Source organism: Sphingopyxis sp. LC363, assembly GCF_000756385.1.
Taxonomy (GTDB): Bacteria; Pseudomonadota; Alphaproteobacteria; order Sphingomonadales; family Sphingomonadaceae; genus Sphingopyxis.
On sequence record NZ_JNFC01000015.1, the window covers coordinates 1 to 56,714 of the forward strand.

The following is a 56,714-nucleotide window of genomic DNA, read 5'->3' on the forward strand; positions in this document are numbered from 1 at the left end:
GGGGAATAGGGAGGGCGGGGCTTCGACAAGCTCAGCCCGAACGGAGAATCTGAGGTCGCTTTCCCCAACTCCGTTCGCCCTGAGCTTGTCGAAGGGCCGTTCTTTTCCTGTTCGAAGCGATAGCTCTCCGCCAACCCCTTGGCATCGTTGCGCACCACACGCGCGCCCATCGCAGCAAAGGTCTCGCGCTCCAGTTCCGCCGCGCACCCCGTCACCACGACCTCGGCCCCCGGCCGCTCGCGCAAGCTCCGGCGCACCGCCTGCCGCGCCTGCCGCACCGCCTCGTCGGTCACCGCGCAGCTGTTGAAGACGATCGTATCGCGCCGACCTGCGGCCTCGACGGCGGCCCGGATGGCCTCGCCCTCGGCGATATTCAGCCGGCAACCGAAATTGACGACCTTCTGGCGGTCGGCGAGAGCTGCGCTCATCCGAACTGCGCCCAGTCGGTCTCGCCCTCGTACACGCGCGTCGCGGCGCCGCTCATCACGATCGGCTCGCCGGGCGCCCAGCGGATGACGAGGTCGCCGCCGGGCAGCGATACCGTCACCGGCGACTGGACGATCCCGGCGCGGACCGCCGCGACCGCGGTCGCGCACGCGCCGGTGCCGCACGCCTGCGTCAGGCCCACGCCGCGTTCCCAGACGCGAAGTTGCAACTGGTTCTCGCCGTCGAGGCTCGCGACATTGACGTTGACGCGCTCGGGGAACAGCGGATCGGTCTCGATCCGTGGTCCCAGCTCGTCGAGCGCGACGGCGTCGGCCTCGGGCACGAAAAAGACGATGTGCGGATTGCCGACATTGACCGCGGCGCCATGCTCCAGCTCGTCCCACGCGACGGGCATGTCGCGTGTGTCCATCGGCATCGCGAGCGGGATATACTCCCAGTCGAAGACGGGTTCGCCCAATGTGACTTCGGCGCCGCCATCAGCCGGCGTGACGCGCAGCATGCCGCCCAGCGTCTCGATCACCGCGGGTTTGCCGATCAGCGTCGCGACGCAGCGCGTCGCATTGCCGCACGCCTCGACCTCGCCGCCGTCGGCGTTGAAGATCCGCATCTTCACGTCCGCACTCGCCGACGGTTCGAGCAGGATCAACTGGTCGCACCCGATGCCGTGACGGCGGTCGGCGATCGCATGCGCACGCGCCGGTGTCATCTCGACGGCATGCTCGCGCGCGTCGATCACGACGAAGTCGTTGCCGAGGCCGTGCATCTTGGTGAAGCGGTCTGCCATAGGGCGCATTTAGGGGGGCGGGGCAGCGAAGTCTAGCGAGGCGTCCGCGGTTTCCTGATCCTCCCCTCCCTGGAAGGGAGGGGTTGGGGGTGGGTCCCGCCGAGGCACTCGGCGGCCTGCGCGAGCAGATACTCGGCTGCTCCATCTGGATTGGTCATTACATCGGAATTCCATAGCCGGATGACCCGCCAGTTCATGCTTTCCAGATAGGCAGTTCACTTGCCGTCATATTCCTGTTGGTCGAGATGCTGGCTACCATCAAGTTCGATAGCGAGCTTCGCCTCACGGCACGCCAGATCGACGATGTAGGACCCAACGACAAGCTGTCTGGTGAAGGCTGGCCGGTAACCGGAAAGGATGCGCCAGAGTTTTCGTTCTGCTGGCGTGGCGTCTCGCCTTAGCTGTCGAGCACGCTCGGTCATTTCGGGCGGTACACGGTGCATCGCCAAAGGTATAGAGCGGCGAGCTTTGCTCGCCAACCCACCCCCAACCCCTCCCTTGCAGGGAGGGGAGGACTTATGCGCTCTTTCGCAGCGGCGTTCCCTCGCTGGTGTCCGATCCGACCTCCGGCACCATCGGCGCACGCAGCAGGCCGCGCTCGGCGAGCAGGCGGTCGGTGTCGGCGGCCGACGCGGCGCGGCCGAAGTGCCAACCTTGCCCCTTCGAACAACCAAGTCGGGTCAGTTCGATCGCGGTCGCCTCGTCCTCGACGCCCTCGGCGGTGATCGGCATTGCCAGGCTTTCGCCCAGCCGCACGATCGCGACGACGATCGCCTGCGCGTCGGGGCTGCCGCGCATCGCGGCGATGAAGCTGCGGTCGATCTTGATGCGGTCGAACGGCAGCGCGCGCAGGTGCGACAGCGAGCTGTAACCGGTGCCGAAATCGTCGAGGCTGAGCGACACGCCCTGATTTTTGAGGCTGGTGACGATCGAGCGCACCAGCGGCAGATTTTCGAACAGCGAGCTTTCGGTGATCTCGACCTCGAGCTGCGCGGCGGGGAAGCCCGTTTCGACGAGCAGCTTGGTCAGCTTCTGGCTGAACCACGGGTCCTTGAGCTGCTGCGGCGAGATATTGACGGCGAGCATGATCGACGGGTCCCAGCGTTTCGCGATCTCCATCGCATCGCGGATCACCTTCAGCGACAATTCGCCGATCAGCCCGCTTTCCTCGGCGACCGGGATGAAGCGTTCGGGCGGGATCATGCCATATTCGGGCGATTCCCAGCGCATCAGCATCTCGAAGCCGAGCAGCCGCCCGCTCGCGATATCGACCTGCGGTTCGAAATGCGGGACGAACTCGCCGCGCGGCATGCCGTCGCGGATCCCGGTCTCGATCTGGTTACGGACCTGCACTGCCATCTCCATCCCGGTCTCGAACCAGCAAAAGCGGTTCCGCCCTTCGTCCTTGCAATGATACATCGCGATGTCGGCCTGGCGGACCATCGTTTCCATCGTCATGCTCGCATCATTGGCTAGCGCGATGCCGAGCGACGCGCCGATGCGGATCTGCTGCGCGTCGTGCGTGATCATATTGTCGAGCGCCGTCACCAGCTCGGCGGCGAGCGCGTCGATGTCGGCGCGCGCCGCGGGCTCGAAGGCCAGCATCGCGACGAACTCGTCGCCGCCGAGCCGCGCCTTGGTGGCATTGGGCGGCAGGACGGCCGAGATGCGCTCGGCCGCGACCTGCAGCACGCGGTCGCCCGCGGCATGGCCGTGGATGTCGTTGACGGTCTTGAAATGGTCGAGGTCGAGCAGGAAAAGCGCGACGTGGCGTTTCTCGGCGGCGGCGCCCGCGATCATCCGCTGCCCCGCCGCGAGCAGCGCGCGGCGGTTGAGGAAACCCGTCAGCGGATCGGTGTCGGCAAGGTAGCGCGCGCGCCGTTCGGCCTCGGTGCGCTCGACGATTTCGCGGTTGAGATCCTTGTAGCGGCGCCAGCCGAAAAGGATCAGCGCGATGTTGAGCACCAGCGCCGTTGCGAGCGCGCGGTCGGGCCCGCCGCCGATGCCGATCAGCGCGCGAACCGCTGCCTGCATCACATTGCTGCCCGTGCCGACGAACAGCAGGATCGCCGCGACGACGATGCCGCCGGCGATGATGTCGCGTTTGGCGCCCTCGCTGCGGTCGAATGGCTTCGGCGTCGATGTCATATATATGGTCCCACCCTCGCGCGCCTTATCGGCGAAAGCGGTGAAATTTGGGTTAAGTGCGGTCCTCCCTGTCGCGCAGCGATGGGGAGGGGGACCGCCGCCGTAGGCGGTGGTGGAGGGGCGGCGGCGTCACGCCATTGCCCCTCCGTCAGCGGCTGCGCCGCTGCCACCTCCCCATGCCTACGGCACAGGGAGGAGCGTTGCTCTTGCCCTTCCGGCCGCTTTTGTATAGAGGCCTCCACGTCCACGCGCATATTGCGCACGGATTATCGATGTCCGCGACGGAAAGTCTGTCCACGGATAGCCGCTGGTTGGCGAGGTTTCGCTCACCGGCGTCTTTTGCGTTGCGGGCCTCGAAACGAAGGATTTGAGGCGCATGTTCGACAGTCTGAGCAATCGGCTTGGCGATGTTTTCGGAAAGCTCCGCGGCCGCGGCGCGCTGACCGAGGCCGACGTGCGCGCGGCGATGCGCGAAGTGCGAATCGCGCTGCTCGAGGCCGACGTCGCGCTGCCCGTCGTGCGTAGCTTCGTCGATCAGGTCACCGAACTCGCGATCGGCCAGAATGTCCTGCGCTCGGTGACCCCGGGACAGCAGGTGGTCAAGATCGTCAGCGATGCGCTGACCGAAATGCTCGGGTCCGAAACCGCCGAGCTCGATCTGAATGTCGCCCCTCCCGCCGTCATCATGATGGTTGGTCTGCAGGGCTCGGGTAAGACCACCACCACCGCGAAGATCGCGAAGCGGCTCAAGGAAAAAGAGCGCAAGAAGGTGCTGATGGCGTCGCTCGACGTCAACCGCCCGGCGGCGCAGGAGCAGTTGGCGGTTCTCGGCAGCCAGATCGACGTCGCGACGCTTCCGATCGTCGCGGGCCAGCAGCCGGTCGAGATCGCGCAGCGCGCGATGCAGGCCGCGAAGCTTCAGGGCTATGACGTGCTGATGCTCGACACCGCGGGCCGCCTCCACGTCGACCAGCAGCTGATGGACGAAATGCAGGCGGTGTCGCGCACCGCGAACCCCGCCGAAACCCTGCTCGTCGTCGACAGCCTGACGGGTCAGGACGCGGTGCAGGTCGCGCAGCGCTTCACCGATCAGGTGCCGCTCACCGGCGTCGTCTTGACCCGCATGGACGGCGACGCGCGGGGCGGCGCCGCACTGTCGATGCGCGCGGTCACCGGAAAGCCGATCAAGTTCGCGGGCACCGGCGAGAAACTCGACGGGCTCGAACTCTTCCAGCCGTCGCGCATCGCGGGCCGCATCCTCGGCATGGGCGACGTCGTCAGCCTCGTCGAGCGCGCCGCCGAGACGATCCAGGCCGAAGAGGCCGAGGCGATGGCGGCGAAGATGGCCAAGGGCCAGTTCGACCTCAACGACCTGCGCACGCAACTCAACCAGATGCGCCGCATGGGCGGCCTTGGCGCGCTCGCCGGGATGATCCCGGGGATCAAGAAGGCGCAGGCGGCGATGGCCGCGGGCGGCGCCGACGACAAGATGCTCGTCCATTTCGACGCGATCATGGGCTCGATGACCCCGAAGGAGCGCGCGAAGCCCGAACTGATCAATGCGAAGCGCAAGATCCGCATCGCCAACGGGTCGGGCACGACGGTGCAGCAGGTCAACAAGGTGCTGAAGATGCACCAGGAAATGGCCAGCGCGATGAAGAAGATCCGCAAGATGGGCGGGCTCAAGGGCCTCGGCGCGCTGTTCGGGCGCGGCGGCGGCATTCCGGGCATGCCCGGGCTTGGCGGCGGCGGAATGGGCGGCGGCGGGCTGCCCGGCCTCGGTGGCGGCGGTATGCCCCCCGACCTCGCCAACCTGTTGAATAAAAAGAAGTGATTTAACCGAATTTGAAGTTCAGACGTAGAAGGAATTACTCATGGCTACCTCCATTCGCCTCGCACGCGGCGGTTCGAAAAAGCGTCCCTATTACAAGATCGTCGTCGCCGATTCGCGCAGCCCGCGCGACGGTCGCTTCATCGAGCGCATCGGCAGCTACAACCCGCTGCTCGCCAAGGACAGCCCGGAGCGCGTCAAGCTCGACGCCGACCGCGCGAAGCATTGGCTGAGCGTCGGCGCCCAGCCGAGCGACCGCGTCGCCCGCTTCCTCGACGCCGCCGGCATCAAGGAACGCGCCGCGCGCAACAACCCGAACAAGGCGGTCCCGGGCGAAAAGGCCAAGGAACGCGCCGAGGAAAAGGCCCAGAAGCTGGCTGACGCCGAAGAAGCCGCGGCCGCCGCCGCCGCTGCTCCGGTACCGGAACCCGAAGCAGCCGAAGAAGCCGCTCCGGCTGCCGAAGAAGCTGCTGCTCCGGAGGCCGCTGAATCGGATGCGACCGGTTCGGTGAAGAGCGAGGAAACCGCCGAAGCCGTCGCCGACGCTGTGGCGGAGGAAGTCCCGTCCGACGCGACCGCCGAAGATGCGGCTGCGATCGCCGAAGAGGTCGCCGAAGGCGGCCCGGTTGCGCCCGAAGCCGAAGAAAAGGCCGAAGGCTAAACCTTTATGAACGCCGACCGTCCCGTCACCCTCGCCGCCATCGCCGGCGCGCATGGGGTGCGGGGCGAGGTGCGTCTCAAACTGTTCGGCGAAGGCGCGGAAGCTCTCCGCGCCTTTTCCGTTTTCGATGCGGGGGACCGCAAACTCACCCTTAAATCGGTGCGCCCCGCCAATCAGGGCGCGGTCGCGACCTTCGCCGAGGTCAATGATCGCAGCGCCGCCGAAGCCCTGCGCGGCGCCGTGCTCACTGTCCCGCGCTCGGCGCTACCTGCCTTGGCCGAGGGCGAATATTATCACCACGACCTGCTCGGCCTGCCGTGCGTGTCGACCGACGGCGCGGCGATCGGCCATGTCGCCGCGGTCGAGAATTTCGGCGCCGGCGACATTCTCGAAATCGAAAAGCCCGATCGCAAGCGCTTCATGGTTCCGATGACCGCGCAGGCGGTGCCGGCATGGAGCGCCGACGGCGTGACCGTCAACGCGGCGTTCGTCGAGTAACGGACCTCCCCTCCAAAATCCGTTCGCCCTGAGCTTGTCGAAGGGCCGATCTTCCTTTCTATGTTCCAAAGAGCGGTGCTTCGACAGGCTCAGCGCGAACGGAGGTTTTATGCGCGCAAGATTTGCTCTCATGCTGGCGGTGCTGACTATTCCGCTCCCCGCCACCGCGCAGCAATCCTCCCCCCAAACCCTCGACCAACTCGCCCCCGAGATCGACGCGTTGTTCGCGAAATATCAGGCCGAGCAGCATATCCCCGGCCTCGTCTACGGCGTCGTCAAGGACGGCAGGCTCGCCTATGTGAAGGGCATCGGCGTCCAGTCCCTGACCGACAAAAGCCCGGCCACGCCCGACAGCCTGTTCCGCATCGCCTCGATGACCAAGGCGTTCACCGCGCTCGCGATCCTGAAGCTGCGCGACGACGGCAAGCTCCGCCTCGACGACCTCGCCGAAGACCATATCCCCGAAATGAAAGGCTGGGCCTACCCGACGAAAGACAGCCCGCGCATCCGTATCAGCGACCTGCTCCAGCATGTCGCGGGCTTCGTCACCGACGATCCGTGGGGCGACCGGCAGCAGGTGCTGCCGCAGGAAGACTTCACCAGGATGATCGCCGCGGGCGTGCCGTTCAGCCGCGCGCCGCAGAGCCAGCATGAATATTCGAACTTCGGCTATGCGCTGCTCGGCCGCATCGTCGCCAATGCGTCGGGCATGGCCTATGCCGATTATGTCCGGCAGGCGATCCTGACCCCGCTCGGCATGACGGCGAGCGGCTTCGACGTCACCAAGGCGCCGAAGGCGCGTTATGCGCTCGGCTATCGCTGGGAAAACGGCCGCTGGTCGCCCGAGCCCGAAATGGCCGACGGCGCGTTCAATGCGATGGGCGGGCTGCAGGTCAGCGCCAATGATTATGCGAAATGGGTCGCCTTCCTGCTCTCCGCCTGGCCCGCGCGCGACGATGCAGACGCCGGTCCGGTGAAGCGGTCGACGGTGCGCGAGATAGCGCAGGGGCTTAATTTCGTGTCGGTGACCAATCGTATCGGCGCCAGCGGGGCGAGCGCGTGCAAGCAGGCCGCGGCCTATGGCATGGGCTGGCGCGTCGCGCAGGATTGCGACCTCGGGCTCACGCTCGCGCACGGCGGCGGCTATCCCGGTTACGGCAGCCATGTGATGCTGATGCCCGATCATGGCGTGGGCGTCTTCGCGCTGTCGAACCGCACCTATGCGGGCCCCTCGGCGCCCGCGTGGGATACGGCGGTCGCGATGGACAGGGCCGGGCTGCTCGAACCGCGGGTTGTCCCGTTGTCACCCGTAGTGGCGGAAGCCTATGCGGCGGCAAAGGCCGCTTATGCCGCGGGCAATCTCGGCCCGCTGCAAGGCAGGCTCGCGATGAATTTCCTGATGGACCGTTCGGCCGAAAATTGGGCGGCCGAACTTGCGGCGCTCAAGGAAGAGGTCGGCGAATGCCCGGCCGACGAGCCGCTCGCGCCGATGGGCGCGATGTCGACCGCCTTCCGGCTCAACTGCGAAAAGGGCAAGATCGACGGACTGTTGCTACTCGCCCCGACGACGCCGGCGACGGTGCAGGCGCTGCGCTTTCGCGTCGTGCCGCCCGATAAGGAATAATGAAAACGGGACGGGGTCTTTGCAAGGGACGACCCCGTCCCGTTTCGCCCTGGACCTTTTGAGAGGGGAGGCAGGGAGTTATCGCGCGCGGCGGCGCGGGCGGATGCCGCAACGCGCGGCGGCGCGGGTGAAGACGCTGTCTTCGCCGGGCGCGCTCGGCAGGGCGATCCACGCGCCAAGGCGGCGGAACGGGGCCGCGAGCCGGTGGAGGCCGCGGGTGATATCGGCGCTGAAATGATCATGACCGTCATTCCAAACGCGCATGAAATGCTCGTCTTTCATCGCTCATCTCCTTTCGCTTGAGTGCAGCCTAGATGCGCCTTTCCGCACCGCGCCGCCAACAAAAGGCGTGGACCATGGTATAAGTCTGGCTTATATGATCGCATGTCCCGCCTTCCGCCCCTCGCCGCCATACGAACCTTCGAGGCCGCCGGACGTCTGCAGAATTTCTCGCGCGCCGCCGAAGAGCTGGGGCTGACGCAGGCGGCAGTGAGCTATCAGGTCCGCCAATTGGAAGACCGGCTCGGCCGTGCGCTCTTCGTGCGCGAAAAGGGACGCGTGCGCCTCTCCGAGACGGGGCAGCGCCTGCTCCCCGCGATTTCGGGCGCCTTCGCCGCGATGGGCGACGCCTTTGCCGCCTTGGGCAGCGACGAGGCCGAAGTGCTCACAATCAACGCCGCGACCAGCTTCGGCGGCACCTGGCTCAGCGCGCGCATCGGCGGTTTCCAGCTCGCCTATCCCGAACTCGCGGTGCGTATGGCGATGAGCAACGAGCTGGTCGACTTCGACGCCTCGAACGTCGATGTCGCGATCCGCGTCGGCCCGGGAGGGTGGCCGGGGCTGCGCGCCGATTTTCTGATGCGCCAATATCTCGCACCGATGGCCTCGCCCGCCTTTATCGAGGCGCATGACATTCGTGAGCCTGCCGACCTGTTGCGCGTCCAGCGGCTCGCCCCCAACGATAGCTGGTGGGCCGAATGGTTCGCCGCCGCGGGAGTCGACACGCCGCCCGCGCCGTCGCGCCGCGGGATCGAGCTCGACAGCCAGCTGCAGGAAGCGAGCGCGGTGCAGGCGGGTTTCGGCGTCGCGATGATGACCCCGCTCTATTGGCTGGCCGAACTCGCGAGCGGGCGCATGGTCCAGCCTTTCGACACGCTCTATGTCTCGGCGCGATCGGGGATGTGGCTCGTTCATCGCGAGAATCGGGTGGGGGTGCGCAAGATCGAACGCTTCCGCGAATGGCTGCGTGCCGAACTCGACAAGGATCGCCACCTGCTCCCCGAGGCGCTATGGCAGCCGCCGTCATGAGTTTCACCGCCGTCCCCCTGACCCTCTATCCCGATATATTCCCCGGCCCGCTCGGGCACAGCATGGCGGGGCGCGCGCTCGAAAGCGGGACGTGGCATTGCGCGCCGGTGCAGATTCGCGACTTTGCGACCGACAGGCACCGCACCGTCGACGACACGCCCGCGGGCGGCGGCGCCGGCATGGTGCTCAAGGCCGATGTGCTCGCCGCCGCGATCGACCATGCGATAGAGGCACATCCGGGGCTGCCGGTCCTCGCGATGACCCCGCGCGGAACCCCGATCACACAGGCGCGCGTGCGCCAGCTTGCGGCGGGGCCCGGCGCGATCATCCTCTGCGGCCGCTTCGAGGGATTCGACGAACGCATCTTCGATGCAAGGCCGATCGAAGAAGTGTCGATGGGCGACATCATATTGTCGGGCGGCGAGATGGGGGCGCTGCTGCTGCTAGACGCTTGCATTCGGCTGCTTCCCGGCGTAATGGGCGCGGCTTCAAGCGGGGACGACGAATCGTTCGAAAACGGTTTGCTCGAATATCCGCACTATACCCGGCCCGTTACTTGGGAAGGGCGCACGATCCCCGAAGTGCTGCGATCGGGGGATCATGCGAAGATCGCGGCCTGGCGGAAACGACAGGCGGAAGATCATACACGGTTACGCAGGCCGGACCTTTGGGAGCGCCATGAGGGCGCTCGGGACCGACCTGCCTCTGGCGCGCGGCGAAAAGAAAAGGACTAGAGGACATGAACCTCATCCAGACGATCGAAGCCGAAGAAATTGCCAAGGCCGGCAAGACCATTCCGACCTTCCGTCCCGGCGACACGCTGAAAGTCGGCGTGAAGGTGGTCGAAGGTGAACGCACCCGCGTCCAGAATTTCGAAGGCGTGTGCATCGCGCGCTCGAACAAGGGCATGGGCTCCAACTTCACCGTGCGCAAAATGTCGTTCGGCGAAGGTGTCGAGCGCGTGTTCCCGCTCTACTCGCCCAACATCGATTCGATTACCGTTGTCCGTAAGGGCGCTGTCCGTCGTGCGAAGCTTTACTATCTGCGTGGGCGCACTGGTAAATCGGCACGTATTGCGGAGCGCCGCGATTACCGGTCGGAAGCCGGCGAAGGCTAAGGAGAGCTTCTCTCACCCAAAGCCGAAACAGCTTTCAAAAACGACCGGTTCCGCCAACAGGCAGAGCCGGTCGTTTTCTTTTGGGCAAAGCGAATCTGATGCGAGCACCCTCATCCTTCCAGCCGACACGGCGCGCCTTTCTCGGCGCGGTGCTCGCATTCGGCGTGTCGGGCGAAGCGATGGCGCTCACCCATGCGCAGCGGGTGGTGCGTGCGGCGCGGCGGCAGGTCGGGGTCACGCTGGCCTATGACCCCGCCTACAGCGTGCTGCGCTTTCCCAACGGCGACGTCGACCGCGCCAAGGGCGTCTGCACCGACGTCGTGATCCGCGCGTTCCGCGATGCGCTCGGCGTCGACCTGCAGGCCCTTGTAAACGCCGACATGAAGGCCAATTTTGGGGCCTACCCGAAAAACTGGGGCCTCGGACGCCCCGATCGCAACATCGATCACCGCCGCGTTCCCAATCTCGCCACCTATTGGCGGCGGCAAGGGGCGGCGCTCCCGGTCACCGACGATCCCGCCGATTGGCGGCCGGGCGATATCTTCACCCAGATGGTCGGCGGGCGGATGCCGCACACCGGCATCGTGTCCGACCGCAAGGATACCACCGGCGTGCCGCTCGTCCTCCACAATATCGGCGGCGGCACGCGCGAGGAGGACGCGCTGTTCGACCACCCGCTGACCGGCCATTTCCGCTGGAAAGTCTGATTAAGGTTTCAACCGAGTTTTGCACCGAGGAGTGAATAAATGGGTTATCGTATCGTAGTCGCCGGAGCCACGGGCAATGTCGGGCGCGAAGTGCTCGCCATTCTCGCCGAGCGCGAATTTCCCTACGACGAACTGGCGGCGGTCGCATCGTCGCGCAGCCAGGGCGACGAGATCGAAATCGGCGATACGGGCAAGACCGTCAAATGCCAGAATATCGAGAATTTCGACTGGTCGGGCTGGGACATGGCGATTTTCGCGATCGGCAGCGACGCGACCGCGATCCACGCGCCGAAAGCCGCCGCCGCGGGCTGCGTCGTGATCGACAACAGCTCGCTCTATCGCATGGACCCCGACGTGCCGCTGATCGTGCCCGAGGTGAACCCCGAGGCGATCGACGGCTACACCGCGAAGAACATCATCGCGAACCCCAATTGCTCGACCGCGCAGATGGTCGTCGCGCTGAAGCCGCTCCATGACGCCGCGAAGATCAAGCGCGTCGTCGTCTCGACCTACCAGTCGGTGTCGGGCGCGGGCAAGGCGGGCATGGACGAGCTGTGGAACCAGACGCGCCAGATCTTCGTGGGCGACGAGAAGGATATCAGCAAATTCACCAAGCAGATCGCCTTCAACGTCATCCCGCACATCGACAAATTCCTCGACGACGGCTCTACCAAGGAGGAATGGAAGATGGTCGTCGAGACCAAGAAGATCCTCGATCCCAAGGTCAAGGTCACCGCGACCTGCGTCCGCGTCCCCGTCTTCGTCGGCCATTCGGAAGCGATCAACATCGAGACCGAGGAGGAACTGTCGGCCGAGGACGCGCAGCGCATCCTGCGCGAAGCGCCGGGCGTCGTGCTCCATGACAAGCGCGAGGACGGCGGCTACACCACCCCCGTCGAATGCGTCGGCGATTTCGCGACTTTCGTGTCGCGCGTCCGCGAAGATCCGACGGTCGAAAACGGCCTCAACCTCTGGTGCGTCAGCGACAATCTCCGGAAGGGCGCCGCGCTCAACGCAGTGCAGATCGCCGAACTGCTCGGCCGCCGGCACCTCAAGAAGGGCTGAGGCTCACATCCTCCCTGTCGCGAAGCGATGGGGAGGGGACCATGCGAAGCATGGTGGAGGGGCCGCGACGGCGCGTTAAAGCCCCTCCGTCAGCGGTTGTGCCGCTGCCACCTCCCCATGCCCGCGGCACAGGGAGGATCGTCTGGGTGTCGGCGCGCGCGAGAGGCATCTCGACTTCGCTCGATGCGAACGGATAGGAGAGGGCGATGCCCGTTCCTCAATCCGCCATTCCCGCCGCCCAGCGCCGTCTGCTCGGCCTGCTCCTCGCGTTGCTGCTCGTCGCGCAGATCGACCAGCCCTATCCCGAAGTCGCGCTGCTTCAGCATATCCCGACGGCGCTGCTGCTCGCCCTCTCCCCGTTGCTGCTCCGCCGCTGGCCGATGTCGACCGCGTCGGTCGCGTGCCTCACCCTCTTCATGGCGCTCCACACGCTCGGCGGCCGCTACGCCTACAGCAATGTCCCCTATGACGAATGGGCCCGCGCGATGACGGGCACGAGCCTCGCCGACGCCTTCGGCTGGACGCGCAACCATTACGACCGTCTCGTCCATTTCGCCTTCGGCGCGCTGTCGGTGATCCCCGTCGCCGAAATCGCAAGGCGTTGGGGTGGGCTCGGATGGCGCGGCGCGGGGCTGGCCGTGCTCGGCTGGGTGCTCGCCATTTCGTGCCTCTACGAAATCTTCGAATGGCTGCTCACCATCGTCGCGGCGGGCGATACCGCCGACCGCTATAACGGGCAGCAAGGCGACATCTGGGACGCGCAAAAGGATATGGCGCTCGCGCTATCGGGTGCGATACTGGTGCTCGCGATCCCGCGCCGCGACAGGAGAGAGTCATGCGCAACTTCACCACCCTCGCGATGATCGGCCTGCTCGCGGCGTGCAATCCGGCGGCCGAGAAAGCGCCCGTGGATGCCGATCCGGCGCCGCCACCAGTGCCCGAGGCGAAGAATGACGGTCCCAACACCGCGACCACCGCGGTCAGCCTCGACGGCGAAGGACTGCGTTTCGTTGACAAGACCAGCGGCAAGGCGAGCCTGCTCGCCTTCGGCGTCCCGCGCGCGCAGGCCGAAACGGCCTTGGCGAACGTCGCGGGCAAGGAGGACGACCGCAGCACCAATGCGGAATGCGGCGCGGGGGCGATGGAATTCACCCGCTACGACGCGATGACGCTCAATTTCCAGGACGGCAAATTCGCCGGCTGGTTCCTCGGCAACGAACCCGGTGCCGACAGCTATTCGACGATGAGCGGCATCGCGGTGGGCACGACGCGTGGGAAGGCGGCGGAATCGGTGACGATCGTGGACATCGAGGACAGCACGCTCGGCGAGGAGTTCAGCATCGGCACGGGCGACAAGGTCATCGGCGGCATGTTCGCCGCGCCGGGGGATGCGGCGAAGATCGACGCGCTGTTCGCTGGCGCGAACTGCTTCTTCCGGTAACGACCGGGATCGGACTTAATCTCCCCTCCCACTTGCGGAAGGGGAAGTCAGTACACGACCTCGACGTCCGTTCTCCACCCCAAGGCGGTCTTACGCATTGCGCGCCGTCAGTCCGCCGTCGACCGGGATCACGGCGCCGGTGATATAGCTCGCCGCGGGGAGCACGAGGCCGAGCGTTATATGCGCGACTTCCTCGGGCTCGCCATAGCGGCGGAGCGCGGTGCGGCGCCGCGCGAAGACCAGCTTATCCTCGTCGGGCACCTTGTCGGTCATGCCGGTGCGGATCGGGCCGGGGCAGATGCAGTTGACGGTGATGCCGTCCTTGCCGAGATCGACCGCGAGGCCTCGTGTCAGGCCAACCACGCCCGATTTGGCGGCGATATAGGGCGTGTCGCCGGGTGTCGCGCCGAGCCCTTCGGTCGAGGCGATGTTGACGATGCGCGCGGCGTCGCTTTTGCGGAGCCAGGGCAGCGCGGCGCGGACCATGCGCTGGTGCGCGGTGAGCATCACCGCGAGCGCGCGATGCCAGATCGCGTCATATTCGTCACCGGCGTCGAGCGCAGCGAAGCTCGAGACGCCGGCGTTGTTGATGAGGATGTCGATGCCGCCGAATTGCGCGGCGATCTCTGCGACGACGCGCTTGATCGCCTCGCCGTCGGCGACGTCGAGCGCGACGGCCTGGGCGTTCGGCCCGCCCTCGGCCGCGACGGCTTCGCAGGCGGCGAGGTCGAGGTCGGTGACCGCAACCTTCGCGCCTTCGCTGGCGAGCAGCAATGCGGTCGCGCGGCCCATGCCGCTCGCGGCGCCGGTGACGATCGCGACGCGGCCGGCGATCGAGCGCGACAGCGTCAACGGAACGGCGGCTCGTTGAACGCGCGCAATTTCCGGCTGTGGAGCTTGGCGCCTTCATCGCGGAGCAGTTCGCAGGTGCGGATGCCGATCTGGAGGTGCGCGGCGATCGCCTCTTCGTAGAAGCGGTTCGCTTGTCCGGGCAGCTTGAGCTCGCCGTGGAGCGGCTTGTCGGAAACGCAGAGCAGGGTGCCGTAGGGGACGCGGAAGCGATAGCCCTGCGCGGCGATCGTCGCCGATTCCATGTCGATGCCGATCGCGCGCGACTGCGAGAAGCGCAGCGCGCTGTCGGTGTAACGCAGTTCCCAGTTGCGGTCGTCGGTGGTGACGACGGTGCCGGTGCGCATGCGCTTCTTGAGGTCGGCGCCGCTGGTGCCCGACACCGCCTCGGCGGCGCTGGCGAGCGCGACCTGGACTTCGGCGATCGGCGGGATCGGGATTGCGACCGGCAGCACCGCGTCGAGGATATGATCGTCACGAAGATAGGCGTGCGCGAGCACATAGTCGCCGATGCGCTGGCTGGGGCGCAGCCCGCCGCAGTGGCCGATCATCAGCCACGCCTCGGGACGCAGCACCGCGAGATGGTCGCAGATCGTCTTGGCGTTCGACGGGCCGACGCCGATGTTGACGAGGGTGATGCCGCCGCCATCGGGCGCGATCAGGTGATAGGCGGGCATCTGGTGCCGCCGCCACGCGCTGTCGGCGACCAGTGCGCTGGCGTTGACGCCGGGCTGGTCGACATAAAGCCCCGCGGCGCCCGCGAGCGCGGTATATTTGCCCTGGCCGACCTGCGCGCCCGCCCAAGCGACGAACTCGTCGACATAGCGGTGATAGTTGGTGAACAGGATATAACGCTGAAAATGCTCGGGCGCGGTGCCGGTGTAATGGCGAAGGCGCGCAAGGCTGAAGTCGGTGCGCAGCGCGTCGAACAGCGCGAGCGGCTGGTCGGCGGCGGGGTCCTGTCCGAACAGGCCGTCGGCGAGTTCGTCGCCGATATCGGCGAGCTCGGTCGTCGGAAAATGGCGCGCGAGTTCGAGCGGAGTGACGCCGCCCATGTCCGACCCGTCGCTCGCGTCGAGCACATAAGGGAAGGGAATTTGCTGCCCGGTGCGCGTCACTTCGAGCGTGATGTCGTAGTGGCGCGCGAGCAGCATCAGCTGTTCGCGAAGATAGTCGGCGAAAAGGTCGGGGCGCGTCACAGTGGTGACGAACTCGCCCGCGCGCTCGAAGCGGCCGAAGGCGAGATTATGGCCCTTCTGGCCCTCGCGCTGCTCGCCGGTGGTCGTGAGGCGGATCGCCGGATAGTCGAACAGTCCTTTGGCGGCGGCATCGACCGGCGGCGGCGTGCGGTCGCGCACATAGGCCGCGATCGCCGATTTGAGATTGGAGACCGAGATGCGGAAACGATCCTGCAGTTCGGCAATGATGCCGTCGACGAGCGCGGTGGGATCGGTGCTGTCTTGCGATGAGTTCGATGTCATCGCGTCGCTGTTGCATGAAAATGTGACAAAAGGGAAGGGGTGGGCAAACTATTCTCCCTGTGGCGAAGCGGCAGGGAAGAGCCCATGCGAAGCATGGTGGAGGGGCGATAGGAACCAGCCCCTCCGTCAGCCCTGCGGGCCGCCACCTCCCCATGGCTTCGCCACAGGGAGGATTTGAACTTTACAGCTGTTCGAGCATATGGTCGGCGCTCGACACCTTGAATTCGCCGGGCGCTTCAACGTTGAGCTGCTCGACGACGCCGTCGTTGACGATCATCGAGAAACGCTGGCCGCGCTTGCCCATGCCGAAGGCGGTGCCGTCCATGGTGAGACCCACGGCTTCGGCGAAGGCGCCGTTGCCGTCGGCGAGCATGGTGACGCTGTCGCCGGCATTGGCATTCTTGCTCCACGCGCCCATCACGAAGGCGTCGTTGACCGCGGTGCAGGCGATCTCATCGACGCCCTTGGCTTTCAGTTCGCCGGCCTTGTCGACGAAGCCCGGCAGATGCTTGGCCGAGCAGGTCGGGGTGAAGGCGCCGGGAACCGAGAAGAGCGCAACCTTACGGCCCTTGAAATAATCGGCGGTATTGACCTGTTCGGGACCGTTTTCGGTGACCTTTACGAAGGTCGCATCGGGCAGCTTGTCGCCGGTCTGGATCGTCATGGTCGGCATCCTTTTCGCTTGAGGGGTTTCGGTTCGGACGCGACATTGGGTGCGACGGCGCGCGAGTCAAGGACGGGAAGGGGCGCGGCGGTCGATTTGGAGGGGAGCGGTTGGCGGGCGAAACCCTTCGCCTGTCGTCCAGCAAAGAGGCTGGACCCTTTCGGCCTGTCGCGGCATTGTACGGATATGGAAACCGTCCCCACCTGGTTCACCGGCCAGCTGCTGCTCGCGCTGCCGGGCATCGGCGATCCCCGTTTCGAACATTCGGTGATCGCGATGATCAGCCATGACGAGGACGGCGCGATGGGGATCGGCATCGGCGACCCGATCGACGGAATGACCGTCGGCGCGGTGCTCGACCAGCTCGAGATCGAGCATGACGAACCGCTCGATCAGCCGGTCTTCCTCGGCGGTCCGGTCGAGCCGTCACGCGGTTTCGTGCTCCACAGCCGCGACTGGGGCGGGCAGGAAGCGGTGCAGGTCTGCGATCGCTGGATGATATCGAGTTCGCACGACATATTGCGCGCGATCGGCGAAGGGCGCGGCCCGTCGCGCTGGCTGGTGGCGCTCGGCTATGCGGGATGGTCGCCTGGGCAGCTCGAAGGCGAAATGGTCCGCCACGGCTGGCACGTCACCCCTGGTAGCGACGGCCTGCTCTTTGAAACGCCGCCCGCCGAACGATGGCAGGCGGCGTTCGCCGAAGCGGGAGTGGACGCCCGCCTGCTGACGACCGAGGGCGGCGAGGCCTAGCGAGCGAGCGCGAGAAGCGGTTTGCCCTGATTGAGGTTGGCGAGCGCGGTCCGCGCGGCCCAGCGCGAGTCCATATAGCGGCCGCTCGCCAGTTCGACATCATAGCGGATCGGGCTGCCGATCGCGGCGTCATAGGCGGCTGCGGCATCGGCGGTGCGACCCAGCCGGGCATAAGCGGTACCAAGATTGATCAGCCGCGAGGGGTCGCGGGCGTCGAGCGTCGTTTCGCCGGTCAGCTTTTCGACCGCGGCTTCATTCTCGCCGGCCTTGAGCTCGACATAGGCGACCGGCAGGATCTCCGAATCGGCCTGCGGCGCCGTCACGACGACGATCGATTGCGCCGCGGCGGGGCTCGCGAAGGCGAGAGCGACGAGCGGCAGCAGAAATTTTTTCATCCTTGTATCTCCCCAAAATCTTGAGGAGATTTTCTCGCGCATTCGGAAAATTGTCAATATTTCCGGGGCTTTGTAACACTGTTGTCACAAAGACGAATTAAGCTAATCGCAAGGCGCATTATAAGTCCGATTTTTCAGAATCTTGGGCTTTGCGACTCCATGTCACAATCGGGCCCGCCCGGTTGTCACAATTGCTGCGCGCAAAAATTATTTTTGCGGCGCGCGCATTTTTGCGCCGCCGATTCGTGCGTCCGCGCGCCGGGGCGGGCGGTGCTGCGAGTGCGATATAAAGAAAAGTTTATATTTGATCGACGACGGCGTTTCGGCTAGGGCGCGGGCGTGTTTTTCGTGGCCGCTCGCCTGCGGTCGTCTTTGCCAATATGGAGAATCCCCCCGTGGCTACTCTCGCCGCCGACGCCCGCGATTATGTCGTTGCCGACATCAGCCTTGCCGATTTCGGGCGCAAGGAAATCAACATCGCCGAAACCGAAATGCCGGGCCTGATGGCGCTGCGCGCCGAATATGGCGCGGCGCAGCCGCTGAAGGGCGCGCGCATCACCGGTTCGCTGCACATGACGATCCAGACCGCGGTGCTGATCGAGACGCTGACTGCGCTCGGCGCCGAAGTCCGCTGGGCGACGTGCAACATCTTCTCGACGCAGGATCATGCCGCCGCCGCGATCGCCGCGACGGGCGTGCCGGTGTTCGCGGTGAAGGGCGAGAGCCTTGCCGACTATTGGGATTATGTCGGCCGCATTTTCGACTGGGGCGTCGAAGACGGCACGACCTGCAACCTGATCCTCGACGACGGCGGCGACGCCACCATGTTCGCGCTGTGGGGCGCGAAGCTCGAGGCCGGCGAGACGATGCCGGCGCCCGAGAATGAGGAAGAGATCGAAATGCAGCGCGCGCTGAAGGCGTTCGTCGCGGCGAACCCCGGCTACCTCACCAAGACCGTCAAGGCGATCAAGGGCGTATCGGAAGAAACGACAACGGGTGTCCACCGCCTGTACCACATCGCCAAGAAGGGCGAGCTGCCCTTCCCCGCGATCAACGTCAACGACAGCGTCACCAAGTCGAAATTCGACAACCTCTATGGCTGTAAAGAGTCGCTGGTCGACGCGATCCGCCGCGGTACCGACGTGATGCTCGCGGGCAAGGTCGCGACCGTCGCCGGCTTCGGCGACGTCGGCAAGGGTTCGGCGCAGTCGCTGCGTAACGGCGGCGCGCGCGTGCTCGTCACCGAAATCGACCCGATCTGCGCGCTGCAGGCGGCGATGGAAGGCTTCGAGGTCGTGTCGATGGATGAGGCCGTGAAGCGTTCGGACATCTTCGTCACCGCGACGGGCAACGCCGACGTCATCACCGCCGAGCATATGGCGGCGATGAAGAATATGGCGATCGTCTGCAACATCGGCCACTTTGACAGCGAAATCCAGATCGCGGCGCTCGCCAACTATAAATGGACCGAAGTGAAGCCGCAGGTCGACTTGGTGGAATTCCCCGACGGCAAGCAAATCATCATCCTGTCGAAGGGCCGCCTCGTGAACCTCGGCAACGCGACGGGTCACCCGTCGTTCGTGATGTCGGCGAGCTTCACCAACCAGACGCTTGCGCAGATCGAGCTGTGGACGCGCAGCGAGCAGTACAAGAACGACGTCTATGTCCTACCGAAGCATCTCGACGAAAAGGTCGCGGCGCTGCACCTCGAAAAGCTGGGCGTGCATCTGTCGAAGCTGAGCCAGAAGCAGGCCGACTATATCGGCGTGCCGGTCGAAGGCCCGTTCAAGCCCGAGCATTATCGTTATTGATCGTTTCGGCGCTTTGTTGGTGGATCGAAAAGATTCGCGCAGAGGCGCAGAGGACGCAGAGAAAAGAAGGGAGAGGGCGGCTTTGCCGCCCTCTTTTGTTCCCGGGGATGCTGGACACCAGCAATTCCTGAATAATGTCTCGGCGCTCTCTGCGTCTCTGCGCGAATCCAATAATCCACCGCTACGGGTTAATCGGAAGGCGATGCACGGCAATTGGCTGTGACATGCGATTGAAACATGACTCCATCGCCTTTAGGGCAAGCGATCATGCGCGCGCGACATCCGGACAAACGAGGGCTTGAGGCGGGATGAGCGACGCGCTTTCCCCGGCCATGTTGTTCGCGCTCGGACTCTTTGCGGCGCTGTGGCTGCTCGCCGGATTGTGGGCGACGCTGCGCGGGATCGCGATGCAGCGGCGCTCGGCGTTCGTCGCGGGGCAGGCCGAACGGCTCGCGAACCTCGTCGAAGCGTCGCCGCAGCTCCCCGTGATCGTCCGCGCCGACTGGCGGATCGAGGCGAGCGAGCGGCTCGGGCGCTGGCTGGGGCTCGAACGCGGGCCGCGCAATTTTGACGAGCTTCGCGGGCTCGGCAGCGGGCTCGATGCCGAGGCTCATGACGCGTTGCGGCATGCGATCCTCGGGGCGCAGCGCGGCGCGAAGCCCTTTGTCCTGAGCCTGAAGCCCGACGGCAGCCACCGCACGATCATCGTTCATGGCGCCGCAGCGCCGCAGGCGGTCGGCGGGCCGGGCGGGGTGCTGCTGTGGCTGAGCGATGCGACCGACGGCCAGCAGGCGCTCGCGCACGCGCGCAGCGAGCGCGACGAGGCGATGGCGGCGTTCGAGGCTTTGTCGGGGCTGATCGAGGCAGCACCCTTCCCGATGTGGTTCCGCGACACCGATCTGTCGCTCGCGCTCGTCAACGGCGCCTATGTTCGCGCGGTCGAGGCGAAGAGCGCGGCGGCGGTGATCGACGGCGGGGTCGAACTGTGCGAGACCGTCGCGGGGGTGAGCGCCGCCGACGCCGCCGACGCGGCGCGCGCCGCGGGATCGGCGCAGATGCGTACGATTCCGGTGACGATCGAGGGCGAACGGCGGATCATGCGCGTCGTCGATGTGCCGCTCGCGCCAGAGGGCGGGCGGGTGATCGGCGTCGCGGGCTATGCGATCGACATTCAGGAGCTCGAAACCGAACGCGGGGCGCACCGCCGCTTCGTCGACACGCAGCGCGAACTGCTCGACCGGCTGTCGGCGGCGGTGGCGCAATTCGGTCCCGACCAGGGGCTGAGCTTCGCGAACCTGCCGTTCCGCCGCCTGTTCGCCCTGGAGGCCGAGGAGGTGGCCGAGGCGCCGCCTTTTGCGCGGCTGCTCGACGCGTGGCGCGAGGGCGGGCGAATCCCCGAAGTGCGCAACTATCCCGAATGGCGGCAGGCGCATGTCGACTGGTTCGCGCAGGCCGAGGCGAGCGAGGAAGACTGGCTGCTGCGCGACGGCACGCACCTGCACGTCGTCGCGCAGCCGACCCCCGACGGCGGCATGCTGCTGATCGCCGAAGACAAGACCGAACAGGTGCAGCTCGCGGGCGCGCGCGACACGCTGCTCCGCGTTCGCACCGCGACCTTCGACAATCTGTTCGAGGCGGTCGCGGTCTTCGCCCCCGATGGGCGGCTTCACCTTTGGAACCAGCGTTTCCGCCGCCTGTGGGGCATCGACGAACCGACGCTCGCGGCGCATCCGCGCGTCGATACGTTGATGGAAGGGCTCGCCGACCGATTGGTGAAACCGAACCAGATCAGCATCGTGCAGGAGGTCATCCGCGCCGCAACACTGGAACGCCAGCAGCGCGGCGGCGAGATCGGTTTCGCCGACGGGCGCTATTTCGATTTCGCGTCGATCCCGCTGCCCGACGGCAATGCGCTGCTCATCATGCTCGACATCACACCAAGCCGGAAGATGGAGGGCGCGCTGCGCGAACGCAACGAGGCGCTCGAGGCCGCCGACAAGGCCAAGACCGCCTTCCTGTCGCGGATGAGCTACGAGCTGCGCACGCCGCTGACCTCGATTGGCGGCTTCGGCGAGATGCTGCAGGCGGGCTATGCCGGCAAGCTCGGTGACCAGCAGCGCACCTATATCGACGCGATCATGGATTCGGTGGGCGTGCTCGGCCGCCAGATCGACAATGTACTCGACCTTGCGCAGGGCGAAGCGGGGACGCTCGCGATCGAGCGCGCGCCGGTCGATGTGAAAATTTTGCTTGAAGGCGCGCTCGCCGACGCCAAGCTCTTTGCGAAGAGCGAAAAGGTCGAGCTCGTCGGCAATATCGCGGCGAACCTCGGCAGTATCGAAGGCGACGCGCCGCGACTGTCGCGGCTCGTCGCGGGGCTGCTCGACAATGCGGTGCGCTTTACCGTGCCGTCGCGCAAGACGGGCGCGCGCGTCTTGCTGCACGCCGACGGCGATGCGCGCGGCGTCGACATCATCGTGTCCGACAATGGCCCGGGAATGCCCGACGCGGCGGTCGCGGTCGCCAAGGGGCAGCAGGCGGGCACCGCGGCCGGCGGCATCGGCCTCGCGCTCGCGCGCCAACTCGTCGCGGCGCACGGCGGGACGATGGAAGTGGTGAGCGAAGAGGGGCAGGGCACGCTCGTGCGGATCAGCCTGCCGCGCGGCGCATGACCGGCTTTTCGGTGCGCTACGACCTCGCCGATGCCGAAGGGATCGGTGCCGCGATCGGGGCGGCGCTGGCAGCGGGCGATGTCGTGCTGCTGTCGGGCGACCTCGGCGCCGGCAAGACGACGCTGGCGCGCGCGATGCTCAAGGCGCGCGGACTGGCAGGCGAAGCGCCGAGCCCGACCTTTGCGATCGTCCAGCCCTATGCGCCGCCCGAGACCGATCTGCCGATCGCGCATGTCGATCTCTATCGCATCGAGGATGCGGACGAACTGATCGAATTGGGGCTCGACGATTATCTTTACGACGGCGCCTTGCTGATCGAATGGCCCGAAAGGCTGGGCGGCGAAGGCTGGCCGGGCGCGCTGCTCCTAAGGATTTCGGGTGCGGGCGACGCGCGCGTCTTGACAGCCGCTGTGCCGACGTCTTGGGGGAGCCGATGGCCGCTCCGATGATTCCGCCTCCCCATGCGCCCGCCTTTCTTGCCGCGCATGGCTGGGGCGACGCCCAGATTTTGCCGCTCGCGGGCGACGCGTCCTTCCGCCGTTATTTCCGTGTCGTCGATGGCGGCCGGCAGGCGGTGCTGATGGACGCCCCGCCGCCGCACGAAGACCCGCGGCCGTTCATCGCGGTCGCCGAATATCTGTGCGGGCTGGGGCTCAATGCGCCGAGGATCCTCGCGCGCGACCTCCAGCAAGGGTTGCTGCTGATCGAGGATTTCGGCGACATACGTCTGCGCGAAACGGTCGATGCTGAGATCGACAAGGAAGCGCAATATTATGCAGGGGTGACCGATCTGCTCGTCCACCTCCACACGCAGCCGCCCATGGACGGGCTGCCCGTCCATGGGCTCGATCAATGGCTCGACGAGGTGATGCTGTTCAGCGACTGGTATTGCCCCGCCTTCGACCTGAAGGTCGACCGCGATGCGTTTCGCGCCGCGTGGGCCGAGGTGCTGACCCCGGTCGAGCATGATGGCCTGCCGCGCGTCACCGTGCTGCGCGACTATCATGCCGAAAATATCATGCTGGTGCCCGGCAAGGACGGCATCGCGCATTACGGCCTGCTCGATTTCCAGGACGCGCTCATCGGCCACCTCGCCTACGACCTCGCCTCGGTGCTCGAAGACGCGCGGCGCGACGTGAGCCCGGCGGTCGAGGCGGCGATGCTCGCGCGCTATAGCGAAGCGACGGGGCACGACATCGAGCACGCCTATTGGGCGCTCGCGGCGCAGCGCAACACGCGCATCCTCGGCGTCTTCGTCCGGCTGTGGAAACGCGATAACAAGCCGCATTACAAGAGTTTCCAGCCGCGCATGTGGGGGCTGCTCGAACGCGACCTCGCGCATCCGGCGCTTGTCCCGGTTCGGCAATGGTTCGACGCCAATGTCCCCGCTTCGAAGCGGGCGGAGGCGTGGTCGTGAGTACGAAGATCGAAAGCGCGATGGTGATGGCGGCGGGGCTCGGCAAGCGGATGCGTCCGTTAACGGCTACCCGGCCCAAGCCGCTGGTGCGCGTCGCGGGCAAGGCGCTGATCGATCACAGCCTCGACCGGATCGAGGCGGCGGGCGTCAAGCATGTCGTCGTCAACGTCCATTATCTGGCGGACGCATTGGAAGCCCATCTTGCGGCGCAGAAAAGGTCGTTCAGCATCTCGATTTCGGACGAGCGCGACCTGCTGCTCGAAACCGGCGGTGGAATGGTCAAGGCATTGCCGCAGCTGACGGGCGACCCGATCCTGATCGTCAACAGCGACAATATCTGGACCGACGGGCCGCAGGACAGCATCCGCCACCTCGCGCGCCATTGGGACGGCGAGCGGATGGACGCACTGCTACTGCTGATCCGGCAGGCGAGCGCGACGGGGCATGGCGGGCGCGGCGATTTCCACATGGACCCGGCGGGCCGGCTGTCGCGGCGCAAGCCGGGGCGGATCGCGCCCTTCGTCTATACCGGAATCCAGCTTATTTCGCCGCGGTTGCTCGATGGCGCCCCCGAGGGGCCGTTCTCGACCAATATCCTGTGGGATCGCGCGATCGCGGCGGGGCGGCTCTATGGGCTGTCGCACATGGGGCAGTGGTTCGACGTCGGCACGCCGGCGAGCATCGCGCCGACCGAAGCCGCGCTGACGGATGGCTGACGCAAGACCCACGCTTTTTTCCATCCCGGTCCAGCGGGCCTTCGCCGACGCGCTCGCGGGGGGGCTGATCGAGCGCTTTGCCGACGGCGCGCTCGGGCTCGCACAAGGGTTGATCCTGCTGCCGAGCAACCGCGCGCGGAGCGCGGTGCAGGCGGCGTTCGTGCGCGCTGGCGGCGCGGGGCTGCTGATGCCGCGGCTCGTCGTAATCGGCGATGCCGACCTCGACGAAAATGTGGCGCTCGCGCTCGACCCGATCGACGAGAGCGACGCGATTCCGCCGGCGATCGACGCGCTCAAGCGGCGGCTGATGCTCGCGGCGCTGATCGAGAAGCATAATGTGCCGGGCGAGGCGCCGATCACCGGCGCCGCGGCCTTCCAGCTGGCCGAAGGGCTGGGACGCGTGATCGACCAGCTCCATTATGAGGAGGTCGCGCCGGCGCGGCTCGCCGATATCGAAAGCGCGCTCGGCGATCTTGCGGGGCATTGGCAGGCGTCGTGGCGGCGGCTGTCGCTGCTCGTCGATGCGTGGCCGAAGCTGCTCGCGGCGACGGGACATGTCGACCGCGCCGACCGCCGCAACCGGTTGCTCGATCGGGTGACGCGTGGATGGCGCGTCGCGCCGCCGGCGCGCTTCGTCGTCGCGGCGGGCGTAACGACGGCGGCGCCCGCGATCGCGCGGTTGCTGCGCACCGTCGCCGACCTACCGCAGGGCATGGTGGTGCTGCCGGGGCTCGACCTCGGCATGGCGGGCGAGGAGTGGGAAGCGCTCGGGCCGGTGAGGGCCGACCCCGACAAGCCCGGAGAACGCCCGCTCGAAACGCACCCGCAATATCATCTGAAGCTGCTGCTTGGGCGGATGAGCGTTTCGCGCGAGGAGGTGCAGCCGTGGGATGGAACATCGCCGTTCGACGGCCCGGAGGCGCGCGCCTCGTTCACCTCGCTGCTCTTCGCGCCCGCTGCCTATACCGCGCGCTGGCAGCAGGCGGGCGACTTGCGTGCGGATATCGCGGGGGTCAGCGCCGCGACCTTCGCCGACGATGGGCAGGAGGCGCAGGGGATCGCGCTGATGATGCGCGCCGCGCTCGAAACGGGCGAACGCACCGCGGCGCTGGTGACGCCCGACCGCGCGCTCGCGACGCGCGTCGCGGCGGCGCTCGCGCGCTGGGACATAGCGGTCGATGACAGTGCGGGGCAGCCGCTGGGGCAGACGCCGCCCGGCGCGCTGCTGCTCGCGCTTGCCGAATTCGCCGCGGCGTTCGATCCGGTGCGGCTCGTCGCGCTGCTCGGGCACCCGCTGGTGCGCGCGGGCGAGGGCCGGCTCGGCTGGCTCGACCAGGTGCGGCGGCTCGATCTGGTGCTGCGTGGGCCGGGACTGGTGCCGGGCTGGGACGGGGTGACGATGCGGATCGCCGAGCGCGCAGCCGATCCGCAAGCGCGCGGCCATGACGCGGCGAAGCTGATCGATTTATGGTGGGCCGACGTCGCCTCCGGGCTGCGGGGGGCGCTCGCACCGTTCGCGGCTGGCGCCCCGGCGCCGCCTTCGGTCCTGCTGGGCGCATTGCAGGCGGCGCTCGGCTGGCTGACGGGCGAGGGAGCGTGGACCGGCCATGCCGGGCGCGCGCTGGCCGAGCTGTTCGACCGCTGGGCGCTGGCGAAGGGCGATGGCCCGGCGCTCGTCGCGCCCGCCGATTTCCCGGCGATGCTGGCCGATCTGCTCGCGAGCGAGAGCGTGCGGCCCCCCTATGGCGGGCACCCGCGCCTGTTCATCTGGGGGCTGCTCGAAGCGCGGTTGCAGCGCGCCGATCTGATGATTTTGGGCGGGCTCGACGAGGGGCGCTGGCCGCCGCAGCAAAGCCCCGATCCGTGGCTTGCGCCGGGCATCCGCCGCATGCTTGGGCTCGCGGCGCCCGAGCGCCAGCAGGGCGCGGCGGCGCACGACTTCGCGGGCGCCTTTGCAGCGCGCGAGGTGGTGGTGACGCGCGCGCTGCGCAGCGGCGGCGATCCGGCGGTGGCGTCGCGCTTCTGGCTGCGGCTCGCCGCGCTCGCGGGCGAATTGCGCGAGGCGCGGCTGGGGGACGCAAGCGTGACCGCACTCGCGGCGGCGCTCGACGTGCCGCCGGGCCCGATCGCGCCCGCGCCGATGCCGCAGCCGCGGCCGCCCGCCGACGCGCGGCCGGGCCAGATCAGCGTCACCGGCGTCGACCTGCTGGCGAAGGACCCCTACGCCTTTTACGCGGGGCGGATCCTGCGGCTTTCGGTGCTCGATCCGCTGCGCGCCGGGCCCGACCCGCGCTGGCTCGGGACGCGCGTTCACGCCTTCATGGAGGATTGGCAGCGGGCAGGGGCGACGCGCGAAGCGCTCGAGGCCGAGCTTGAGCGGCTGCACGACGACCCGGCGCTCGACGCGCTCGCGCGCGCTTTCTGGTTTCCGCGCATCGAGCCCGCGCTGCGCTGGGCGGCCGAACGCGTGTGGGACGCGCGCGCCGAAGGACGCGAACCGGTCGCGGCCGAGGTGTCGGGCGTGCATGAACTCAACGGCATTCGGCTGTCGGGAAAGGCCGACCGGATCGACCGGCTTGCCGACTCCAGTCTTGCGATCGTCGATTACAAGACCGGTGCGGCGCCGAGCGGCAGCGCGGCGGCCGACGGGCTCGACAATCAATTGGGACTGCTCGGGCTGATGGCCGAAATGGGCAAGATGGAGGGCATTGCGGCAGGGCCGGTCCACGCGCTCGAATATTGGAGCCTCAAGGTTGACCGCGCAAAGGGTGCGGACGGCAGCATCGCGCCCACCCACGGAAGCCGGCGCAAGCTCAAAACCGCCGAAGACGCGGTCGAGCGCGCCCATGCAGCCTTTGCCGACCTGACAGCACTCTACCTGCTGGGCGACGCGTCATTCGCGCCGGGCGACGCGGTGAAACGCTTCACCGATTACGATCAGCTGATGCGCCGCGACGAATGGTTCGGGCGCGGGCGCGATGCGAATGGGGACGCGCCATGACCCGGCTCCACGATCTCGACCCCGCACAGCAGGCGGCCGCACAGCCGGGCGAGCATGTCTGGCTCGGCGCGTCGGCGGGGACAGGCAAGACGCAGGTGCTCTCGGCGCGCGTGCTGCGGCTGATGCTCGCGGGCGTCGCGCCCGAGGCGATCCTCTGCATCACCTTTACCAAGGCGGGTGCCGCCGAAATGGCGCACCGCATCCACGAGCGGCTCGCGCTGTGGGTGCGGATGGACGACGGCGACTTGCGGCTCGACCTTCGCGCGCTCGGCGCCGATTGGGACCAGCCCGCCATTCTCGATCGGGCGCGGTCGCTGTTCGCGACGGTGATCGACAGCGCGGCGGGCGCGATCCGGGTCCAGACCATCCACAGCTTTTGCCAGACCCTGCTCGCGAGCTTCCCGCTCGAAGCGAAGATCATGCCGGGCTTTCGCGCGCTCGAGGAGGGCGAGGCGGCCGATCTGCAGCGGCGGGTGCTGAGCGAATTGCTCGCGCAGCCGGGCGCCGAAGGCGACACGATGCGCGGACAGGCGGCGATGCTGTCGCGGCGGATGGGGCAGGATGCGGCAATCGCGTTTCTCGTCCGCTGCGCCCATGCCTTTGCCGCGCCGTTTCGCGAGCGCATCCTGCCGCCGCGCGCGCAGGATTTGCGCGCGGCGCTGGGGCTTCCGGACGGCGCGCCCGACGCGTGGCTGACGGCGCGGATTGCGGGCGGCGCGATCGCCGACGATCTTGTCCGCATGGTCGCGGCGAGCGGCGCGAACTGGGGAACGAAGACCGGGCTCGCCTGCGCGGACGCGATGGCCCGCTGGCTCGCCGGCGATGCGCCGGCGCGCGCGGCGATGCTCGGCGACCTGCTCGGCTGTTTCCTCACCGGCAAGGGCGAGTTGCGCGCCGATTTCGCGGGCGACAAGGGGCGGATGACTGATTGCGCGGACAGCGCGGTGCGGATCGTCGATGCGGGGCAGGACCTGCTCGCCGCGGCCGCCGCGATGCGCATCGCCGACGAGCTGGCGGCGGCGTGGGATCTGGGCTCGCGCTTTGCTGAAGCCTATGCGCTCGCCAAGCGCGAAGGCGGGCTTGCCGATTTCGACGATCTGATTTCGATCGCGGGGTCGCTGCTGCGGCTCGGGCAGTTCGGCGAATGGGTGCGCTTCAAGCTCGACCAGCGCACCGACCATATCCTCGTCGACGAGGCGCAGGATACCAATACACGGCAATGGGCGATCGTCGCGGCGCTCGCCGAGGAATTTTTCGCCGGGGTGGGCGCGAAGGACGAGCGTGTGCGCACGATGTTCACCGTCGGCGACCGCAAGCAGGCGATCTTCGGTTTCCAGGGCACCGAGCCCGCGGCGTTCGAGGCGGCGCGCATCAGATTTGGGGAATGGGCGGCCGACGGCGGCCAGCCCTTTGCGGAGGTCGACCTGATCACCAATTACCGGTCGAGCCCCGCGGTGCTCGACGTCGTCGACGCGTGGGTGGCAGGCGGCGGCACCGAAGCGATGGGGCTCGCGAGCGACGAGCCGCCGCACCTGCCCTTTCGTAGCGCGCATCCGGGGCGGGTCGAGCTGTGGCAGCCGCTGCCGGTCGGCAAGGCGCTGACGGCTGACGCGGAGAGCGAGGAAGCGGGCGACGAGGATATCGCCGAGGGCGGCGATCCGCTCGCCCCCGCGAACGACCCCGCGAGCCTGCGGCTGTCGCGCGCGATCGCCGACGAGGTGCAGGAGTGGATCCTCCACGGCAAGGACGGGCGCAGCGTCGCGCCGGGCGATATATTGATCCTCGTCCGCCGCCGCCGCGACCTCGCGGCGCGGATCGTCGCGCGGCTGCAGTCCTTGGGCGTGCCGGTGGCGGGGGTCGACCGCTTCGCGCTGACCCAGCCGCTCGGGGTGCAGGACCTCTTGGCGGCGATGCGCTTCGCGGTGCAGCCGCTCGACGATCTCAACCTCGCCTCGCTGCTCGTGTCGCCGCTGATCGGCTGGTCGCAGGACGATCTCTTCGTCTTCGCGCACGGGCGCGGCAAGCGCGCGCTGTGGGAGCGGCTCCGCGATCGCGAGGCCGAGGTGCCGGCGGAAACGATGGCGGCGCTGCGCCACCTGCTCGGCATGGCCGATTTCACGACGCCCTATCGTTTCCTCGACCGCATATTGTCGGGGCCGATGCAGGGGCGGCGGCGGCTTTACGCGCGGCTGGGGCGCGAGGCGCGTGACCCGATCGACGAACTGCTCAACCAGGCGCTGGGCTTCGAGCGCCAGCATACGCCTTCGCTGCTCGCCTTCCTGAGCGAGGTCGAGGCAAGCCGCGCCGACATCAAGCGCCAGACCGAGGCGCGCAGCGACGTCGTGCGCGTGATGACGGTGCACGGGTCGAAGGGCTTGCAGGCGCCGATCGTCATCCTCGCCGACGCGACCGACGATCCGGTGCAGCGCCAGCGCGGGTTCGACCTGTCGCTGGAGGGCTGGGATCGGCTGCCCGTCTTCGGCCTGCCGAAGGAAGAGCGGCACGGGCCGGTCGCCATTGCTCACGATGACAAGGCGAAGGCTGAAATCCAAGAGCATTGGCGGCTGCTTTACGTTGCGATGACGCGCGCCGAGGAGTTGCTGGTGGTCGCCGGGGTCACCAAGAAGGAGGATCGCTCGCTGCCCGAACTCTGCTGGCACGCGGCGGTCGACGGGGTGATGGAGAATATGGGGCTCGGCTGGCAGGATGCCGGGCCGCGCTGGGGGCAGAAGCGTGTCCATACGGTGAACGCGAAGGCGTGGGCGCGGCAGCGCGAGAAGCCGGTTCGCGCCGCGCTGATGACCGCGATTCCAGACTGGGCAACCAAGCCCGCCCCCGAGGAAGCGCGCCCGCCGCGGCCGCTCGCGCCGTCGGCGCTCGGTGAGGACGATGTCGCGTCGCCGCCGCAGGGGGGCGAGCGGAGCGCCGCGGTGACACGCGGGCTGCTGCTTCACGCGCTGTTCGAGCGGCTGCCGCCCGTCGCACCCGAACGCCGCCGCGCCGCTGCGATGCACTGGCTGTCGGTGCAGGCCGCGGTATTGGGTGATGCGACGCGGGAGGCGATGGTCGATGAGGTGCTGGCGGTGCTGGGCGATCCGGCGCATGCGGCGCTGTTCGGGCCCGGCAGTCTCGCCGAAGTGCCGCTGTCGGCGGTGGTCGACGGCGTCGTCGTTGCGGGGATCGTCGACCGGCTGCTGGTGGCGGGCGATGCGGTGACGGTGATCGATTACAAGACCGGGCGGCATGTCCCGGCGAGCGCCGCCGAGGTCGCGCCCGCCTATCTGCGCCAGATGGCGGCCTATCGCGACGCGCTCCGCGTGATCTTTCCGCGGCGGCGGGTCGAGGCGGCCTTGCTCTATACTGCCGCGCCGCGACTGGTCCGCCTGGGCGACGCGCTGCTCGACGCGCACAAGCCGGGCTTGGCGGCAACCAAGGCGAATTTGCCGGGTTCTACCCTTGAGCCCGGCGCGCCGACGCCCTAGCTTGGAACCAACAGATTTTCAGGAGTTCAGACTATGGGTACGAAGGCCATCACCGACGCGAGCTTCCAGTCCGACGTGCTCGACAGCGACACCCCGGTGCTCGTCGATTTCTGGGCAGAATGGTGCGGTCCGTGCAAGATGATCGGCCCGGCGCTCGAGGAGATTTCGGATGAACTCGCGGGCAAGGTGGTGATCGCCAAGCTCAACATCGACGATCATCCCGACGCGCCGAGCAAATATGGCGTGCGCGGCATCCCGACGATGATCCTGTTCAAAAATGGCGAGATCGCCGACACCAAGGTCGGCGCGGCCCCGAAAAGCGCGCTCAAGGGCTGGCTTGAAGGCGCGCTTTAACGGTTGCGGGGAAAGACCGACCAATACTCGTGAGAGCGCGACGGTCTTTTATTGAATCGTCATCCGGCGAAGGCCGGGACCTCACCGTATCGGCCTGACGCGCCGGCGAGATCCCGGCCTTCGCCGGGATGACGATCGGGGCGGGGAAGATTTCTAGATCGCCCCCGCCTCGAGCTGCTTGACCGCATGGTCGGCGGCGCGCGCAGTTAGCGCCATGAAGGTGAGCGACGGGTTGACGCACGAGATCGACGCCATCTGCGCGCCGTCGGTGACGAACAGATTGGCGGCGTCGTGCGCCTGGCCCCATTTGTTGAGCACCGACTGGCGCGGATCGGCGCCCATGCGCGCGCCGCCCATTTCGTGGATCGCGTCGCCGGGCACATGTTCGCTGCGCCCGCTGGTGACATTGGTGAGCCCCGCCCGGCGCAGCATCGCCTCGCCTTCGCTGCGCGCATCGTCCATCATGCGGATCTCGTTCTCGCGGAAGGTGACGTCGAAGCGCATCAGCGGGATGCCGAAGCGGTCGACCTTATCGGCGTGCAGGCTGACGCGATTATCCTCATAGGGCAGGCATTCGCCGAACGCGCCCATGCCGAATTTCCACGGACCATAGCCGCGCATGCCGTGCTTCATCGACGCGCCGAAGCCCTCGGGCGGCAATGGATCGCGCCGCGCGCTGCCCTGATAGCCGTAGCCGCGCCTGAAACCGATCGCTTCCTCGCCGCCGACATTGCGGAAGCGCGGGACATAGACGCCGCCGGGGCGGCGGCCATATTCGATAAAGTCGGTCATCCCCGGAATATCGCCCGAGATTCCGACGCGGAAGATATGGTCCATCACATAACGGCCGAGGGTGCCGCTGGCGTCGAAATGGCTCTTGGCCGTTCCGGGGATGCGCGAGTTCATCAAGATCTGGGTCGAGGCCATGGCAGAGGCGCAGAGGAAGACGAGGCGCGCCGGGATCACCTCGGCCTGCTTCGTCTTCGCGTCGACCACGCGCACGCCGGTGACCTTCTTGGTCTTCGGATCATATTCGAGATTGGAGACCACCGCGTCGGACCGCAGCGTCAGCCGCCCGGTCGCGCGCGCCGCAGGCAGCGTAACCGCCTGCGTCGAGAAATAGGCGCCGAACGAGCAGCCGCGCCCGCACTGATTGCGGAACTGGCACTTGCTGCGCCCCTGATCCTCCTTGTCCTCGGTCATGTTCGAGAGGCGCGTGTTGATCAGCTTGCGCCCCGGCGAGGTCGCCTCGAGCCGCTCCTTCACCCATTTTTCCGCGACGTTCATCTGGATCGGCGGCTGGAACGCGCTGTCGGGCAGCTGCGGCAGATTTTCGCGCGATCCCGACACGCCGATATATTTTTCGACATAGTCGTACCATGGCGCAAGGTCGTCGTAACGGATCGGCCAGTCGATCCCGACATTCTCGCGCTTGTTCGCTTCGAAATCCTCCGGCGACCAGCGGAAACTCCAGCGCCCCCAGATCAGCGACTTGCCGCCGACCGCGGCGGGCCGGATCCAGTAGAATTTCTCGCCCTCGTCATAGGCATAGGGGTTGAGCCGGTCGTTATTGTAGAATTTCCGGTTCGACGGCGAGACATAGCCATGCTTGGCGATGAAATAATCGCTTTCCATCAGCGCCTTGGGCATCATGTCGCGCGCCGGGACCTCATAGGCCGCCTTGCCGTCATAGTCGTAATCGCCATGCTCGACCATCACCCCGCGGTCGAGCATCAGCACCTTGAGGCCCTTTTCGGTCAATTCCTTCGCGGCCCATCCGCCGCTGACTCCGGAACCGATGACGATCGCATCGAACTGGTCGGTCATGTCTTGTCCTCGAATATCGGTCAGGCGCGGAGGCGGCTGAGCGCGCTGAAGCTGGCGGTGATGTCGGGCAGGTAAGGCGCGGGCGACTGGTCGTTCTCGACATAGAAATGCTTGACGCCGGCGACGGCGTTGAGCGTGAAGATGTCGGCGAAATCGATGACGCCCTTGCCGACGCTGGTCATCTTGCCCTCGGCGGTGCGGTCCTTGACATGATAGGCATAGATGCGTCCGGCCAGGCGCCGGATGATCGCCTTGGAGTCCTCACCCGCGGCGACCGCCCAGAACAGGTCGAGCTCGATCTGCACGAGCGCGGGGTCGGCGTCGGCGATCAGCGTGTCGAACAGGCTGGTACCGCCCGGCTTCAGCGTGAACTCGAAATCATGATTGTGATAGGCGAAACCGAGCCCCGCTTTTTTAAGCCGCTCGGCATAGCGGTTGAAATCGGCGACCGCGGCCTTCCAGCTTTCGGCACTGCGGTGCGCTTCGCCCATATAGGGGACGATCAGCGTATCGGCGCCGAGCGCCTTGGTCATCGCGACCGCGCCGTCGAAATCGCTGGCGAGCGCTTCATAGCCGACATGGATCGAGGGCGATGTCAGCCCGAGCCGCTCCATCGTCTTGCGGAGCGCGGCGTGATCCATCTTGTCGTAACCGCCGCCGCCATATTCGACCTCGCGATAGCCGATCGCGGCGACCTGCTCGAGCGTCCCCATCGGGTCCTTCGCGAAGAGTTCGCGCACCGTGTAGAGCTGGATGCCGATCGGCTTTGATTTGAGGCTCTTTGCCATGAGTGGCCCCGCTGCGAGTGTCGCCCCAAGCGCGGCGCCGCCCGCCATCCATTGCCGCCTGCCGATCGTCATGACGAAAACACCTTCTTGATCTCGGAATAGGGATAGGCGCCGTCGTAGCGCCCGGGGACGGGCAGATATTCGCGTTCCTGCGTGATGCCGACTTCCGAGGTGAAATAGCCGGTGAGCACGAGCTGGCGGAACTTGTCGAAAAAGTCCGCGCCGCCCGGCAGCTTGTCTTCCATCGCGAGCGTCAGCAGCGCGTCCTGCTGCGCCGCCGTCGCCTTGTCGGCGGCGACCTTGTAATCGCTCCGGCTGCGCGCCTCGATCGTGTCGAGCCCGGCGAGGATCGGCTTGCGGTCGTCGGGCGACGCCCAGTCGGCGAGCAGTTTCTCGATATATTCGGGGACGCCCGCCGCGATCGCGCCGGGGGTGTCGGTCGTCGGCATCACGCGCTCGCTGAGCGCGGTCATCAGCGCGCGTTGCTGCGCGGTGAACACAGGGGTCGAGGGCGGCCCGTCGCTGATCGCCGGCAATTGCGCGGCGGCGGCACGGGCGATCGGCGCGAACAGACTGGCGCCGAACATCGCGGCCATGCCCGCGAGCGCGTCTCTGCGGTCGATGATCATTTCACCTCGCCTTCGAAATCATGGCTCGCCGCCGCTTCGGGCAGCGGGCGCACCCAGATGTTGCGGAACGAGACCGGGGAATGATGGTCCTGAAGCTGGATCGGCGCGGCATCGCCATGCGCCTCATATGTGGCGACCTTGCGCCAGACCGTGCTGCCGAGCCACGGCTGGCGGTTCTGCACGAGTACGCCGTTGAGGAAGGCGGTGACATAGGCCGGACGGACGAGCTTGCCGTCGGCGCCGAAGTGCGGCCGCTCGAAGATGATGTCGTAGCTCTGCCACTCGCCGGGCATCCGCGACGGGTTCACCAGCGGCGGCTTCCACGCATAGATCGACCCGACAGTGCCGTCGGCATAGGTCGGGTTCTGGTAGCCGTCGAGGATCTGGAGTTCGTAGCGCTGCATGAACCAGATGCCGCTGTTGCCGCGATCCTGCGAGCTCTTGCTCGGCGGATTGGGCGAGGCGAATTCGAGGTGGAGCTGGACGTCGCCGAAGCTTTGCTTGCTGACCAGCGCATTTTCGCCCTTGCCGTCGGCGCGCGGAGCCGAGGTCGCCGCGCCGTCCTTGACGATCCACGGCGTCGCCTGTGCCTGCCACGCGTCGAGCGATGTGCCGTCGAACAGGACGATGGCGTCGGAGGGTGGGGCGCCGGGGACATTGCCGGGCGTGACCACGGTCGGATGCGGACGGTCCGAATCATGCACATGCCACTTGCCGCCGGGCAGCATCGGCGTGTCTTTGAATCCGGGCTTTTCCTCTGCGGCGGCGGGGCTGACCGCCGCCACCGCGGCCGCGACGCCCGCGGCCCATGCGAAACGCTTCACCTGTCTCTCCCTCATGCCGCGTCGATCGCGCGATAGGCGGCGACGAGCCGCTCCTCGCCGGCGCGGCCTTCGACCGAATTGCCGTGCTCCATGCCGATCACGCCCGAAAAATTCTTCGCGCGGAGCCAGCGGACGACGTTGCGATAGTTGATCTCGCCGCTCCCCGGCTCGTTGCGGCCGGGGTTGTCGCCGAACTGGATATAGCCGATCTCGTTCCAGCAGCTCTCCAGCGTATTGATGAGGTTCCCCGCCTGAATCTGCTCGTGATAGAGGTCCGCCAGCACCTTGATCGCGGGGCTGTCGACCGCGCGCGCGACCGCATAGCCCTGCGGCACGGTCGACATGAAAACGCCCGGATGGTTCACCAGCGTATTGAGCGGCTCCATCACCATGACGAGCCCGTGCGGTTCGTAGATTTCGGCGGCGCGGCGCAGCACGTCGATCACGCGCGCGGTCTGGATCTCGACCGGCAGCTTGCGGTCCATGAAGCCGGGTACGATCGTCATATGTTTGGCGTTCAGCCGCTTGGCGACGTCGACCGAGCTTCGGATATCGGCCAGAAAACGCGCGCGATCGCCATCGTCGTTACCGCCGAGCTGCGGCCGGAAATCGCCCCAGCGCGGCATGCTCGCGACGAACACGCCCATCGTCATGCCGCGCTGCTGCAGCGCGCGTGCCATCGCGCTCTGGTCGGCGACCGAACGGCCGGCGGCTTCATTATCCTCCCACGCGGTGAAACCCTGATCGGCGGCGAAGGCGATCTGTTCGAGCCGCCCGCCGCGACTTTTGAAGCTGCCTTCGTGCGGGGCATATTTCAGCGAAAAGCGCGCCGCGTTCGATGGCGGCGCACCGGTGGCGGCCGTCGTTGCGGCCGCCACGGCGCCACTCGCCAACAGGGTTCGACGCGAGAGCGTCACGCCGCCTCGCCCGCGAGCGCCGCGCGCGACTTGCCGCGCTCGCGCAGCCAGATGAAGCCGAACACGGCGAGCAGGACGACGGGCAGGATCGCGAGCCGCTGGAAGGACAGCGACGCAGCGGCGTCCTCGACCGCGAGCTTGGCGCCGCCGGTGAGCCGCGCGAAGGCTTCGGGCCCGCCGGCGAACTCGATCTTGGCGCGGTCGAACATCGCGCCCAATTGCGGCAGCACGAAGAAGCTGGCGAGCGCACCCGCCGATCCGACCAGCCCCATCGCCCACGATCCACCGCGCGGATAGCGTTCGGCGACCGAGGCGAGCATCGTCGGCCACATCACGCAGACGCCGAGGCCCCAGACGGTCGAGGCGAGGATCGCCGCCACCGGCGACTGCGCCTGGCTCAGCATGAACAGGCCGATCGCCGCGAGCAGGCTCGACACCCAGAGCAGCCCGGGGTTCGAAATCTTGTTTGCGAGCCGCCCCGCGAAATGGCGGAAAACGAACATCAGCGCGTTGACATAGACGAGCAACAATATGCCGCGCATGCCGACGCGGTTCGACAGCGCGACGTCGATCCACTGGCCGGGGGCGAGTTCGGACGCCGCGGTCAGGAACATCGCGCCGAACCAGATGAAGAAGCTCGGGCGGCGAAACACTTCGCCCATCATCTCGCCGAAACTGACGCCGCTTTGCTCGCGCAGCGGCGGCGGAAAGCGTGTCGTTGCGGCGATGATCACGGTCGCGGCGGCGGGGATCATCACCAGCGCCATGATGCCCTGCCACGGCAGGGCGGCCGAAAGGAAGAAGCCCGCGAGCCCGCCGACGATGATGCCGCCGGGGAACCAGGCGTGCAGCACGTTGAGCCGGTGCGTCGTGTCTTCGGGATAGAGCTGCGCGGTCAGCGGATTGATCGCCGCCTCGGTCAGCCCCCAGCCGATGCCGCTGAGCAGCATGCCGGTCCAGACGAGCCAATAGATTGTCATGCCGGTCGCGACATGGCCCGCGGTGACGATCATCAACGGGCCGAGGATGAAGCATAGCCCCGCGCCCGCCAGACACCGCTTCATGCCGATCTGGTCGAGCAAGGCACTCGCCACGAACAGCGTGATCGCGAAGCTGAGGAACGCGGCGCCGAGCGCGGCGGCTATCAACTCGCCCGCCTGGAGCGGGGCGACCGGGTCGATCCATTCGGCCTTGAGCCCGCTGGCGATCGCGCCACGGATCGCGAGGCTCGCCGCGGCGGTGAACAGCGCGAGCACGCCCAGCCAGAATAATCGGCCCTTGTGCAATGTCGTGGTCATGCGTCCCTCTCCCCGCTTGTCGATTATTTTTGTCGATTATCTTTTCAGTCGAGCCCCAGCATCGCGCGGTTGAGCGCCGGATCGCTGCCGCCCGCGAAATCGTCGAACGCCTTGTCGGCCTTGCGGATCATATGCGCGGCGATGAAGGGCGCGCCTTCGCGCGCGCCGTCCTCGGGATGTTTCAGGCAGCATTCCCATTCGAGCACCGCCCAGCCGGAATAGCCGTACTGCGTGAGCTTCGAAAAAATCCCGCTGAAATCGACCTGTCCGTCGCCCAGTGAGCGGAAGCGCCCGGGGCGATCGACCCAGTCCTGAAAGCCGCCATAGACCCCCGAGCGCCCGGTTGGATTGAGTTCCGCGTCCTTGACGTGAAACATCCGGATCCGCTCGTGATAAATGTCGATGAACTGGAGGTAATCGAGCGCCTGCAGCACATAATGGCTGGGATCGTAGAGGATGTTGGCGCGCGGGTGATTATCGACGCCGGCGAGGAAGCGTTCGAAGGTGACGCCGTCGTGAAGGTCTTCGCCGGGATGAATCTCATAAGCGAGGTCGACGCCCTCTGCATCGAAGGCGTCGAGGATCGGCCGCCAGCGTTTCGCGAGTTCGGCGAAGGCTTCTTCGACCAGTCCCGCGGGGCGCTGCGGCCAAGGGTAGAGATAGGGCCAGGCGAGCGCGCCCGAAAAAGTCGCGTGGGCATTAAGACCGAGCCGCCGGCTCGCTTTGGCGGCAAGATGAAGCTGCTCGACCGCCCATTTCTGCCGCTCGGCTGGCTTGCCCTTCAGCGCATCGGGCGCGAAGGCATCGAATTGCGCGTCGTAAGCGGGGTGCACCGCGACCAACTGGCCCTGCAGATGCGTCGACAGCTCGGTGATCTCGACCCCCGCCTCGCGGCAGGTACCGGCAAGCTCGTCGCAATAATCCTGACTCTCGGCGGCTTGGACGAGATCGATGCAGCGGCTGTCCCAGGTCGGAATCTGGATGCCGACATAGCCCGCATCCGCCATCCAGCGCGCCGCCGAGGGCAATGTGTCGAACGGCGCCGCGTCGCCCATGAACTGCGCGAGGAATACAGCCGGACCCTTCATGCGCCTGCCTTCCCGGTCACTTGGTTTCGGCTTTGAGATAGGCGATCAGTGCCGCGCGGCGCGCCGGATCGGTCACTTTGACGACCATGCGCGTGCCGGGCACCTTCTTGGTCGGCGCGGCGAGATATTCGTCGAGCGATTTTTCATCCCAGCGAATTTTCGAGGCCTTGAGCGCCGGGCTGTAATTGAACCCGGCGACCGAGCCCGCCGTCCGGCCCATCAGGCCGTGCAGATTGGGGCCCATCACGCTTTTGCCGCCCGCTTCGAGCGTATGGCAGGCCTTGCACGCGGCGAACGCCTGCGCACCGGCACCTGTCGGGCCGGCATAGGCCGCGGGAAACGGCGCAAGCATAAATGCAGTAAATATGACACCCGCGAACGGCAGGGCGAACAGAAATTTCATTATCCTCTCCCGTCTGGCAACAGCCGGTGCGATGATGTAACCGTTTAAAAACGAATAATGCAAACAATTTTATGAATTCTGGCAGAGGGAATGCGATGAACGGTCGGTCGAAAATTCGCTATGGCATGGTGGGTGGTGGCGAGGGCGCTTTCATCGGTGCGGTGCACCGTATGGCCGCCGCGCTCGATAGCGAATATGAATTGGTATGCGGTGCGTTCAGCGCCGACGCGGCCCGCAACCGGCGGAGCGCCGAAGCGCTGGGACTCGATCCCGGTCGCGGCTATGCGACCTTCGACGCTTTGCTTGCCGCGGAAGCGGCGCTTCCCGCAGGCGAGCGGATGGAAGCGCTCGCGATCGTCACGCCGAATCATCTCCACGCCCCGATGGCGATCACGGCGCTCGACGCGGGTTTTCACGTCCTGTCCGAAAAGCCGATGGCGTTGAATCTGGCCGAAGCGCAGGCGATCGCCGCGGCGGTCGCGCGCAGCGGCAAGCTCTACGGGCTGACCTTCACCTATAGCGGCTATCCGCTGATCGAAGAGGCGCGCGTGCGCGTTGCGCGCGGCGATTTCGGCAAGATCCGGCTGGTGCAGGCCGAATATTCGCAAGGCTGGCTCAGCCGGCCGATCGACGCGGACGGCAACAAGCAGGCCGAATGGCGGACCGATCCGGCGCGGGCCGGGCTCGGTGGCTGTCTCGGCGATATCGGGACGCACGCCTTTCAGCTTGCCGAGCATGTCTCGGGGCTTGCGGTCGAATCGCTGAGCGCCGAACTGACCACGCATGTTGCGGGCCGCCGCCTCGACGACGATGTGGCGGCGCTGCTGCGTTTCGAAGGCGGCGCGCGCGGCGTGTTGAAGGCGAGCCAAGTCGCCGCGGGCGACGAGAATGGCCTGCGCCTGCGTATCCATGGCGAGGAAGGTGGGCTCGAATGGTCGCAGATGGAGCCGAACAGCCTGACGTTGCGCTGGCTCGACCGCCCGGCCGAAGTGATCCGCGCCGGCGGGCCGGGGCTCGATCCCTCGGCGATGGCGCGGCTGCGCACCCCGGCGGGGCATCCCGAAGGCTATATCGAGGCGTTCGCTAACCTCTATCGCAGCTTCGGCCGCGCGCTGCGCGCGGGCGACGCGACGCCGCCGCCGCGCGGCGCGGCCGGCTGGTTTCCCGGCATCGCCGACGGGTTGCGGACGATGGCCTTCGTCGAAGCGGTGGTCGCGAATGCGTCAGGCGATGCGAAGTGGACCGCGCTCGCGGACTGACGATCGCGCGGCGTCAGCTACGGTAATCGGCGTTGATGCTGATGTATCCGTGAGTGAGGTCGCAGGTCCAGACGGTCGCGCGGCCTTCGCCGAGCCCGAGGTCGGCGCCGATGCGGATGTCCTGCCCTTTGAGATGCGCCGCGACGGGCGCTTCGTCGTAACCATCCACCGGCAGCCCGTCCTTTGCGACCCAATGATCGCCGAAGCGGATCGCGAGGCGGTCGCGGTCGGCGGGTTCGCCCGCTTTGCCCACCGCCATGACGACGCGGCCCCAGTTCGCGTCCTCGCCCGCAATCGCGGTTTTCACCAGCGGCGAGTTGGCGATGGCGAGCGCGACGCGCTTCGCACTGTCGTCGCTGGTCGCACCGGTGACCTGGATTTCGATGAATTTCGACGCGCCCTCGCCGTCGCGCACCACCTGATGCGCGAGGTCGAGTGCGACTTCGCGGATCGCGGCGTAGAGGGCGTCGGCGCCGGGATCGTCGCGCGTGGAGAGCAGGGCGTTTCCGGCTTGCCCCGTTGCGAAGAGCAGCACCGTGTCGCTGGTCGAGGTGTCGCTGTCGACGGTGATGCTGTTGAAGCTGCCGCCGGTCGCTTCGTTCAGCATCTCCTGCAACAGCGCGGGCGCGACCGCGGCGTTAGTGAAGATATAGCCGAGCATCGTCGCCATGTCGGGCGCGATCATGCCCGAGCCTTTGACGATGCCTGCGACGTGGACGGTCGTGCCGCCGACGATCGCGCTCGCGGCGGCGCCCTTGGCAAAGGTGTCGGTGGTGCCGATCGTCTCGGCGGCGGCTTCCCACGAGCAGGGCTCGGCGGTGAGCGCGGCGTCGACGCCGGCGCGCGCCTTGTCCTTGGGCAAGGGAACGCCGATCACGCCGGTCGAGCTGACGAAGACTTCGCTTGGCGCGCAGCCGAGGTGGCCGGCGACCTGTTCCATGATCTGCTCGACCGCCTCGCGCCCGCGATAGCCGGTGAAGGCATTGCTGTTGCCCGCGTTGACGATGAGCGCGCGGCCCGATCCGCCCTTTACCTGTTCGCGGCCGAGTTCGACTTCGGACGAGCAGCAGACATTGCGCGTGAAGACGCCTGCGACGGTAGTGCCGGGCGCGAGCTCGACGAAGGTGAGATCGCAGCGGTCCCAATCTTTGTAGCGCGCGCGCGCGACGCGGCGCGTGACCCCGGCGATGTCGGGGAGCGCGGGGAAGGTGGCGGGGGCGAGCGGCGAATGGGTGGTCATGCCAGCGCGTGTAGCTTTCCGGTGCGCAAAGAAAAACCCCTCCCTGCAAGGGAGGGGCCTTTGATCCTCCCTGTCGCGAAGCGATGGCGAGGTGGCAGTCGCGTAGCGGCTGACGGAGGGGCTTGGGCGCGGCCCCTCCACCACCCGCTCCGCGGGCGGTTCCCCTCCCCACGGCTTCGCCGCAGGCAGGAATCGATTTACGCAGGAATGCCGCTGATCGATTTCACTTCCATAAAATCCTTCAGCCCGAACACGCCGCCTTCGCGGCCGTTGCCCGACGCCTTGTAGCCGCCGAACGCCGCGCCCGGGCCGGGGCCCCATGCGTTGACCGCGACCATGCCGGCGCGCAGCTTCGGCGCGATCTCGGCGGCCTTGGCCGGGTCGCCCGAAACGACGGCCGACAGGCCATATTCGGTGTCGTTGGCGATATCGACCGCCTGTTCGAGCGTGTCATAGGCCATGATCGTCGCGACGGGGCCGAACACCTCTTCCTTCGCGATGCGCATGTCGGGGGTGACGCCCGAGAAGACGGTCGGCTTGATATAATAGCCGCGGTTGACGTTCGAGGGCAGGCCGGTGCCGCCGGTCTCGAGCGTCGCGCCTTCATCGATCGCCGACTGGATCAGGCCCTGGATCTTGTCGAACTGCGCCTTGTTGACGACGGGGCCGATATGGCCGCCCTCGGCCTGTGGATCGCCGACCTGTGTGCCGTCGAACATCGCCTTGATCACGCCAACGGCTTCGGCCTCGCGCTCCTTCTGGACGAGGATGCGCGTCGGCGCGATGCAGCTCTGGCCGGTGTTGACGAGCACGCCCTGCACCGTCGGGGGCAGCACCGCGGCGAAATCGGCGTCGGGCAGGACGATGTTCGGCGACTTGCCGCCGAGCTCCTGATGGACGCGCTTGACGGTGTCGGCCGCCGCCTTGGCGACGAGGATCCCGGCGCGGGTCGATCCGGTGAAGCTCACCATCTCGATGCCGGGGTGCGCGCTGATCGCGTTGCCGACCGTCGGGCCGTCGCCCTGCACGAGGTTGAACACGCCGGCGGGGACGCCCGCGGCGTCGAGAATCTCGGCGAAGATCACCGCGTTGCCGGGGCATTCTTCGGAGGGCTTGAGGATCATCGTGTTGCCCGCGGCAAGTGCCGGGGCGACCTTGAGCGCGATCTGGTTGAGCGGCCAGTTCCACGGCGTGATCATGCCGACGACGCCGATCGGCTCATACGCGATCATGCCCGCGGCATATTTTTCGGTGAAGCTGAAATCCTTGAGCGCGGCGATCGTGCCGAGGAAGCCGCCGATGCCGGCGCCGACCTGCGCGGTGCCCGCGAAGCTGACCGGGGCGCCCATTTCGGAGGCCATCGACTTGGCGAGATCGGGCGCGCGCTTCTTATATTCCTCGACGATGCGGTTCAGCAGGTCGACCCGTTCTTCGCGCGTCGTCTGCGAGAAGCTCTTGAAGGCCTCCTTCGCCGCGGCGACGGCATCGTCGACGTCGGCGGCGGTACCGAGCACGACGGTCGACGCCGCTTCCTCGGTCGCGGGGTTGATCACGTCGTGAAGCTTGCCACCCTTGCTGTCGACCCAGCGGCCGCCGATGTAATTTTGTTTGAGGTGCGTTTCGGTGCTCATCATTCTTCTCCCATCGGCGGTCAATTCCGTCTCGGATTGCTACCTAATCACTGTGGCGGATGAATCAAGCAAGGCCAACTGCCAAATCTGGCGGGTCAGCGTTTTTCCGCAGCGAGCCGCGACATCAATATGGCGGCGCGCGTCGCCTGACGGCTGATGCTGGGGATGTCGACCGTCTCCTCGGGGCCGTGATCGCCCGTCGAATAGGCGCCGAGTCCCGCGAGGCTGTCGACGTGCGGCGCGACGAAGCTGATGTCGGCGGCGCCGCGCTTCAAGGGATCGAGCGCGGCCATTTCGGCGAGACCGAGGTCGCGGTTGACGGCGTTGAGCCGCGTCAGCAGCGCGCGGTTGCCGTCGGTCGGCGCCATTGCCGGATAGCCGCCGGGGTCGAAAGCGAGGGTGGCGCCGGTGCCGGGGGCATGATCGGCGACGATCGCCGCCATCTTGTCCTTCACGCGCGCCGCCTGTTCGGCCGACAGCGTGCGCAGGTCGCCGCGCGCGATCGCGGTCGCAGCGATGATATTGGTCTTGCCGTTCGCGCTCGCGCGAATCTTGCCTTCGTCGAGCGACACCTGCTCGCCGCCCGCGATCAGTCCGACGTTGAAAGTCAGGTTCGGTTCGGGCAGCTCGGTGCGAAAGCGGTGGATGATGCGCGCGAGCTCATAGATCGCGCCGTCGCCGGCATCGGCGCTGAAAATGCCCGAGCTGTGCCCCGTCTTGCCGGTCGCGGTGACCTGCCAGCTTTCCGACGAGCGCCGCGCGATCGAACTCATGTCGGCGCCGCCATCGCGGACCAGGCCTTCGAACCCCAGCGCGACGTCGACGCGCTTGCCCGCGGCGATCAGGTCGGCACGCGCGACCGCTTGCGGATGCCCCGTATCTTCCTCGTCGCCGGTCATGTGAAATTCGATATTGGCGCCCTTCAGCGTCCCCGCCTTGTGCATCGCGCGCAGCGCCGCGACGACGACGACCATCCCGCCCTTGTCGTCGCTGACTCCCGGCCCCTTCGCTTTGTCGCCCATGCGTTCGAAGCGCTGGAACGGCGAGTCGGGCTCGAACACCGTGTCGAGATGCGCGATGAGGAGCAGGCGCTTGGCGTCGGGCTTGCCGGCGTGCGTCGCGATCAGGTGGCCGGCGCGGCCGGTCTTGCGCATCGGCTTCCATTCGACCTTGAAACCCAAGGGTTCGAGTTCGGCGCGCATCATCGCACCGACCTTTTCAACCCCTTCGAGGTTGAGCGAGCCGCTGTTCTGGTTGACCAGTTTTTCGAGCAGCGCGAGGCTGCGACCCTGTTCGGCCTCCACCGTCTGCACCATCGCGCTCTCGGCTTTGCTCAGCTTCGCCTGCGCTGTGGGGGCAAGGGCGAGCTGGAGGGCGATGAGAGCGGCAAAGGGCAATGATTTCATGGGGACTCCGGATGATCCAAACGTCGCCCCCGTGAAGGCGGGGGCCGCCGGCAACCCTGCGCTACCTCTCTAGCGGCCCCCGCCTTCGCGGGGGCGACGGTCAGTTTGTGCCTCGCTTGAAGCCTTCGCGCAACCTCGTCAGCCCGGATAGGGCGCATCCTTCAGCAACCGCGCGAGATGTGCGGCGTTCGCCGCGACCATCCCGGCGGTCTCGGTCACCTTCTTCGGCGCTTCCTTCAAATCCTTGAAGTCCACCGAACCCATCGCCTCGCCGACCCAGTAACAGGCGGCGACTGCGGGGATCGTCCAGCCGACATCGTTCAGCGCCTGAAAGATTTGCGACGCAACATTATGCGCGCCATCCTCGTTGCCGACGATCGCGGCGACCGCGACTTTGGAATAGCTGGGCATCCGCCCCTTGGCGTCGGTTTCGGAGAGGAAGGCGTCCATCCGTTCCATCACGAGCTTGGCGACGCTCGATGCCTGTCCCATCCAGATCGGGGTGCCAAAGATCAATATGTCGGCGGCGAGGATGCGCTCACGAATCTTCGGCCAGTCGTCGCCTTCGCCCTCGTCCGATGTGACGCCCCATTTGATGTTGTGCGCGGCGATTCGGATCGGGTCCGCGACCGTCACCTCATGCGCGGCGAAATGTTCGGCGAGCACCGCGAGCATCGCGTCGGTCGAGCTTTTCCGCCCGCGGCTTGAGAGCGAGCAATTGATTGCGGTGGCGGTGAGGGGGGCGGCCATGATGGCTCCTTTGCGGGTTAGTCCCCCGCTCGAAAAAGCCGCGCCGCCGCGCTCAGGTTCCCTGGCGCACCATGAAAATATCGCCGCCAAGGCTGACGAGGAACAGATTGCCGGCGCTGTCCTCGCCGAAGGAGGCGATCGAGTTCAGTGTCCCCGCGTTGGGCGCGAAATCCTCGTTGCGCCGCGCGAAACGCGATGAGGCGAGCGTCTGGCCAGGGACAAGGCTGGAAAATGGGACCGTCCAGATATTGTCCGAGACGAAGTCGGCGAAGACATATTGACCCTGGAGCGAGGTCACCGGGCCGCGGTAGACATAGCCGCCGGTGACCGAATTGCCCTGCCGCGGACCGTCGCCGTGACCATATTCGGCGACCGGATCGATCAGGCCGCCGGGCGGCGTGCCGGTATAGGGCCGGGTGCCTTCCCTGAAACGCCAGCCGAAATTGAGGCCCGGCTGGGTGGTCGTCACCATATCGATTTCTTCGACCGCACCCTGGCCGACGTCACCTATGATCAGGGTCGATCCCGAGAAGGAAAAACGGAACGGATTGCGCAAGCCGGTCGCGTAGACATAGCGGTCGCCGCCGCCGGCCAGATAGGGATTGCCAGGGGCGGGCGCCAGGAAACCCTCATCGCTGGGAACCGATGCACCCGCATAGGGGTCTTCGACCACCCGGATCCGCAATATCTTGCCGAGCCGCGAATCGGGATTCTGGGCGTTATTACCCGGATCACCCGAGCCCCCGCCATCGCCCACCCCGACATAGAGCAAGCCGTCGGGGCCAAAGGCCATCGCGCCGCCATTATGGTTGTTCGCCCCGGGATGCGGTATCGCAAGCCTCGCCAACACACGGGGCGATCCGGAGAGTGTTCCATATTCGCGAATCTCGATGTCACCGGAGGCATTGGTGCAATAGATCATGAAGCGATCCGAATTCGCCGGGTTGGGCAGCAGCGCCATGCCGAGCAGCCCGCGTTCGCCGTCGGTCGACAGGTCGCCGATCGTGAAGAGCAGCGTCTTCGCGCCGGTCGAAGGGGTCAGGCGATAAACGCCCCCGGCCTTTTCCAGCACATAGACGTCGCCGCTGCCCGGAATGCCGAGAAGGAAGGTCGGCTGATTAAAGCCGGTGCCGACGCGCTGGACGGATATGCCTTCCTTCGAATTGGTCAACGTGACATTGATCGTCTGGCTGACATCCGCTCTGCCGTCGCTGACGCTGAGCCGGACCGCATAGACATTGTCGCCGTCGGCATCGCCCGGAAGATCATAATCGGGAGCTGCGTTGAAGCGGAGCGCGCCGGCGGCGGTGACCGAAAAGCGCGCCGCGTCGGCGCCGCCGTCGATGGCGAAGGTTAGCGCATCGCCGTCTGGATCGGTCGCCGTTGCCTGATAGGCGGCCGTGCTGTTTTCGGCGACGCTGGTGGTCTGGAGCGAAGTGAATGCTGGAGACGTGTTTGCGGCGGGTGCCGTCCCGCCATCGCTTCCACCTCCGCCGCAACCGGTCAGAATCAGCGAGGAGAGTAAAAGGACGCGCATCCGCATGATCCAGAACCCCATTTCGTGATCAACGTCAGGGAAGGGTGACACTTGCCGGCGCAGCGCGCAAGCTCGGGTCTTGGCCGACGGATCGGAGAAATGCGTCAGGCGGCCTCGTCGATCTCCTCGAAATCGTCGAGCTTGCCGAGCGCGTCGCGCGCGATCCGTTTCAGCGCGGACCGGTTGACCTGAAGACCTTTCGCGCCGCCGCCGGTCAGTTCGTCGATGGTGAATGCGACCCGCGTGCGATCGGGCGCCAGTTCCTCGAAAGTGAATTTCAGCCCTGTCGTGAGTGCGCCGTCATCGACGCTGTAGATCAGATGCGCCTCTCGCGGGATTTCCATCGCGACGGCGACCTTGACTTTGTACGCTTCGGGCCGTTCGTCGGGGATCAGCTTTTCGAACCCGGGCTCGCCCTTTTCGGCGACAAGTTCGTAGAGCCGCGTCGATCCGCCGTTGGTGACGAGCGGCAGGCCGGCGAAGGCGCCGTCGTCGCCGAACATCTTGGCGAACACTTCCTCGCGTGGTGCGGCGACGGTGCGCGTCTGGTTCACCAGTTCGATCATCTTGTCGCAGCCGGCGGCGAGCAGGGTCGCGGCCGCCAGAATCACGATACGCATCATCGAACATCCCCCTCGATCTCGTCCGCCTTTTAACCGCGCCGGCTTACCAAAGCGTAATCGCGGCGCGGCGGAGGATGGGTGTAAAGAGTGTTTGACAGTTTGACGCGAAGCCTGTAAAGAGCTCTTGACAGGTGAAGGGATGGCCTTTGGAAAATCGGGTGCGCGAACATCGCGAAGGTGCGGGATGGAGCCAGGGCGAACTGGCCCGCCGGCTCGGCGTGTCGCGACAGACGATCAACGCGGTCGAAACCGACAAATATGACCCCAGCCTGCCGCTCGCGCTGCGCATGGCCCACCTGTTCGGGCTCGAAGTGCGCGAACTGTTTATCCATCACTGGATTCCGGAGGATGAAAAATGAGCCATTCGACGATCGACGACCGGACACGGCGGTGGAAAAAGACGGCATTCAGCGCGCTCGCCGGCATGGCGTTCGGCGCGAGCAGCTTTTCGCTGCTGATGTGGCTCGCGGGCGAGGGGCCGCTCGTCGCCATGCAGCCTTCGCGCGTGGCGTTGGCGGGTGTTGGACTGGTCTATCTGCTGACCACTGCGATGATCGGTTTCGGCCTCGCCGCGCCGCGCGCCGGGGCGCGGCTGCTCAACGTCGGCGACGCCGAGGAACTGGTCGACGACCGGGCCAAGCTGCTGCGCTCGGCGCTCTATATGGGATGGGCGGGCGTCACGCTCATGCTGGTCGCGCTCGCGCGGTCGCCCGGTTTCGCGGCCGGTCCCGTGGCGCCCGGCGTCGCGCTCGCGGCGCTGGCGGTCCTGCTGGTGGTGAGCTTGGCGTCGTTCCGCTGGCTCCGCGTCTATGACGAGTTCGACCGGCAACTCGGGCTGGAGGGCGGTTCCTGGGCCTTTTTGATCGCCTGCGCGATCCTTCTGCCCTGGGCGGCGTTCGACGCGCTCGGCTGGAACGCGTCGCTTTCGGCGATCGACGTTATCGCAGTGCTGGCGGCTTCGCTGATCGGCGGCAGCTTCGTCGCGGTCGGCAAGCGCGGCATGATGGTGCGGTAGTCCCAGATAACGCTCTAGCCGCCATCCGGATCGGCGGTTTCGGGCAGTGGCGTCACTTGGGCGTAGACCAGCCGCCAGCCGCCGTCGCGCCACAGCCAGTGATCGGCAAAGCGATGGCGATCGACGAAGGGTTCGCCATCGGCGGTGCCGCGCAACTCGTTGGTCGCGGCCAGCAGCGCGCTATTGCCTGAGATAATCCAGCGGGGTTCGCTCGCACGGAAGGGTTCGATGCGAATGGCGGGCGCCGTCAGCGCGCCGATGAAGTCCGCTTTGTCGCCCTTTGCGCCGCTACCGCGGACCCAGAGAAAATCCTCCGCGATCAGCCGCTCAAGCGCGGCTTCATCCTTTGCCGCGATCGCTGCGTCGAGCTCCAAAGCCGCCTCGCGATAGCCCGCCGGAGTGGTCGCGGGTTCCGCCCGATCGCTGGCGTAGGCGCACGCTGCCGTCAGAAGGAGCATCGCTGCCGCCGTATGGAGCCGCTTCACCAACTGTCTCTCCTCTTTGCGCGTTTGCAAAGGCTTGCCCGGGCTGGTCGCCGCGCGCAACTACGTCGGGGGTAAGCGGGCAAGGCGCGGCGAGCAAGCGCATAAGCAAAGGGGCGCCCGGTTCCCCCGAACCGGACGCCCCGCTACAAAGCCCCCTGTTGGTCAGGCGCTGTAGTACATATCGAACTCGACCGGGCTCGGCGTCTGTTCGAAGCGGTAAACCTCGTCCCACTTCAGCTCGACATAGGCCTCGATCTGGTCCTTGCTGAACACGTCGCCCTTCAGGAGGAAGTCGTGGTCGGCCATCAGGCTGTCGAGCGCTTCGCGAAGCGAGCCGCACACGGTCGGGACTTCGCTCAGTTCCTCGGGGGGCAGGTCATACAGATTCTTGTCCATCGCGTCGCCGGGGTGGATCTTGTTCTGGATGCCGTCGAGCCCCGCCATCAGCAGCGCCGAATAGCAGAGATAGGGGTTCGCCATCGCGTCGGGGAAGCGGAATTCGACGCGCTTCGCCTTGGCGCCCGCGCCGTAAGGGATGCGGCACGAGGCCGAACGGTTGCGGCTCGAGTAAGCGAGCAGCACCGGCGCTTCGAAGCCCGGGACAAGGCGCTTGTAGCTGTTCGTCGTCGGGTTGGTGAAGGCGTTCAAGGCCTTGGCGTGCTTGATCACGCCGCCGATGAAATAGAGGCACATGTCGGAAAGCCCCGCATAGCCGTTGCCGGCGAAGAGCGGCTTACCCTTTTCCCAGATCGAGATGTGGGTGTGCATGCCGCTGCCGTTGTCGTCCTTGATCGGCTTCGGCATGAAGGTCGCGGTCTTGCCATAGGCGTGTGCGACCTGGTGCACGACATATTTGTAGATCTGCATGCGGTCTGCGGTTTCGGTGAGCGTGCCGAAGGTCAGGCCGAGTTCGTGCTGCGCGGCGGCGACCTCATGGTGATGCTTGTCGCACGGCAGGCCCATTTCGAGCATCGTCGAGACCATCTCGCCGCGGATGTCGACCGCGCTGTCGACCGGGGCGACGGGGAAATAGCCGCCCTTGGCGCGCGGACGGTGCGCGAGGTTGCCGCCCTCATAGCTGCGGCCGGTGTTGGTCGGCAGTTCGATATCGTCGATCTCGAAGCCCGACTTGTTGTAGCCGGTTTCGAAACGCACGTCGTCGAACATGAAGAATTCGGCTTCGGGGCCGACATAGACGGTGTCGCCGATGCCGGTCGAGGCGACATAGGCTTCGGCGCGCTTTGCCGTGGTGCGCGGGTCGCGGGCATAGCCTTCGCCGGTCGAAGGCTCGACGATGTCGCAGAACATCACGAGCATCGGGGTTGCCGAGAAGGGGTCGTCATAGACGGCGTCGAGGTCGGGCTTCAGGATCATGTCCGACTCGTTGATCGCCTTCCAGCCTTCGATCGACGAGCCGTCGAACATCAGGCCGTCTTCGAGTTCGTCCTCGCCGAGGACCGAGGCAACCATGGTCAGATGCTGCCACTTGCCCTTGGGGTCGGTGAAGCGCAGGTCGACCCACTCGATGTCGTTTTCCTTGATCCGCGCGATGATATCCTTGGGCTTCGTAGCCATCGTTTAGCTTCCTTCTTGCGAAATGGTCCGGCGTGCCGGGTTGTCGGGTTGTCGAAAATGTGGAGAGATTAAAGCGCATCCTCGTTGCGTTCGCCGGTGCGGATGCGGAGCGCGGTCTCGACCGGGATGACGAAGATCTTGCCGTCGCCGATCCGGCCGGTCTGCGCGGCGGCGGCGATTGCCTCCACGACGCGCTCCGCCATCGAATCCTCGACGATGACCTCGAGCTTCACCTTGGGCAGAAAGTCGACGACATATTCGGCGCCGCGATAGAGTTCGGTGTGACCCTTCTGCCGGCCGAAACCCTTGGCTTCGGTGACGGTGATCCCGCTGACACCCACTTCGTGCAGCGCTTCCTTCACTTCGTCGAGCTTGAACGGCTTGATGATCGCCTCAATCTTCTTCACGCTTCTCGTCCCCCTTTGGGCTGGTCGCCGCTTTCGCACGTCAAGCCGGATCAGGCCTGCCTGTCCGGTCCGCCGTCGAGTCGGTGCGGTGTCCCGCCATCTTGCACCAATCAAAAGCCGTGCCAATTGGCGAATCGCGGGGATTTGGTAAGAATTTCGAAACGAAATGAGGCCGCTGCCCAAAGCGCGAGCAACGGCGTTATCCGGGTGCCTATAATTTGGGCAATCAGCGTCCCATCGGCGCCGACGCGTCGGGCAGGTTGGCTTTGGTCCAGTTCGAGCGGTCGATGACATAGGCGCGCAGCGCCTCAGCATCGGCGGGGCTCAGCACCTTGGCGAAGCTCACCATGCCGCGGTCCTTGAGCGCGCCGTCGATGATGACCGATTTCCAGGCGTCGGCATTGGCGAGCGTGCCCGAAACGCGCAGGTCGGGGGTGAAGCCGTTGCCGATCGCGCTGTCGCCGTGACACACGATGCAATAGCGCCCGAAATGCGCCTTGCCCGCCGCGACCTGAGCCGGCGTGCCGAACTGCGGCGGCGGGTTCCACGCGAGCGCCGCCGAGGCGGGCGGGGCGGGGAGTTTTACCGTGCCGCCGATCTTCATCACGATGAGGCGCGGGATATTGGGCACCTTGCGCGTCACCCCGCCCGCAACCCCGGCGACGAGCGGAAAGGCGCCGCCCTTGCTCGTCTGGAACGCGACATATTGGATGCCGCCGACGCGGAAGGTCGAAGGCGCGCTGACGATCCCCGACTGCATGTCGAGGTCGAGCAATTGTTTGCCGGTGTCGGCGGCATAGGCGCGAAAGCGCCCGGTACTTGTTCCCTGGAAAACGAGGTTGCCGGCGGTCGTCATCGTGCCGCCGTTCCACGCCGCGGGATAGTCGACGCCCCACGCGACCTTGCCTGTGCGCGGGTCGAAGGCGACGAGGCGGCCGGTCGTGGCCGCGACCGCGGCGCGGAACGCCGCCTTGTCGTCGGGCAGCAGCGTTCCGGTCAGCGAGGTGCCGACGTTGAAGCCGACGACCTTGCGCCGGTCGAGCTCGTTCATGTCCTGAAGATAGGCTTGCGGAATCTGCTGCGCGGGGATGTAGACGAGCCCCGTCGCCGGATTGTAGCTCATCGGGTGCCAATTGTGCGCGCCGAGCGCGCCCGGGATCGCGATGAAGGGCTTGCCGGTCTTGTAGAAGCGCGCCTCGGGATTTTCGATCGGGCGGCCGGTGGCCATGTCGTAACCCGCCGCCCAGTTGATCCCGTCGACAAACGGCTTGGCGTCGATCAGCTTGCCGGTCGTGCGGTCGATGGTGAAGAAGAAGCCGTTCTTCGGCGCATGGTACAGCACCTTGGTGGGCTTGCCGCCCACCGCCTGCTCGGCGAGAATGATCGGCTGCGTCGCGGTATAGTCCCACGTTTCGCCCGGCGTTTCCTGATAATGCCACTTGTACTTGCCTGTCGTGGCGTCGAGCGCGACGACCGACGAGAGGAACCAGTTGTCGCCCTCGCCGTTCGAGCGCGTGCCGTGGTTCCACGGGTTGCCGTTGCCGACGCCGAGATAGATCTGGTCGAGATCCTTGTCGTAGACGATCGCGTCCCACACAGTGCCGCCGCCGCCCGAGGTCTGCCATTCGCCCTTGTCGGACCAGGTTGCGTTGGCCTTGCTCGCGAAAATGTCGTCGCTGGCCGCGCCGTCCCTGGCCTTCGTCGGGTTGGGCGCGGTGTAGAAGCGCCAGCGCTCCTTGCCGGTGTCGGCGTCATAGGCGGTGACATAGCCGCGCACGCCGAATTCGGCGCCGCCGTTGCCGATCAGCACCATGTCCTTCACGACGCGCGGCGCGCCGGTGATGGTGTAAGGTTTCGAGGTGTCAAAGGTCTGCGTCGACCAGATTTCCTTGCCCGTCTTCCTGTCGAGAGCGATCAGCCGGCCGTCGAGCGCGCCGACGAACAGCTTGTCGCCCCAGACGGCGACGCCGCGGTTGACGACGTCGCAGCAGGCATGGACCGCGCGCTCACCCGGGACCTTGGGATCGAATTTCCATAGGGGTTTGCCCGTCGCGGCGTCCCAGGCGCTGACCTTCGACCAGGCGTGGCTCACATACATCACGCCGTCGACGACCACCGGGGTCGCCTCCTGCCCGCGCGCATCGTCGAGGTCGGCGGTCCAGGCGATGCCGAGCTGCCCGACGTTCGACGCGTCAATATCTTTCAGCGGGCTGAAGCGCTGTTCGTCGTAGCTGAAGCCGATCGCGCCCCAGTCGTCGCCGTTGCCGCCGGTCTTGAGCAGGGTCTCGCTGGCCTTTTCCGCCTCGTCGAGCGATCCGCCGCCCGAGATGCTGTCATTCTTCGATGCGTTGCACGCCGCCAATGCCAAAGCCGCGCAGCCCAGCAGCGCGGCCGAAAGGACCCGTTTCGCCATAACTTGCTCTCCCGTTCGACGCCTATCGTTGACGTTAACGTCAAGAGTGCGCGCGAAGGCGCATGGGCGCAAGCGGGAAAATGGGGGATAGGAGAGGGGGCATACCGACACTCGTCATCCCGGACTTGATCCGGGGTCCACGAAGGCGAGTGCTGCGTTGAGTCATGGATCCCGGATCAAGTCCGGGATGACGAAACTGGAATCGTTGCGCCGCTTATTGCCAAGGCGGCGCGTTCAGGCCCTTGGGGCTGGCAGTGAAAATCTCGCAGCCGCTCTCGGTGATGCCGATGCTGTGCTCGAACTGCGCCGAAAGCGAGCGGTCGCGGGTCACCGCGGTCCAGCCGTCGGCGAGCATCTTCACCGCATATTTGCCGGTGTTGATCATCGGCTCGATCGTGAAGAACATGCCGGGGCGAAGTTCGGGTCCCGTGCCGGGGCGGCCGGCATGGACGACCTCCGGCGCGTCGTGGAACATCTGGCCGAGGCCGTGGCCGCAGAAATCGCGGACGACCGAATAGCGGTGCTTTTCGGCGTGCGTCTGGATCGCGTGCGCGACGTCGCCCATACGGTTGCCGGGCTTCGCCTGCTCGATCCCGAGCATCAGGCATTCATAGGTGACTTCGACGAGGCGCTTCGCCTTTACGCCCACGTCGCCGACCAGATACATGCGGCTGGTATCGCCGTGCCAGCCGTCGACGATGCTCGTGACGTCGATGTTGACGATGTCGCCCTCGCGCACCGGCTTGTCGTCGGGAATGCCGTGGCACACGACATGGTTGATGCTGGTGCAGCAGCTATGCGTGAAACCGCGGTAGCCGAGTGTCGCCGGAATGCCCCCGCCATCGAGCATCATCGTGCGGACGAGGTTGTCGATCTCCGCCGTGGTCACGCCGGGCTGGACGAAGGGAACGAGCGCGTCGAGGATTTCGGCCGACAGCCGCCCCGCCTTGCGCATGCCGGCAAAGCCCGCCTCGTCGTGCAGCTTGATCGTGCCGTCGCGGACGCGGGCGGGGGCCGATGTTTCGTCGGCGGTTACGGTGACATAGTCGTACATGGGGATGATATAGGCGATGCGGCGCCGAATTGCGAGGGCAGTAAGCCCCTCCCGCTTGCGGGAGGGGTTTGGGGAGGGGTTGTGGCGTTACAACCCTCCCCGCTGCGACTAGCGAGCAAGCTCGCAAGTCTCGCTGCCCCTCCCGCAAGCGGGAGGGGAGCTATTTGGCTTTACTCCGCCGCCTTCTCGGCCTTGCCCTTCGCCTTGCCCTTCGCGGCCTTCGGCGCGGCGGGGGGGATTTCGAAGGTCAGCGGGTTGCCGACATGGGCGTCCTCGCCGGTCTTCATCTTCACCTTGACCTCGCCGCCGTGGACGAGCTTGCCGAAGAGCAATTCCTCGGCGAGCGGCTGCTTGATCTTTTCCTGGATCAGGCGGCCCATCGGACGCGCGCCATAGAGCTTGTCATAGCCCTTGCCGGTCAGCCATTCGCGCGCCGCATCGTCGAGCTGGATGTGGACGTTGCGGTCGGCAAGCTGCAACTCAAGCTCGAGGATGAACTTGTCGACGACGCGCGCGACGACCTCGGGCGGCAGATAGCCGAAGGGCACGATCGCATCGAGGCGGTTGCGGAATTCGGGGGGGAACATGCGCTTCACCGCCTCTTCCTGCACATCCTCGCGCGTCGACTGGCCGAAACCGATCGACTCGCGCGCCATGTCGCTGGCGCCCGCGTTGGTCGTCATGATCAGGATGACGTTGCGGAAGTCGACGGTCTTGCCATGGTGGTCGGTCAGGCGGCCGTTGTCCATCACCTGAAGCAGGATGTTGAACAGGTCGGGATGCGCCTTTTCGATCTCGTCGAGCAGCAGCACGCAATGCGGGTTCTGGTCGATCGCATCGGTGAGCAGCCCGCCCTGATCGTAACCGACATAGCCCGGAGGCGCGCCGATCAGGCGCGACACGCTGTGCCGCTCCATATATTCGGACATGTCGAAACGCTGGAGCGGGATGCCCATGATCGACGCGAGCTGCTTCGCGACCTCGGTCTTGCCGACGCCCGTGGGACCCGAGAAGAGATAGTTGCCGATCGGCTTCTCGGGATCGCGCAGGCCCGCGCGGCTCAATTTGATCGCCGACGACAGCACTTCGATCGCGGTATTCTGACCGAACACCACGCGCTTGAGGTCGGTTTCGAGGCTGGCGAGCGTCGCCTTGTCGTCGGTTGACACCGACTTGGGCGGGATGCGTGCCATCGTCGCGATCACGGCCTCGATCTCCTTCGCGGTGATCGTCTTCTTGCGCTTCGACGGGGCGACGAGCATCTGCATCGCGCCGACCTCGTCGATCACGTCGATCGCCTTGTCGGGCAATTTGCGGTCGTTGATGTAGCGCGCCGACAGGTCGACCGCAGCGTTGATCGCATCGGGCGTGTAGCGCACCTGGTGGTGCGCCTCGAACGCGCTGCGGAGCCCTGCGAGGATTTTCTTGGTGTCCTCGAGCGTCGGTTCGACCACGTCGATCTTCTGGAAGCGGCGGAGCAGCGCGCGGTCCTTTTCGAAATGGTTGCGGAACTCCTTGTACGTCGTCGAGCCGATGCAGCGGATGACGCCGCCCGACAGCGCGGGCTTCAGGAGGTTCGACGCATCCATCGCGCCGCCGCTCGTCGCGCCGGCACCGATCACGGTGTGGATCTCGTCGATGAACAGGATCGCGTGCGGCAGGCCTTCGAGCTCGGTGACGACCTGTTTCAGCCGCTCCTCGAAATCGCCGCGATAGCGCGTGCCCGCGAGCAGCGCGCCCATGTCGAGCGAATAGATCACCGCGGGCAGTAACACCTCGGGCACGTCGCCCTCGATGATCTTGCGCGCGAGGCCTTCGGCGATCGCGGTCTTGCCGACGCCCGGATCGCCGACATAGAGCGGGTTGTTCTTGCTGCGGCGGCAGAGGATCTGGATCGTGCGGTCGACCTCGGCGTTGCGGCCGATCAACGGATCGACCTTGCCGGTCTTTGCCTTTTCGTTGAGGTTGACGGTGAACTGGTCGAGCGCGGTTTCCTTCTTGTTCTTGCCGCTGCTGTCCTTGTCCTTCGTCTCTTCCTTTTCCTCGGGTTCGGCCTGCGGCGAGGGTTTGCCGCCCTTGCCGACGCCGTGGCTCAAATAGGAGACGGCATCGAGGCGCGTCAGATCCTGCTGCTGCAGGAAATAGACGGCGTAGGATTCGCGTTCGGAGAAGAGCGCGACGAGGACGTTGGCGCCCGTCACCTCGTCCTTGCCCGAAGACTGAACGTGGAGGATCGCGCGCTGGACGACGCGCTGGAAGCCCGACGTTGGCGACGGGTCGCTGTGTCCCTCGACCTTCAGGCTATCGAGTTCGGTGTCGAGA

The 56,714-nt window shown here is 66.5% G+C and carries 50 protein-coding genes and 2 pseudogenes (1 of these 52 running past the window's edge); 23 read left to right on the plus strand and 29 right to left on the minus strand.

What is annotated here, in order from left to right; translation table 11 throughout:
* The 4 genes and pseudogenes from FG95_RS07320 to FG95_RS07330 form a co-directional block, all read right to left on the minus strand.
* A pseudogene (locus tag FG95_RS07320) lies at positions 1-428 on the minus strand (tRNA (N(6)-L-threonylcarbamoyladenosine(37)-C(2))-methylthiotransferase MtaB); the annotation flags it as partial.
* Positions 425-1,231, minus strand: a complete 807-nt coding sequence (dapF, locus tag FG95_RS07325) for a diaminopimelate epimerase (protein ID WP_037554988.1) — start codon at positions 1,229-1,231, stop codon at positions 425-427. The pseudogene FG95_RS07320 and the gene dapF, both read right to left, overlap by 4 nt.
* 215 nt (positions 1,232-1,446) lie before the next feature.
* A complete protein-coding gene (locus FG95_RS21295; RefSeq protein WP_327195725.1) occupies positions 1,447-1,674 on the minus strand; it encodes an endonuclease domain-containing protein in 228 nt (75 codons plus the stop codon).
* A 73-nt stretch (positions 1,675-1,747) separates the two neighbouring features.
* Positions 1,748-3,379: a putative bifunctional diguanylate cyclase/phosphodiesterase gene (locus tag FG95_RS07330; protein ID WP_037554989.1), complete on the minus strand. Its 1,632-nt coding sequence runs from the start codon at positions 3,377-3,379 to the stop codon at positions 1,748-1,750.
* Positions 3,380-3,755: 376 nt separating this feature from the next.
* Here FG95_RS07330 and ffh point away from each other — a divergent pair, with 376 nt between their 5' ends.
* The 4 genes and pseudogenes from ffh to FG95_RS07350 all read left to right on the plus strand — a co-directional run bounded on the left by ffh (position 3,756) and on the right by FG95_RS07350 (position 7,993).
* Positions 3,756-5,213 carry a signal recognition particle protein gene (ffh, locus tag FG95_RS07335; protein ID WP_037554990.1) on the plus strand — a complete coding sequence of 486 codons (1,458 nt, stop codon included), beginning with the start codon at positions 3,756-3,758 and terminating at the stop codon, positions 5,211-5,213.
* Between the two features lie 40 nt (positions 5,214-5,253).
* Positions 5,254-5,712 (plus strand): annotated as a pseudogene (gene rpsP / locus FG95_RS07340) (30S ribosomal protein S16); the annotation flags it as partial.
* A 165-nt stretch (positions 5,713-5,877) separates the two neighbouring features.
* On the plus strand, positions 5,878-6,369 hold the full coding sequence (rimM, locus tag FG95_RS07345) for a ribosome maturation factor RimM (protein WP_037554994.1): 492 nt from the start codon (positions 5,878-5,880) through the stop codon (positions 6,367-6,369).
* Between the two features lie 109 nt (positions 6,370-6,478).
* Entirely contained in the window at positions 6,479-7,993 is a 1,515-nt protein-coding gene (locus FG95_RS07350) for a serine hydrolase domain-containing protein (protein WP_037554996.1), read from the plus strand.
* Between the two features lie 78 nt (positions 7,994-8,071).
* Here FG95_RS07350 and FG95_RS19825 read toward each other — a convergent pair whose 3' ends face one another.
* Positions 8,072-8,275, minus strand: coding sequence for a hypothetical protein (locus FG95_RS19825; protein ID WP_052182182.1), 204 nt, complete (start codon positions 8,273-8,275; stop codon positions 8,072-8,074).
* 102 nt (positions 8,276-8,377) lie between these two features.
* On the opposite strand from FG95_RS19825, the gene FG95_RS07360 reads away from it, so the two are divergent.
* The 7 genes from FG95_RS07360 (at position 8,378) to FG95_RS19830 (ending at position 13,631) form a co-directional block, all read left to right on the plus strand.
* Positions 8,378-9,301 carry a LysR substrate-binding domain-containing protein gene (locus FG95_RS07360; RefSeq protein ID WP_037555000.1) on the plus strand — a complete coding sequence of 308 codons (924 nt, stop codon included), beginning with the start codon at positions 8,378-8,380 and terminating at the stop codon, positions 9,299-9,301.
* Complete coding sequence (gene trmD, locus FG95_RS07365; protein ID WP_037555045.1) at positions 9,298-10,035, plus strand: tRNA (guanosine(37)-N1)-methyltransferase TrmD; 738 nt, start codon at positions 9,298-9,300, stop codon at positions 10,033-10,035. Before FG95_RS07360 ends, trmD begins: the two co-directional genes overlap by 4 nt.
* Positions 10,036-10,040: 5 nt before the next feature.
* On the plus strand, positions 10,041-10,418 hold the full coding sequence (gene rplS, locus FG95_RS07370; protein ID WP_037555002.1) for a 50S ribosomal protein L19: 378 nt from the start codon (positions 10,041-10,043) through the stop codon (positions 10,416-10,418).
* Positions 10,419-10,516: 98 nt separating this feature from the next.
* A complete protein-coding gene (locus tag FG95_RS07375) occupies positions 10,517-11,125 on the plus strand; it encodes a DUF1287 domain-containing protein (protein ID WP_081933057.1) in 609 nt (202 codons plus the stop codon).
* Positions 11,126-11,164: 39 nt separating this feature from the next.
* Complete coding sequence (locus FG95_RS07380) at positions 11,165-12,190, plus strand: aspartate-semialdehyde dehydrogenase (RefSeq protein WP_037555003.1); 1,026 nt, start codon at positions 11,165-11,167, stop codon at positions 12,188-12,190.
* Between the two features lie 206 nt (positions 12,191-12,396).
* Entirely contained in the window at positions 12,397-13,053 is a 657-nt protein-coding gene (locus tag FG95_RS07385; protein WP_037555004.1) for a DUF2238 domain-containing protein, read from the plus strand.
* The gene (locus FG95_RS19830; protein WP_052182183.1) at positions 13,026-13,631 is read left to right on the plus strand and encodes a hypothetical protein; all 606 of its coding nucleotides are present in this window, start codon (positions 13,026-13,028) and stop codon (positions 13,629-13,631) included. Before FG95_RS07385 ends, FG95_RS19830 begins: the two co-directional genes overlap by 28 nt.
* A 90-nt stretch (positions 13,632-13,721) precedes the next feature.
* Here the strand turns inward: FG95_RS19830 and FG95_RS07395 are convergent, their stop codons facing one another.
* The 3 genes from FG95_RS07395 to FG95_RS07405 form a co-directional block, all read right to left on the minus strand.
* Complete coding sequence (locus FG95_RS07395) at positions 13,722-14,483, minus strand: SDR family NAD(P)-dependent oxidoreductase (protein ID WP_037555005.1); 762 nt, start codon at positions 14,481-14,483, stop codon at positions 13,722-13,724.
* Positions 14,480-15,961, minus strand: coding sequence for an AMP nucleosidase (locus tag FG95_RS07400; protein WP_052182184.1), 1,482 nt, complete (start codon positions 15,959-15,961; stop codon positions 14,480-14,482). The genes FG95_RS07395 and FG95_RS07400 overlap by 4 nt, the downstream gene beginning before the upstream one ends.
* A gap of 181 nt (positions 15,962-16,142) precedes the next feature.
* Positions 16,143-16,625 (minus strand): peroxiredoxin, encoded by a 483-nt coding sequence (locus FG95_RS07405; RefSeq protein WP_037555049.1) that lies wholly within the window; start codon positions 16,623-16,625, stop codon positions 16,143-16,145.
* A 186-nt stretch (positions 16,626-16,811) separates the two neighbouring features.
* On the opposite strand from FG95_RS07405, the gene FG95_RS07410 reads away from it, so the two are divergent.
* Positions 16,812-17,375, plus strand: a complete 564-nt coding sequence (locus FG95_RS07410; protein ID WP_037555006.1) for a YqgE/AlgH family protein — start codon at positions 16,812-16,814, stop codon at positions 17,373-17,375.
* Here the strand turns inward: FG95_RS07410 and FG95_RS07415 are convergent.
* Positions 17,372-17,770 carry a hypothetical protein gene (locus tag FG95_RS07415; RefSeq protein ID WP_037555007.1) on the minus strand — a complete coding sequence of 133 codons (399 nt, stop codon included), beginning with the start codon at positions 17,768-17,770 and terminating at the stop codon, positions 17,372-17,374. The genes FG95_RS07410 and FG95_RS07415 overlap by 4 nt on opposite strands.
* A gap of 395 nt (positions 17,771-18,165) precedes the next feature.
* Between FG95_RS07415 and ahcY the strand changes: the two genes are divergently transcribed.
* The 8 genes from ahcY (at position 18,166) to trxA (ending at position 31,223) form a co-directional block, all read left to right on the plus strand.
* On the plus strand, positions 18,166-19,581 hold the full coding sequence (ahcY, locus tag FG95_RS07420) for an adenosylhomocysteinase (RefSeq protein WP_037555008.1): 1,416 nt from the start codon (positions 18,166-18,168) through the stop codon (positions 19,579-19,581).
* Positions 19,582-19,889: 308 nt separating this feature from the next.
* On the plus strand, positions 19,890-22,253 hold the full coding sequence (locus FG95_RS07425) for a PAS domain-containing sensor histidine kinase (RefSeq protein ID WP_052182185.1): 2,364 nt from the start codon (positions 19,890-19,892) through the stop codon (positions 22,251-22,253).
* The gene (tsaE, locus tag FG95_RS07430; RefSeq protein WP_037555009.1) at positions 22,250-22,702 is read left to right on the plus strand and encodes a tRNA (adenosine(37)-N6)-threonylcarbamoyltransferase complex ATPase subunit type 1 TsaE; all 453 of its coding nucleotides are present in this window, start codon (positions 22,250-22,252) and stop codon (positions 22,700-22,702) included. Before FG95_RS07425 ends, tsaE begins: the two co-directional genes overlap by 4 nt.
* Positions 22,699-23,670, plus strand: a complete 972-nt coding sequence (locus tag FG95_RS07435) for an aminoglycoside phosphotransferase family protein (protein ID WP_037555051.1) — start codon at positions 22,699-22,701, stop codon at positions 23,668-23,670. Before tsaE ends, FG95_RS07435 begins: the two co-directional genes overlap by 4 nt.
* Positions 23,667-24,386, plus strand: a complete 720-nt coding sequence (locus FG95_RS07440) for a nucleotidyltransferase family protein (RefSeq protein WP_200880168.1) — start codon at positions 23,667-23,669, stop codon at positions 24,384-24,386. Before FG95_RS07435 ends, FG95_RS07440 begins: the two co-directional genes overlap by 4 nt.
* A complete protein-coding gene (addB, locus tag FG95_RS07445) occupies positions 24,379-27,387 on the plus strand; it encodes a double-strand break repair protein AddB (protein WP_037555011.1) in 3,009 nt (1,002 codons plus the stop codon). Before FG95_RS07440 ends, addB begins: the two co-directional genes overlap by 8 nt.
* On the plus strand, positions 27,384-30,869 hold the full coding sequence (addA, locus tag FG95_RS07450; protein ID WP_037555013.1) for a double-strand break repair helicase AddA: 3,486 nt from the start codon (positions 27,384-27,386) through the stop codon (positions 30,867-30,869). Before addB ends, addA begins: the two co-directional genes overlap by 4 nt.
* 33 nt (positions 30,870-30,902) lie before the next feature.
* Positions 30,903-31,223: a thioredoxin TrxA gene (trxA, locus tag FG95_RS07455; protein WP_037555014.1), complete on the plus strand. Its 321-nt coding sequence runs from the start codon at positions 30,903-30,905 to the stop codon at positions 31,221-31,223.
* 153 nt (positions 31,224-31,376) lie between these two features.
* Here trxA and FG95_RS07460 read toward each other — a convergent pair whose 3' ends face one another.
* The 8 genes from FG95_RS07460 to FG95_RS07495 are packed head-to-tail and all read right to left on the minus strand — an operon-like array spanning position 31,377 to position 38,946.
* Positions 31,377-33,050 (minus strand): GMC family oxidoreductase, encoded by a 1,674-nt coding sequence (locus FG95_RS07460; RefSeq protein WP_037555016.1) that lies wholly within the window; start codon positions 33,048-33,050, stop codon positions 31,377-31,379.
* Between the two features lie 20 nt (positions 33,051-33,070).
* Positions 33,071-33,910 carry a sugar phosphate isomerase/epimerase family protein gene (locus FG95_RS07465; protein WP_037555018.1) on the minus strand — a complete coding sequence of 280 codons (840 nt, stop codon included), beginning with the start codon at positions 33,908-33,910 and terminating at the stop codon, positions 33,071-33,073.
* Complete coding sequence (locus tag FG95_RS07470; RefSeq protein WP_037555053.1) at positions 33,907-34,464, minus strand: gluconate 2-dehydrogenase subunit 3 family protein; 558 nt, start codon at positions 34,462-34,464, stop codon at positions 33,907-33,909. The genes FG95_RS07465 and FG95_RS07470 overlap by 4 nt, the downstream gene beginning before the upstream one ends.
* Complete coding sequence (locus tag FG95_RS07475; RefSeq protein WP_037555019.1) at positions 34,464-35,291, minus strand: 3-keto-disaccharide hydrolase; 828 nt, start codon at positions 35,289-35,291, stop codon at positions 34,464-34,466. The genes FG95_RS07470 and FG95_RS07475 overlap by 1 nt, the downstream gene beginning before the upstream one ends.
* Positions 35,292-35,302: 11 nt before the next feature.
* The gene (locus FG95_RS07480; protein WP_235211490.1) at positions 35,303-36,169 is read right to left on the minus strand and encodes a hydroxypyruvate isomerase family protein; all 867 of its coding nucleotides are present in this window, start codon (positions 36,167-36,169) and stop codon (positions 35,303-35,305) included.
* Between the two features lie 35 nt (positions 36,170-36,204).
* The gene (locus FG95_RS07485; protein ID WP_037555023.1) at positions 36,205-37,506 is read right to left on the minus strand and encodes an MFS transporter; all 1,302 of its coding nucleotides are present in this window, start codon (positions 37,504-37,506) and stop codon (positions 36,205-36,207) included.
* Positions 37,507-37,550: 44 nt separating this feature from the next.
* Positions 37,551-38,594 (minus strand): sugar phosphate isomerase/epimerase family protein, encoded by a 1,044-nt coding sequence (locus FG95_RS07490; protein WP_037555025.1) that lies wholly within the window; start codon positions 38,592-38,594, stop codon positions 37,551-37,553.
* Positions 38,595-38,610: 16 nt separating this feature from the next.
* Positions 38,611-38,946 carry a c-type cytochrome gene (locus tag FG95_RS07495; protein ID WP_052182193.1) on the minus strand — a complete coding sequence of 112 codons (336 nt, stop codon included), beginning with the start codon at positions 38,944-38,946 and terminating at the stop codon, positions 38,611-38,613.
* A gap of 146 nt (positions 38,947-39,092) precedes the next feature.
* Between FG95_RS07495 and FG95_RS07500 the strand changes: the two genes are divergently transcribed.
* Complete coding sequence (locus FG95_RS07500) at positions 39,093-40,256, plus strand: Gfo/Idh/MocA family protein (protein ID WP_037555027.1); 1,164 nt, start codon at positions 39,093-39,095, stop codon at positions 40,254-40,256.
* Positions 40,257-40,269: 13 nt separating this feature from the next.
* On the opposite strand, the gene argJ is transcribed toward FG95_RS07500, so the two are convergent.
* The 6 genes from argJ to FG95_RS07530 all read right to left on the minus strand — a co-directional run bounded on the left by argJ (position 40,270) and on the right by FG95_RS07530 (position 47,443).
* Positions 40,270-41,496, minus strand: a complete 1,227-nt coding sequence (gene argJ / locus FG95_RS07505; protein ID WP_037555028.1) for a bifunctional glutamate N-acetyltransferase/amino-acid acetyltransferase ArgJ — start codon at positions 41,494-41,496, stop codon at positions 40,270-40,272.
* Positions 41,497-41,693: 197 nt separating this feature from the next.
* Complete coding sequence (locus FG95_RS07510; RefSeq protein ID WP_037555056.1) at positions 41,694-43,127, minus strand: aldehyde dehydrogenase family protein; 1,434 nt, start codon at positions 43,125-43,127, stop codon at positions 41,694-41,696.
* A gap of 95 nt (positions 43,128-43,222) precedes the next feature.
* On the minus strand, positions 43,223-44,533 hold the full coding sequence (locus tag FG95_RS07515; RefSeq protein ID WP_037555030.1) for a M20/M25/M40 family metallo-hydrolase: 1,311 nt from the start codon (positions 44,531-44,533) through the stop codon (positions 43,223-43,225).
* A 138-nt stretch (positions 44,534-44,671) separates the two neighbouring features.
* The gene (locus FG95_RS07520; protein ID WP_037555032.1) at positions 44,672-45,283 is read right to left on the minus strand and encodes a flavodoxin family protein; all 612 of its coding nucleotides are present in this window, start codon (positions 45,281-45,283) and stop codon (positions 44,672-44,674) included.
* A gap of 52 nt (positions 45,284-45,335) precedes the next feature.
* Positions 45,336-46,820, minus strand: coding sequence for a PQQ-dependent sugar dehydrogenase (locus FG95_RS07525; protein WP_161786540.1), 1,485 nt, complete (start codon positions 46,818-46,820; stop codon positions 45,336-45,338).
* A 104-nt stretch (positions 46,821-46,924) separates the two neighbouring features.
* Complete coding sequence (locus FG95_RS07530; protein WP_037555033.1) at positions 46,925-47,443, minus strand: SRPBCC family protein; 519 nt, start codon at positions 47,441-47,443, stop codon at positions 46,925-46,927.
* A 146-nt stretch (positions 47,444-47,589) separates the two neighbouring features.
* On the opposite strand from FG95_RS07530, the gene FG95_RS07535 reads away from it, so the two are divergent.
* Both FG95_RS07535 and FG95_RS07540 read left to right on the plus strand, forming a co-directional pair.
* The gene (locus tag FG95_RS07535) at positions 47,590-47,802 is read left to right on the plus strand and encodes a helix-turn-helix transcriptional regulator (protein ID WP_037555034.1); all 213 of its coding nucleotides are present in this window, start codon (positions 47,590-47,592) and stop codon (positions 47,800-47,802) included.
* Positions 47,799-48,458 (plus strand): hypothetical protein, encoded by a 660-nt coding sequence (locus FG95_RS07540; protein WP_037555035.1) that lies wholly within the window; start codon positions 47,799-47,801, stop codon positions 48,456-48,458. The genes FG95_RS07535 and FG95_RS07540 overlap by 4 nt, the downstream gene beginning before the upstream one ends.
* A 14-nt stretch (positions 48,459-48,472) precedes the next feature.
* Here the strand turns inward: FG95_RS07540 and FG95_RS07545 are convergent, their stop codons facing one another.
* The 6 genes from FG95_RS07545 to clpA form a co-directional block, all read right to left on the minus strand.
* Positions 48,473-49,003 (minus strand): nuclear transport factor 2 family protein, encoded by a 531-nt coding sequence (locus FG95_RS07545; RefSeq protein WP_235211491.1) that lies wholly within the window; start codon positions 49,001-49,003, stop codon positions 48,473-48,475.
* Between the two features lie 102 nt (positions 49,004-49,105).
* Entirely contained in the window at positions 49,106-50,518 is a 1,413-nt protein-coding gene (gene glnA / locus FG95_RS07550; RefSeq protein ID WP_037555036.1) for a type I glutamate--ammonia ligase, read from the minus strand.
* Between the two features lie 68 nt (positions 50,519-50,586).
* Complete coding sequence (locus tag FG95_RS07555; protein WP_037518110.1) at positions 50,587-50,925, minus strand: P-II family nitrogen regulator; 339 nt, start codon at positions 50,923-50,925, stop codon at positions 50,587-50,589.
* 226 nt (positions 50,926-51,151) lie between these two features.
* A complete protein-coding gene (locus tag FG95_RS07560) occupies positions 51,152-53,338 on the minus strand; it encodes a PQQ-dependent dehydrogenase, methanol/ethanol family (RefSeq protein WP_037555037.1) in 2,187 nt (728 codons plus the stop codon).
* Between the two features lie 214 nt (positions 53,339-53,552).
* Positions 53,553-54,392 (minus strand): type I methionyl aminopeptidase, encoded by an 840-nt coding sequence (gene map / locus FG95_RS07565; RefSeq protein ID WP_037555038.1) that lies wholly within the window; start codon positions 54,390-54,392, stop codon positions 53,553-53,555.
* Between the two features lie 170 nt (positions 54,393-54,562).
* Positions 54,563-56,714, minus strand: the 3' portion of a protein-coding gene (gene clpA, locus FG95_RS07570) for an ATP-dependent Clp protease ATP-binding subunit ClpA (RefSeq protein ID WP_037555060.1). 188 nt of this gene lie beyond the right edge of the window; 2,152 of the gene's 2,340 nt are visible here — the last part of the coding sequence; the start codon falls outside the window, past its right edge; it ends in the stop codon at positions 54,563-54,565.

Excerpts from the sequence above, each read along its gene's own strand:
- dapF (WP_037554988.1), bottom strand. The coding sequence starts at position 1,231 with ATGGCAGACCGCTTCACCAAGATGCACGGCCTCGGCAACGACTTCGTC.
- FG95_RS21295 (WP_327195725.1), bottom strand. The coding sequence starts at position 1,674 with ATGCACCGTGTACCGCCCGAAATGACCGAGCGTGCTCGACAGCTAAGG.
- FG95_RS07330 (WP_037554989.1), bottom strand. The coding sequence starts at position 3,379 with ATGACATCGACGCCGAAGCCATTCGACCGCAGCGAGGGCGCCAAACGC.
- ffh (WP_037554990.1), top strand. The coding sequence starts at position 3,756 with ATGTTCGACAGTCTGAGCAATCGGCTTGGCGATGTTTTCGGAAAGCTC.
- rimM (WP_037554994.1), top strand. The coding sequence starts at position 5,878 with ATGAACGCCGACCGTCCCGTCACCCTCGCCGCCATCGCCGGCGCGCAT.
- FG95_RS07350 (WP_037554996.1), top strand. The coding sequence starts at position 6,479 with ATGCGCGCAAGATTTGCTCTCATGCTGGCGGTGCTGACTATTCCGCTC.
- FG95_RS19825 (WP_052182182.1), bottom strand. The coding sequence starts at position 8,275 with ATGAAAGACGAGCATTTCATGCGCGTTTGGAATGACGGTCATGATCAT.
- FG95_RS07360 (WP_037555000.1), top strand. The coding sequence starts at position 8,378 with ATGTCCCGCCTTCCGCCCCTCGCCGCCATACGAACCTTCGAGGCCGCC.
- trmD (WP_037555045.1), top strand. The coding sequence starts at position 9,298 with ATGAGTTTCACCGCCGTCCCCCTGACCCTCTATCCCGATATATTCCCC.
- rplS (WP_037555002.1), top strand. The coding sequence starts at position 10,041 with ATGAACCTCATCCAGACGATCGAAGCCGAAGAAATTGCCAAGGCCGGC.
- FG95_RS07375 (WP_081933057.1), top strand. The coding sequence starts at position 10,517 with ATGCGAGCACCCTCATCCTTCCAGCCGACACGGCGCGCCTTTCTCGGC.
- FG95_RS07380 (WP_037555003.1), top strand. The coding sequence starts at position 11,165 with ATGGGTTATCGTATCGTAGTCGCCGGAGCCACGGGCAATGTCGGGCGC.
- FG95_RS07385 (WP_037555004.1), top strand. The coding sequence starts at position 12,397 with ATGCCCGTTCCTCAATCCGCCATTCCCGCCGCCCAGCGCCGTCTGCTC.
- FG95_RS19830 (WP_052182183.1), top strand. The coding sequence starts at position 13,026 with ATGCGCAACTTCACCACCCTCGCGATGATCGGCCTGCTCGCGGCGTGC.
- FG95_RS07400 (WP_052182184.1), bottom strand. The coding sequence starts at position 15,961 with ATGACATCGAACTCATCGCAAGACAGCACCGATCCCACCGCGCTCGTC.
- FG95_RS07405 (WP_037555049.1), bottom strand. The coding sequence starts at position 16,625 with ATGACGATCCAGACCGGCGACAAGCTGCCCGATGCGACCTTCGTAAAG.
- FG95_RS07410 (WP_037555006.1), top strand. The coding sequence starts at position 16,812 with ATGGAAACCGTCCCCACCTGGTTCACCGGCCAGCTGCTGCTCGCGCTG.
- FG95_RS07415 (WP_037555007.1), bottom strand. The coding sequence starts at position 17,770 with ATGAAAAAATTTCTGCTGCCGCTCGTCGCTCTCGCCTTCGCGAGCCCC.
- FG95_RS07425 (WP_052182185.1), top strand. The coding sequence starts at position 19,890 with ATGAGCGACGCGCTTTCCCCGGCCATGTTGTTCGCGCTCGGACTCTTT.
- tsaE (WP_037555009.1), top strand. The coding sequence starts at position 22,250 with ATGACCGGCTTTTCGGTGCGCTACGACCTCGCCGATGCCGAAGGGATC.
- FG95_RS07435 (WP_037555051.1), top strand. The coding sequence starts at position 22,699 with ATGATTCCGCCTCCCCATGCGCCCGCCTTTCTTGCCGCGCATGGCTGG.
- addB (WP_037555011.1), top strand. The coding sequence starts at position 24,379 with ATGGCTGACGCAAGACCCACGCTTTTTTCCATCCCGGTCCAGCGGGCC.
- addA (WP_037555013.1), top strand. The coding sequence starts at position 27,384 with ATGACCCGGCTCCACGATCTCGACCCCGCACAGCAGGCGGCCGCACAG.
- trxA (WP_037555014.1), top strand. The coding sequence starts at position 30,903 with ATGGGTACGAAGGCCATCACCGACGCGAGCTTCCAGTCCGACGTGCTC.
- FG95_RS07460 (WP_037555016.1), bottom strand. The coding sequence starts at position 33,050 with ATGACCGACCAGTTCGATGCGATCGTCATCGGTTCCGGAGTCAGCGGC.
- FG95_RS07465 (WP_037555018.1), bottom strand. The coding sequence starts at position 33,910 with ATGACGATCGGCAGGCGGCAATGGATGGCGGGCGGCGCCGCGCTTGGG.
- FG95_RS07485 (WP_037555023.1), bottom strand. The coding sequence starts at position 37,506 with ATGACCACGACATTGCACAAGGGCCGATTATTCTGGCTGGGCGTGCTC.
- FG95_RS07490 (WP_037555025.1), bottom strand. The coding sequence starts at position 38,594 with ATGAAGGGTCCGGCTGTATTCCTCGCGCAGTTCATGGGCGACGCGGCG.
- FG95_RS07495 (WP_052182193.1), bottom strand. The coding sequence starts at position 38,946 with ATGCTTGCGCCGTTTCCCGCGGCCTATGCCGGCCCGACAGGTGCCGGT.
- FG95_RS07500 (WP_037555027.1), top strand. The coding sequence starts at position 39,093 with ATGAACGGTCGGTCGAAAATTCGCTATGGCATGGTGGGTGGTGGCGAG.
- argJ (WP_037555028.1), bottom strand. The coding sequence starts at position 41,496 with ATGACCACCCATTCGCCGCTCGCCCCCGCCACCTTCCCCGCGCTCCCC.
- FG95_RS07510 (WP_037555056.1), bottom strand. The coding sequence starts at position 43,127 with ATGAGCACCGAAACGCACCTCAAACAAAATTACATCGGCGGCCGCTGG.
- FG95_RS07515 (WP_037555030.1), bottom strand. The coding sequence starts at position 44,533 with ATGAAATCATTGCCCTTTGCCGCTCTCATCGCCCTCCAGCTCGCCCTT.
- FG95_RS07520 (WP_037555032.1), bottom strand. The coding sequence starts at position 45,283 with ATGGCCGCCCCCCTCACCGCCACCGCAATCAATTGCTCGCTCTCAAGC.
- FG95_RS07525 (WP_161786540.1), bottom strand. The coding sequence starts at position 46,820 with ATGCGCGTCCTTTTACTCTCCTCGCTGATTCTGACCGGTTGCGGCGGA.
- FG95_RS07530 (WP_037555033.1), bottom strand. The coding sequence starts at position 47,443 with ATGATGCGTATCGTGATTCTGGCGGCCGCGACCCTGCTCGCCGCCGGC.
- FG95_RS07540 (WP_037555035.1), top strand. The coding sequence starts at position 47,799 with ATGAGCCATTCGACGATCGACGACCGGACACGGCGGTGGAAAAAGACG.
- glnA (WP_037555036.1), bottom strand. The coding sequence starts at position 50,518 with ATGGCTACGAAGCCCAAGGATATCATCGCGCGGATCAAGGAAAACGAC.
- FG95_RS07560 (WP_037555037.1), bottom strand. The coding sequence starts at position 53,338 with ATGGCGAAACGGGTCCTTTCGGCCGCGCTGCTGGGCTGCGCGGCTTTG.
- map (WP_037555038.1), bottom strand. The coding sequence starts at position 54,392 with ATGTACGACTATGTCACCGTAACCGCCGACGAAACATCGGCCCCCGCC.